The organism is Rhizobium sp. GCM10022189 (assembly GCF_042656325.1).
Classification (GTDB): Bacteria; Pseudomonadota; Alphaproteobacteria; order Rhizobiales; family Rhizobiaceae; genus Rhizobium.
This window is the reverse complement of the sequence record NZ_JBHSOR010000039.1, coordinates 284,421-340,834: the sequence shown is the minus strand read 5'-3', so window position 1 is coordinate 340,834 and position 56,414 is coordinate 284,421. Positions and strand designations below refer to the sequence as shown.

The following is a 56,414-nucleotide window of genomic DNA, read 5'->3' as shown; positions in this document are numbered from 1 at the left end:
AGCGCATAGGACTGGAACACCATGCCGATGCCACGATCCTTCGGCTCGGACCATGTGACGTTCTTGTCCGAAATCCAGACCTCGCCGTCGACGATATCGATCAGGCCGGCAATGGCGTTCAGAAGGGTGGATTTGCCGCAGCCCGACGGGCCGAGCAGGACGACGAATTCGCCGCGCCCGACATTGAGATCGAGCTTCTCGATCACTTTGACGGCGCCGAATTCGATGGCCAGATCCTTGATCGCAACGGAAGTCTGCATGTCTTTATCCCTTGATGGCGCCGGCTGCGATGCCGCGCACGAACCAGCGGCCGGAGACGAAGTAGCACAGCAACGGCACGGCGGCGGTCAGGATGGTCGCGGCCATGTTGAGGTTGTACAGGCGCTCGCCGGTGACTGAATTGACGATATTGTTGAGCTGCACGGTCATCGGCTGGTTCTCGCGCCCGGCAAAGATCAGGCCGAGGATGAAGTCGTTCCAGATGCCGGTGACCTGCAGGATGACGGCGACGATGATGATCGGCGTCGACATCGGGATCATCACCCAGAGAAAGATGCGCCAGAAGCCCGCGCCGTCGATGCGTGCCGCCTTGAAGAGTTCCACCGGCAGGCTGGAATAATAGTTGCGAAAAAGCAGCGTCATCAGCGGCATGCCGAAGATCGTATGAACCACGACGACGCCGGCGACCGAATTGTAGATGCCGATCTTCGAGGAAATCAGCACCAGCGGGTACATGAAGACCTGATAGGGAATGAAGGCGCCGAGCAGCAGGCTGGCGAATAGGATATCGGCCCCCTTCACCCGCCAGAAGGACATGGCGTAGCCGTTGAGGGCGCCGGCGGCGATCGAGAAGAAGACGCTCGGCACAAGGATCTTGATCGAATTCCAGAAGCCGACACTGATGCCGTTGCAGGCAAGGCCCGTGCAGGCGCTCGACCACGCGGCCCGCCACGCCTCGAAGGTCAGCGTGTGCGGAAAGGCGAAGATCTGGCCGTCGCGGATTTCGTCCATCGGCTTCAGCGAGGTCACGACCATCACATAGGCCGGCAGCAGGAAGAAGGCGGCAGAGACGAGCAGGAAGACATAGAGGCCGATACGGCCGGCCGTCAGCGTCTGCCGCTTGCGGCCGCGCGCGGTCACGGCGCTTCCCTTGGCGGCGGATAGGGGTGAGGTTGCCGTGGCTGAGAGGCTCATGCCGGGCTCCTTCCGGATTTGCGGAAATATTGGAAATAAAGCCAGGGCACGAGCACGGCGAGCACGGTGATCAGCATCACGGTGGAGGCCGCAAGCGCAAGGCCGATGTTCTGGCGTTCGAAGAGATAGTCCATGACGAACTTGCCGGGCAGTTCGGACGACATGCCCGGGCCGCCGCCTGTCAGCGCGACAACAAGGTCGTAGGACTTGACGACGCCGATGCCGAGCAGCACCACCGAAGTGACGATCATCGGGCGGATCAGCGGCAGGACGATCGACAGATAGACGCGCCAGGCCGGAATGCCGTCGACGCGTGTCGCCTTCCAGAGTTCGCTGTCGACGCCGCGCAGTCCCGCCAGCATCAGCACCATGACGAGGCCCGCCGCCTGCCAGACGCCGGCGATGACGAGCGCGTAGATGGCAAGGTCACGGCTGACGATCCAGTCGAAGGTAAAGCTTTGCCAGCCGAGATCGCGCACTCCCTTCTGGATGCCGAGCGTCGGGTTCATCAGCCATTGCCAGATGAGGCCGGTGACGATGAAGGACATGGCGTGCGGATAGAGAAAGATGGTGCGGAAACCGTTCTCGAAGCGGATGCGCTGGTCGAGCGAGACCGCCAGAAGAAACCCGAGCACCAGACAGATGACAACGAAAAGGATGCCGAAGATGACCAGGTTCTCGAGCGAGATCAGCCAGCGCGAAGTGCTGAACAGCCGCTCGTACTGGTCGAAGCCGACATAGTTCGAAACCGGCAGGGCTCTCGACGAGGTAAAGGAGATCTGGATCGACCATATCATCGATCCGGCATAGGCAACCAGCAGTACCGCCCATGCAGGCAGCAAGCTCAGCGTCGCCATGATGTTTTGCCAGAACCTGGGCTTCATCACCGTCCTCGGAAACAGGGGAAACGCCGGCGGGCGTCGGAGACGCTCCGCCGGCTTGCGTATGGAGCGATCAGCCAGCCGTCTGGATGGCGTCGGCGAAGCGGGAGATGAAATCATCGACCGCGAAATTCGGGTCGGTGAAATATTCGCTGACCAGATCCTGGATGCTGCCGACGACATCCGGCGGCATGACGAGACCGTAGTCAGGAAGCTGGTTTGCCGGATCCTTGATGTAGGAGGCGGCATCCTGCGCACACTGGTCGAATGCGGACATGTCGACGTCGGTTCGTGTCGGAATGCCGCCCTTCTTGAGGTTGAAGGCGATCAGGGCCTCAGGCGTCAGAAGCGTCTTGGCGAGCAGATCCTGCGCTGCCGTCTGCTTGGCATCGGAACTCTTCGGAAAGATGAAGACGTCGCCGCCAATGATGTAGTTATGGGTGCCGGGGCCGACGATGCAGCCGTAATCGGTGCCCTGCTTCTTCTGCGCAACCGTGAACTCGCCCTTCGCCCAGTCACCCATGAACTGCACGCCGGCAGTATTCTTGATCAGCATCGAGGTCGCGTCGTTCCACAGGCGGCTGGTGAAGCCGGCATCGGTATAGGCGCGGAACTTGCCGAAGCGCTCGACGATCTTCTTGAACTCGGGCGAGTTGACGGCGTCGGCGTCGTGATCGCGATAGACCCTCAGGTAAAGGTCATGGCCGCCTTCTGCCAGCAGCAGCGAATTGAAGATCAACGCCATGTGGCGGGCCTGACCGTTGAGCGCGAGCGGCACGACGCCGGCTGCCTTCAGCTTGTCGAGGTCGGCGAAAAGCTCGTCGAAATTCGCGGGCGGATTGGTGATGCCCGCCTTCTCGAAAGCGGGCTTCGAATACCACATCCAGTTCTGGCCGTGGATATCGATCGGCGCGGCATAGATGTGTCCGTTGCGGGTGATGGAATCCAGAACCGGCTTCGGAAGCGTTTCCTTCCACTTGTTGGCCGCAGCAATGTCGTCGAGATTGCGCAGCAGACCCTGGTCGACGAGGTCGTCGAACTGCTTGCCGATATTGAACTGCACCGCAGCCGGCGGATTGCCGCCGATCATGCGGTTGACGGCTGCGGCGCGAGCATTGTCACCGCCGGCGATTGCCGCATCGACCCAGACGCCGCCGGCCTTTGAGAAGGAATCGGCAAAGGTCTTGACGGCCGCGGATTCACCGCCCGACGTCCACCAGTGGATGACTTCTGCATGCGGGCCGTCCTGGGCGATTGCTGCACCCGTTCCGGCAAAGATAACGACGCTTGCGAGCGCCGACTTCAGGATATGTTTCACGTCTCTTCCTCCCATTTTGCGAAATGCCGCTCCGCCCGTTCCTCGTCGGGCATTCGGCCCGGGCATGATCTGCCGGGCCAAATTCATGGTCTTACGCGGCTGCGGCGGGCCGCTTCAGCGCGCGCAGATAGTTGGCGCTGACGATGGCGCTCTCGTAAGGCGGCATCGTCGGACGATCGACTTCGGCAATAAGCCAGCCGTCGAAGCCGGCACCGAGCTCGGCGATCATTGCCTTGATGTCGAGATTGCCGTTGCCGGGCTCCGCCCAGAGGCCGGCGAGTGCGGCTTCCGGATAACTCTTGCCCGCCTTCATCGAGGCTTCGCGCACGTCGAGGCGGATATCCTTGAGATGCATGATCGAAATGCGGTCGCGATAGCTGCGGAAAAGGCCGATGACATCAGCGCCTGCCCAGGAGAGATGGCCGCTGTCCGGGCCGAAATTCAGCGTGCCGGCGCCGATCGCGTCGAGCGTCTGCCGGGTCTCGTCTTCGGTTTCGATCCAGGTGCCGACATGCGGGTGCAAGGCCGGCATCACGCCTTCGGCCTTGATGACCTCCGCGGCCTTGCCGAGTTCATCGATGACCTGGTTGAGGCGCCCCTGATCGAAACCAACGCCAATCGCAGGTGTATCGACACGCGGGCGAACGACCGGCGGCATATGAACGGCAATGAACGTGTCCTTCAGGCCGAGCGAAGCCTGACGGGCGCCGAAAGCCTTGGCTTCTTCCAGTGTGGAGGCGAGCGGAACGCCTGCTTCCGGGCTTGGCGTGCCGAAATAGGCAGGCGCAGGCAGCATGCCGGCATCGGCATAGGCCCTCTTGTAATCGTCCAGCGAAACACCCGGCGCGGTAACGACGGCGGCGGGGAAGCCGGCTTTCTTGATCTGAGCAAGCAGGTCGGGGAGCGGCGGCTGAAGGCTGCGGTCGAGGTGGCCGTCGTCGGAAGCGACCCACTGAATAGGGTTGATGGCAATGCGATATCCATCGGGCGTGACGCGCGGCGAAAGGGCAGTCATTTGTGCAACTCCTCCAAAGACTTTGGCTAGACGGACCGGCCGGCCCGCTTTCCGGCCGGCGCTGCGGCGTGTACCGCCAGCGCCGGTTATCCAATGAAATTAAGGCCGGCCTCAAAACCATGCCTAAATGCATTTTTTCTGGTATGCATTGATGGCAACAGGATTGTCAACATTCGTGGTATGCAACAAGCCACAAAATTCGGAACCCGTCAACCCTTCTCGCGGCAATGGCGTGATCACATCGCTGCGCGTCGAATAAAAGGGACAAAAAGAAAGCCGGAGCGGATCGCACATGATCCGCTCCGGCCTGGCCGTCAGCCCTCGGGAGGATGCGTTTCAGACGGTGAAGACTTCCTCGTCGGTGCCCTTCGGCACGGCGGCCGGACGTTCGCAGGGCGTCGCAATTTCGATGTGGCGTCCTTCATTGGAGGAGCGCTCGAAACCTTCAAGAACTTCGAGAACATGCATGCACATCTCGCCATTTGCGCGGTGCGGGCGGTTATTGCGGATTGCCATCGCCATGTCGACGACGCCGATCATGCGGTAGTCGCCTTCCGAGCGACCGTCATCCATCACGCGGTTCGGCTTGCCGAAGGCGTAGGCCGAAGTGTCGATATCGGTCCAGTCGCCGTTGCCCCTGGTAATCTGCGGCGTGCCGCCGAAGAAATTCGGATCGGTCATCGTCAGGCTGCCCTCGGTGCCGTAGATCTCGGTATGCGAGCGGCGGTGGCGATGAACCTCCCAGGACAGCGAGATCGCCACATTGGCGCCGTTGGCGAACTGGATCGCACCATTGTGGAAGGTCGGCACTTCGACATCGATGACGGAGCCTTTCAGCGGGCCTTCGATGACCTCACGGCGCGGGATGCCGTTAGTCGAGACGGCCGTGACGCGCTTGACCGGTCCCATGATGTTGATGAGCTGCGTGATGTAATAGGCGCCCATGTCGAGCATCGGGCCGCCGCCTTGCTTGAAGATGAAGAATGTCGGATTGGCGTAGCGATGTGCCGAGCTGCGCGTCATGAAGGTGACGGCGCCGCCGACGGGCCGGCCGATCGCGCCGGCATCGACGAGACCGCGCGCCGCCTGGTGCGCGCCGCCGAGAAACGTATCTGGCGCACCGCCGATGCGCAGGCCTTTTTCCCTGGCGAGCTTCAGGATCGGGCCGGCTTCGGCGAAGGTCGCGGTGATGGGTTTCTCGACATAGACGTGTTTGCCGGCCTCGAGGATCCTGCGGCTGACTTCGGCATGCACCATCGGCAGCGTCAGGTTCATGACGATCTCGATTTCGGGATCGGCCAGCAGGTCTTCGACGGTAACGGCCTGCGTGCCGAAGGTCTCGGCCTTGGCCCTGGCGACATCAAGGCGGATGTCGGCGATGGCCTTCACCTTGATGAGGTTCGAGCGCGCAGCGCCGCGAAGGTACCAGTCACTGATGTTGCCGGTGCCGATAATGCCGATTTTTACAGGTTCCACGTCTCACTCCCATGGTAATGGCGGCGGAAAACGCCCGCCGCCTTGCAATTGAAGAACGAATAGAAATCAGAGGCGCTCGACCCAGTGTTCCGTCACGAAGGGGGCGAACTGTTCCTCGGTCAGTGTCAGGCCGAAGCCGGGACCGTCGGGAATGGCGATGCAGCCGTCGGCATCCGGGTTGACCCGGCCGGCGAGTTCCAGCAGCGGGTTGTGCGTCGCATCGCATTCGATGAACGGATAGGGCAGCGGACCGCCGCCGCGATAGGCCTTCAGTGTCGCGGCCATCTGCAGCGAGCTGTAGAGATTGACGACCGTGCCGAAAACATGCGGCATGACGGGAATGCCATAGGCTTCCGCAAGTGCTGCGACCTTCTTGAAGCCGGTATAGCCGCCGCAAATGCTGAGATCCGGCTGCAGTACGGAAACGCAGCCGGCAACAAGGAAATCACGGAAGCCGGCAAGCGTGGAGAGCGACTCGCCGCCGGCGATCGCTGTCGCGCTCCCCTCGGCCATGCGCCGGTAGCCTGGAATGTCATCCGGCCGCACAGGCTCCTCGATCCAGAGCAGGTCGGCCTCCTGCATGTGCCGCGCGGAATCCAGCGCCGCCGCAGCCGTATAGCCCTGATTGATGTCGACCATCAGCGCCCGGTCCCAGCCGAGCTGCCGTCGCAGCGCCAGTGCCATGCGACCGTCGGCTTCCGGCGTGTAGCCGCAGCGCGGCTTGATCGCCCTGAAATTCCGCTCCAGCAGCGCATCCGCGTCGTTCTCGAAATCGCGGTAGGGATCTCCGTCAGGCTTGAAGAAAGGCCCGCTCGCATAGGCGAGCACGCGCTCGCGCAGCGCGCCGCCGAGCATGGTGGCGATCGAGACGCCCTGTTCGCGGGCCGCCGCATCGTGCAGCGCCATGTCGACAGCCGACACGGCCAGCATCGCCGTTCCCTGCCGGTCGTAACCGAAGCCCTCGGTCATTTCCGCATAACGCCTGCCGGTTTCGTGCGCTGGCCTGCCGAGCACGAGCTTGGCGAGCTTCTGGCGAATATAACCCGAAACCGCCTGCTGGGCCGCACTTGCCTCGCCCCAGCCGCTGATGCCGCCTTCTCCTTCGAGGCGCAGCGCGAAGGCCTCGCGCCGGTCGAAGAAGCCGGTCGAATTTCCGACCGCTTCCGGAAGCTGGAAGGCGAGGTGATAGCCGTGAATGGATGTGATCTTCATGACGCAACTTCGAGGGCGCTTGGCCGCTTGCTTGATAAAATGTTATCTGGTATGCAAGAGCGCATAAATTGTCGCTTCCGTCAAGCGGGAGCCGGCAAAAACGACTATGAGCAATCGCAAATAACGGACCGGCGACGGCAGTATTCTTGATGGCGGACCCGACTTTTCCTCATTCTGGCACCAGCGCATTGCGCGTTTACCCGCACGATCTCGAAGCGCGGGTCGACAAGAAGGAATCGCTGGTCGAGGACGCCTATCGGGCACTGAAGGCGAGCATCCTGGATGGCACGTTGCCGGCCGGCTACCAGGCGGTGGAGCATCGCATTGCCGATCAGCTCAATATGAGCCGCACGCCGGTGCACGAGGCGGTCATCCGTCTGCAGCACGAAGGCCTTGTGCGGGTGCTGCCGCGCCGCGGCGTGCAGGTGCTGCCGATCTCGGCGGCCGATATGGTCGAGGTCTATCAGGTGCTGGTCGCCATGGAGGGCATGGCGGCGATGCTGCTGGCCGAGCATCCGGAACGGGCCGAAGCTTCCATCCGCATGATGGAAGATGCGACGAACCAGATGGAGCGGGCGCTGAAGGCCGAGGATCTGCGCGGCTGGGCGCGCGCCGACGATCAGTTCCATCGTGTGCTCGTCAGCGAGTGTGGCAACCAGCGCTTGGCAAAGATGGCGGCGACCATGGTCGATCAGGCACAGCGCGCCCGCACCGTCACCTTGCAGTTCCGCCCGCTGCCGCACGCGTCGGTGCAGGAGCACCGCGTCATAATATCCGCAATCCGCGCCGGTGACACGCTCGGCGCCCGCGCCGCGGCCGAAGGGCACCGCACCCGCGCCAGCGGCGAGATCATCAAGGCGATCGAGCGTCTCTGACGTCGTCGTCCCCACCTTCTGTCCGCGCAAGCGCGGACAACCAGACATGAAGCCGGGAGGAGCGGCAGTCATATGGAAAGGACTCAGTTCCCGAGTCTCAAGGGCCGGACGGTTGTCGTCACCGGCGGAGCCTCGGGCATCGGTGAAGCGCTCGTTCGCGCCTTTGCCGGCAACGGATCGAATGTTGCTTTTCTCGACCTGCAGGAGGATGCTGGAAACAAGCTTGCTGCGGAACTGTCGGCCGGCGGCGCCAACGCCAAATTCCTGCAATGCGACCTGACCGATATCGAAGCGGTGCGCGCGGCGATGGCGGATGTGAAGGCGCACTTCGGACCGGTCGGCGCGCTCGTCAACAATGCCGCCAATGACAAGCGGGCGAATTTCCTCGATGTCAGCGTTGAGGAGTTCGACTGGATGATGGCTGTCAACCTGCGCCACGTCTTCTTTGCCGCGCAGGCGGTGGTGCCGCAGATGCGCGAGCTCGGCTACGGCTCGATCATCAACATGACGTCGGGCGCCTGGGTGCGCGGCATTCGCGAAATGCAGGCCTACAGCACCGCAAAGGCCGCGATCGTCGGCTTTACCAATTCGCTCGCCCGGCAGGTCGGCGAATTCCGCATTCGCGTCAATGCGTTGGCACCCGGCATGGTCATTACGCCGCGTCAGCGAGAGCTCTGGTACCAGGATGAAAGCAAGATCGCCGACGGGCTGAAGCTGCAATGCATCCCCGAAGAGATCAAGGTCGAGGACGTGGCCAATGCCTGCCTCTTCCTCGCCGCCGATGACAGCCGGATGATTACCAAGCAGATGCTGCTGATCAATGGCGGCCTCATCTGACGATTTAGTGGGGGTCCCATGAACGCCAATACCAATCAGCCTCGCCGCTATCGCATCGCCTCCGTTCCGGGCGACGGCATCGGCCCCGAAGTCATTGCAGCCGGCCTCGAAGTGCTTGAGGTGCTGGCCGCGCGCGCCGGCACTTTCACGCTCGATGTCGACCACTATGACTGGGGCAGCGAGCGTTACCGGAAGACCGGCGCCTTCATGCCGGACAACGCCCTGTCTCTGCTCAAGGAAGCCGACGCCATCTATTTCGGCGCCGTCGGCGCGCCTGACGTGCCCGATCACGTGACGCTCTGGGGTCTGCGCCTGCCGATCTGCCAGCGTCTCGATCAATACGCCAATATCCGCCCGACCCGCATCTTTCCCGGCGTGAAAAGCCCGCTGCGCGGTGTCGAGGAAGGCGATCTCGACTGGCTGATCGTGCGTGAAAACTCCGAGGGCGAATATTCCGGTCATGGCGGCCGCGCCCATATCGGCCTGCCGGAAGAGGTGGCCACAGAAACCTCGATCTTCACCCGGCGCGGCGTCGAGCGCATCATGCGCTTTGCCTTCCGCGAGGCGCAGAAGCGGCCGCGCAGGCTCCTGACGGTCGTCACCAAGTCCAACGCGCAACGCCACGGCCTCGTGCTGTGGGATGAGATTGCCGCCGAGGTCGCCGGGGATTTCCCGGACGTGACCTGGGACAAGGAACTGGTGGATGCCATGACGTTCCGCATGGTCGCAAAACCGAAGAGCATAGACACGGTCGTTGCGACCAATCTGCATGCCGACATCCTCTCCGATCTTGCGGCGGCACTCGCCGGCTCGCTCGGCATTGCGCCGACGGGCAATGTCGATCCCGAAGGCCGTTTCCCGTCCATGTTCGAGCCCATTCACGGTTCGGCCTTCGACATTACCGGCAAGGGCATCGCCAATCCTGTCGCGAGCTTCTGGACGGCCTCGCTGATGCTGGAGCATCTTGGCGAGACGGCTGCGGCAAAGATCCTTATTTCGGCGGTGGAACAGGTCTGCGCTGCCGGCATTTTGACGCCCGATCTCGGCGGCAGGGCAACGACGGCGGAGGTGACGCGCGCCGTTTGCGACGCGTTGCGAGGATCGAATTTCGCCCCTGATGACGAGAATATTCCGGCGGCCTGATCTTCGGGCTGCGTTTCATGGAAGGTATCCAGTCATGATCAAAAGACTTTCAGGCTACAAGCTCCGCCGCCCGGAGCTTTTCCGCGAAGCGAATTATATCGGTGGCCAGTGGGTCCAGGCCGATAGCGGCCGCACCTACGATGTCACCAATCCGGCGACGGGCGAGGTGATCGGCACTGTGCCGGCCATGAGCGCGGTCGAGACGAACCGCGCGATCGACGCTGCCTATAAGGCGCAGAAGGCATGGGCGGCGCTGACTGCCGAGCAGCGCGCCAATCACCTCTGGAAGCTCGCCGAACTGATGCACGAGAACCTTGAGGACCTTGCGGCAATCATGACGATCGAGCAAGGCAAGCCGCTGTCCGAAAGCCGCGGCGAGGTCGTCTATTCCGCAAGCTTCATCGAATGGTTTGCCGAGGAGGCAAGGCGCGTTTATGGCGAGACGATCCCATCTCCCGTTCCGGGGCGCCGCCTGATCGTCCAGAAACAGCCGATCGGCGTTTTTGCGGCCATCACGCCCTGGAACTTTCCTTCGGCGATGATCACCCGCAAGGCCGGCCCGGGATGGGCGGCAGGCTGTGCCGGCGTCATTCGTCCGGCAAGCCAGACACCCTATTCGGCGCTCGCACTTGCCGTGCTCGCCGAGGAGGCAGGTTTCCCTGCCGGCGTGTGCAATGTCATCACGGGACCGTCCTCCGAAACAGGTCCCGCGATCACCGGCAGCCCGAAGGTGCGCAAGCTTACTTTCACCGGCAGCACCGCGGTGGGCGCCAAGCTGCTTGCCGAATGCGCGCCGACCATCAAGAAGACCAGCATGGAACTTGGCGGCAACGCGCCCTTCATCGTTTTCGACGATGCCGATCTCGATGAGGCGGTCAAGGGTGCCATCGGTTCCAAGTTCCGCAACACCGGGCAGACCTGCGTCTGCGCCAACCGCATTCTCGTTCAGGACAAGGTGCATGACGCCTTTGCCGAGAAGCTTGCTGCTGCCGTTGCCAAGCTGAAACTCGGCGACGGCATGGAGGAGGGCGTCACTCTCGGCCCGCTGATCGACGAAGCGGCGGTCAGGAAGGTCGAGACGCATGTCGAGGATGCCGTCAAACACGGTGCCAGGATCGTCTCCGGCGGCAAGCGCGATCAGCGCGGCGGCAATTTCTACCTGCCCACCATTCTCTCGGATGTCTCCCGCAAGGCGGAGATCTTTTCGGACGAGACCTTCGGCCCGGTGGCTCCGCTTTTCCGCTTCAAGACCGAGGAAGAGGCGATCGAAATGGCGAACGATACGCCCTTCGGCCTTGCCGCCTATTTCTACGCGCGTGACGTCGGCCGCATCTTCCGGGTTGCCGAGGCTCTTGAATTCGGCATTGTCGGTATCAACGAGGGACTCATCTCGACGGCAGTCGCTCCTTTCGGCGGCATGAAGCAGTCCGGCATCGGCCGGGAAGGTTCGAAATACGGCATCGAAGAGTTCCTCGAGGTCAAATACATGGCCATTGGTGGCCTGGCGAATTGAGGAGAATGCCATGAGTGCAGCGGATATCGACGGCTTTGCGGCCCGGATCAGAACCCATGAAAGCCGGATGATTTCTGCCTGGGTGGGTATTCCCGATCCGCTGCTGGTCAATCATCTGGCGCAGGAGGCCTTCGATGCCGTCGTGCTCGACATGCAGCACGGGATGTGGGACCTGCCGTCTGCGGCCGCCGCCGTCGGCCATGTGCGCATTGCCGGCAAGCCGGCGATTGCACGCATTCCGGTCGGCGATTTCGCTTCCGCCTCGCGCCTGCTCGATGCCGGCGCGTCCGGCATCATCGCGCCGATGATCAATTCGGCCGAGGATGCGAAGGCATTCGTCAAGACCACCAAATATCCGCCGGTCGGCGAACGCAGCTGGGGTCCGTCGCTCGCGCTCAACCATACCGGCCTGTCGGCTGACGACTATCTCAAGAAGGCCAATGACCTGACAGTCGCAATTGCCATGATCGAGACGCGCGCAGCGCTCGAAGCGATTGACGATATTCTTGGCGTGCCCGGTATCGACGGCATCTTCATCGGCCCTTCGGATCTCTCCATCGCGCTCTCGAACGGCGATCAGGTGGCGCCGAACGCCGCCGAGATCGACAGCGCCATGCAGCACGCCGTCGCGCGCTGCCGCGCACACGGAAAATTCGCCTGCGCCTTTGCCGGTGACGGCGAACGCGCCGGCGAGCTTCTGAAATTCGGCTTCGCCTTCGTCATTGCCGGCGCCGAAACCGCGCAGCTGCGCTCCGGTGCCCGCAAGGCGATCAACGCCGCCAGGAAGATTGCTTCCGGCGGCTGATCCATCCCAGTCCCCTACGGAGTTCGTCCATGCGTACCATCAGAGGTCCCGCGCTTTTCATCGCGCAGTTCGTCAATGCCGATGCCCGTCTTTCCACCCTCGACGGGCTCTGCGAATGGGCGGCGGATCTCGGCTTCAAGGCTCTGCAGGTGCCGACCTTCTTTCCGCATATGTTCGACGTGAAGAGAGCGGCCGAAAGCCAGGCCTATGCGGACGACTTTCTGGGCACGCTTGCCAGATATGGTCTCGAACTCACGGAACTGACCAGCCAGCGGCAGGGCCAGCTCATGGCCGTACATCCTGCTTTCGACGTGACGCAGGATGCGATTGCGCCCGTCGAGGTTCGCGGCAATCCGGAAGCACGACGCCAATGGGCCGAAGAGCAGCTGAAGCTGACGGCGACCGCCTCTCGCCGTCTCGGCATCGACCGTATGGTCACGTTCTCCGGCTCGCTGCTCTGGCCCTATCTCTATCCCTATCCGCCGGTACCGCAGGAACTGGTTTCGGCGGGTTTCGCGGAGCTTGCCAGGCGCTGGAGGCCGGTGCTCGATCATTGCGAAAGCGAAGGTGTCGATATCTGCTTCGAATTGCATCCGACCGAGGATCTGCACGACGGGTCGACCTTCGAGCGCTTCCTCGACCTGATCGGAAACCATTCCCGCTGCAAGCTGCTCTACGATCCGAGCCACTTCCTGCTGCAGCATGTCGACTACATCGGCTTCATCGATCTCTATGCCGATTACATCAGGGCCTTCCACGTCAAGGATGCCGAATTCGTCAAGTCGGCGAAAACCGGCGTCTATGGCGGTTACAACGACTGGACCGGCCGCGCCGGCCGCTTCCGCAGCCCCGGCGACGGTCAGATCGATTTCAAGACGATCATCTCGCGGCTGACGGGTCTCGGCTACGACGGCTGGGCGACGCTGGAATGGGAATGCTGCTTCAAGAACAAATATGACGGTGCGCGCGAAGGCCGCCAGTTCATCAGCGACCATTTGATCAAGGTCACAGAATCCGCCTTCGACGCCGGCATGCGCAAGACGCTGGAAGACAAGACCGTCGCGTCGATCCTCGGGATCGGGAGCCGTTGAAAATCAGCGGCTCCGGCCTTCTTATTCTACCGGTCTCACATCGGCCCAGGTGCCGGTCTCGGTCGATTGCAGGCAGGCATCAATGAAGGCGAGGCCGTCGACGCCCGTCCATGCGTCCGGGGTCAGGCTGGCGAGCGGATCGGGTGCTGAGCCGGCGATACGCGCGGCGACCAGTTCGGCGAAATCCGTATAGATATTGGCAAAGGCCTCGAAAAAGGCTTCGGGGTGGCCGACGGGCAGGCGTGTGGCGCGCTGCGCCAGCGGATGCAGCGACGGCAGGCCGCGGGTGCGGATTTCGTCGCCACGATTGGCGCGCATGACACGAAGGTCGTTGGCGTCCGACTGGCTCCAGCAGACGCCGCCTTCCTCGCCATAGGCTTCGATGGCGACGACATTCTGGGCGCCGGTGGCGACCTTGCTCACCAGCATCTGTCCGCGCGTGCCATCATCGAGCCTGAGAATGATCTGTGCCGTGTCATGGGTCGTGCGGCCGGGCAGCGACGGGCCGACATCGGCGAGCACGGAGGTGATGCGCCGCCCGGTGACGAAGCTCATCAATTGGTGCGCATGCGTGCCGATGTCGCCGAGCACATGGCTCCTGCCGCCCTTGGCCGCATCGAGACGCCATTTGACGCGGGACGAGATCTTGTCCGGCTCGGCCTCGACATATTTGGCAAGCGAGCCCTGGACATAGCGGACATTGACGAGGCGCAGCCGCCCGATCTCGCCGGCTTCAATGGCGGCGCGAGCTTCGCGCACCATCGGATAGCCGGAATAATTATGGGTGAGCGACAGGATGCGGCCCTTTTCTCGAGCCTTGAGAGCAAGCGCCTGCGCACTGTCGAAATCATTGGTGAGCGGCTTGTCGCAGATGACATCCAGCCCGGCTTCGAGGGCTGCGGCAGCGTAGTCGTAGTGGCTGTCGTTCGGCGTCATGATGGCGACCGCATCGATACCGTCGGGCCGCGCCTTCTCCGCCGATATCATCGAGGCGATATCGGCATAGCCGCGCGGAATGCCGAAAGCGGCCGCCGATTCCAGGGAGCGCGTCGCGTTGGAGGAGAAGACGCCGGCGGCGATCTCGAAGCAATCGTCCAGGCGGGCGGCAGTGCGGTGGACCGGGCCGATCAGCGAGCCCTGCGCCCCACCGACGAGACCGAGCCGGACCCGCCGGCCGAGGAGGTTCAAAACCGCAGCCTGTGACATGGATTTACCTTTCCTGTAATCGAATGAAGGAGTTGGCGGAGAGTTGCGGTCACACTAGCAGCGGCTTGTGAAATGTCATCCATTTTATCCACAAAATTGTTGACAAAATTCGCCACCCCTGGGCACGGTCCTTTTATCGCATGGATCGGGGGGGCGGGCAAAGGATGAGACTGAAGGCTGAACTGCTGCTGGCGGCCGGAAACGAGACCGGGGAATCGCCGGTCTGGGATGAACGAAGCCAGTGTCTCTGGTGGACGGACATTCCGGCGAAACGCCTTCACCGGATCGATCCGGCGACAGGTCTCGTGGGGAGTTTCACGATGCCCGGACGCGTGGGGTGCTTCGCGTTGCGGCGCAGCCGCGGACTGGTGCTTGCCATGGAGCACGGCTTTTCCTTCTTCGATCCGGATAGCGGTGCGATCGAGACAATAGCAGAGCCCGAGGTCGGTCTTGCAAACCACCGCTTCAATGACGGGCGCTGCGACCGGGAGGGGCGGTTTCTCGCAGGTTCGATGAATCTGGCGCGCGATGCCGCCTCGGCGCGGCTCTGGCAGCTCAGCCGGGATAAATCCGTTCGTCCGCTCGCCAATGACAGCACCATCGCCAATGGCCTCGCTTTCAGCCCGGAGGGACGGGTCATGTACTGGGTCGACGGCGGCCGACAGCAGGTGTTCCGGTTCGACTACGGTTCCGACGGTATCGCCTCCAACCGGCGCCTTTGGCTGGAGCGGGAGAGTGCACCGGGAAGGCCCGACGGCGGCGCTGTCGATGCCGATGGCTGCTATTGGAGCGGCCGCTGGATGGGCGGCTGCGTCGTCCGCTTCACGCCTGATGGCCGGGTCGATCGCATTGTCGAAGTGCCGGCGAGCCGCGTGACCATGTGCGCCTTCGGTGGCGCGGATTACCGCACGCTGTTCATCACCACGGCAAATGAGGGCATGAGCGCTGCGGAAAAGGAGGCCGAACCCCTGGCGGGCGGCCTCTTTGCCATCCATCTCGATGTCACGGGCCTGCCGGAGCCGCTGTTCGAAGGCTGATCAACGGCTGGCGGCTGCCACCGATGCCTTGCCGCGTTCGTGAATCGTCTTCCAGTCGGCCTTTTCGATGAGATCGCGTGGCGCGAGAAAGGCGCCGCCAACGGCGAAAATGTTACGCAGTGCCAGATACTGGCTCGAGTTCTCGTCCGAAATGCCGCCGGTCGGGCAGAAGCGCACGTCGGGAAAGAGCGGATCGACATGCTTGATGAAGCCCATGCCGCCGAAAAGGTCGGCGGGAAAGAACTTCTGTTCGAAGAAGCCGCATTCGCGCGCGTAGAGGGATTCGCTCGGCGTGCAGATGCCCGGCAGGAAGGGAAGGCCGGAAAGCCGGACCTGCTCGGCAAGCGCGGGTGTGAGGGCAGGGCTGACACCAAACATCGCGCCGGCTTCGACGACCGGTTTCAACTGATCGGCCTTGGTGACGGTACCGGCTCCGATGACCGCATCGGTGTTCATCTTGCGCATACGGCGGATGACTTCGGGGCCGGCCGCACTGCGCAGCGTCACTTCGAGGATCTTGATGCCGGCGCTGACAAGCGCCTCCAGCAGCGGTTCGGCATGATCGGCATTTTCCACATGCAGAACCGGGATGAGCTTGGCATGCGGGGCGATGAGGGCGGCGACGGGATATTGGGTCATAGCGGATCACATGTGAAAGGAGAAAGGGTGACGGAAAGACCATATCACCCCACGGCGAAGAAAAACTGGCACGGATGAAATTTTTCGGCAACTATTTTGTTGACAATTTTGTGTGCAATTTGGAATGTGGAGCCGACAGGAATTGTCCGCGTTCGCCGGCAGAGGCCGATAGTGCAGAGATTATAGGCACATGGCAAATTTGACGGAGGCGAGACAGGGAGGAATGATGACATATCAGGCGCCTGCGCTGATTATCGGCAATGAGCTTCGAAAGGGCCGCAGCCGCAGCGATTTTGCGGTGATCAATCCCGCAACCGAAGAGGTTCTCGGCGAGCTGGCTTTCGCCAGCGGTGCCGATGTCGCTGACGCATTGGCATCGGCCGAGCGCGGCTTTGCGGAATGGCGCAAGGTCGGTCCCTGGGCGCGCTCCGACATGCTGCGCAAGATCGCCGGCCTGATCCGCGAACGCATGCCGGAGATCGCCCGGCTTTTGACGATGGAGGTCGGCAAGCCGATCGGCGAAGCCGAGGCGGAGGTCATCTCCGGCGCTGAGCATTTCGAATGGGCCGCCGATCAGGCCCGCCAGCTTTCCGGCGAAACCGTCAATTCGCGTGGCCCGGGCGGTCGCGGCCTGATGACCTATGAGCCTGTCGGTGTCGTGCTGGCGCTGACGGCCTGGAATTTCCCGATCAACCTCTCGGCCCGCAAGATCTGCATGGCGCTTGCCGCCGGCTGCAGCGTCATCGTGCGTCCCGCCGAGGAAGCGCCGGCCTGCGTTGTCGCCATGGTGCAATGTTGCGTGGACGCCGGCCTGCCGGCAGGCGCCATCACCTTGCTCTTCGGTACGCCGGAGGAGGTGATTGCGCCACTGATGGCAGCGCCCTCGGTACGCAAGGTTTCATTCACCGGCTCGACCCGCGTCGGCAAGATCCTGATTCACCAGAGCGCCGATACGGTGAAGCGGTTGACGATGGAGCTTGGCGGCCATGCGCCGGTCCTCGTGCTCGAAGACGCCGATGTCGCCTTTGCGGCGGAAACGGCGGCTCTCGCCAAATTCCGCAATTCCGGACAGGTCTGCGCCGCTCCGAGCCGCTTCTATGTGCACGAAAAGCTGGCCGATGAATTCGCCGATGGTTTTGTGAAAGTCGCCAAGCGTCTGAAGCTCGGCAACGGGCTCGACCGCTCCGTCACCATGGGACCGATGACCACGATCCGCCAGCGCGACCGCGCCGAAGCGCTGGTGGCGGATGCCCGCCAGCGCGGCGCAAATATCCTGTGCGGCGGCGGGCGTCCTGCCGATATCAATGCCGGCTATTTCTTCGAGCCGACTGTGATGACGAATGTGCATCCGGACTCGGAGATTCTGCGCGAGGAGCCTTTCGCGCCGGTCGCCCCCATCCTGCCTTTCTCCGACGTCGAGGAAGCGATCGCTCGGTCCAATGCGCTTGAGGCCGGCCTTGCCTCCTATCTCTTCACCAGTTCGCTGAGTGCGGCGACCATGGTCTCCGAACGCATCGAGGCCGGCATGGTTGGCATCAACACCTGCGTGGTTGCGATCCCAGAAGGGCCTTTCGGCGGCGTCAAGCAGAGCGGTTATGGCCGCGAGGGTGGGCCGACGGCGATCCACGACTATCTCAACATCAAGTTCACGCATACGCGTCTGCTCTGAAGGCAAGCCGATGACAAAAGACAAGAAGATTGCCCTTGCGGATCTGCGCAGCCAGCGCTGGTTCGGCGCAAGCGGCCAGCCCGGCAACCACAAGTCCTACCGCACCAAACAGATGGGCTATACGAGCGAGGATTTTCAGGGCAAGCCCGTCATCGGCATCCTCAATACCTGGTCCGATCTCAATTCCTGCCACACGCATTTCCCGCAGCGCGTCGAGGAAGTGAAGCGCGGCATCTGGCAGGCCGGCGGCTTTCCGGTGGAACTGCCGGCGCTTAGCGTCGGCGAGACCTATGTGCGCCCGAGCACGCTGATCTATCGCAATCTGCTCGCCATGGACACGGAGGAAATCCTCCGCTCGCATCCGATCGACGGCGCCGTATTGATGGGCGGCTGCGACAAGACCACGCCGGCCCTGTTGATGGGCGCGGCCAGCATGAACATTCCGGCGATCTTCGTGCCGGCGGGCGCGATGCTGAGCGGCCATTTCCGTGGCCGTCGCAATCTCGGCACGGGCTCCAGCACCTGGGCAGCACTTGCCGATTTCCGCGCCGGCAAGATCGACGAGAAGACCTGGCGGGCCTTCGGCGAAGGCACGGCACGTTCGCCCGGCACCTGCAACACGATGGGCACGGCTTCCACCATGACCTCGCTTGCCGATGTTCTCGGCATGACGCTGCCGGGCGCAAGCTCCATTCCGGCCGTCGATTCCACGCATTCGCAGATGGCGAGCACAGCCGGCCGGCGCATCGTCGAGATGGTCTGGGAAGACCTGCGTCCGCGCGACGTCGTCACGCGGGCAAGCTTCCTCAATGCCATCGTTACCGACATGGCGCTTTCGGGCTCCACCAATTCGCTGATTCATCTGATCGCGATGGCAAGGCGCCTGAATATCGACCTGTCGCTCGATGACTTTTCCGCGGCGGCCGAGGCCGTGCCCGTCATCTGCAATCTGCAGCCGTCGGGCAAATACCTGATGGAAGACTTCTATTATTCCGGCGGGCTTCGCGCGCTGCTCTCCGTCATCAGGGATCATCTCGATCTTTCCTGCATGACCGTGACGGGTCGTACGCTCGGAGAGGAGATCGAGGGGGCGGCACCCTACGATGACGAGGTCATCCGGCCGCTGTCCGATCCGGTCTATGCGGCCGGTGGGCTTGTGGTGCTCAAGGGCAATCTTGCGCCGCGCGGCGCTGTGCTGAAGCGCGCTGCGGCAAGTCCGAACCTCCTGCAGCACACCGGTCCGGCAATCGTCTTCAAGAACTTCAAGGAGATGCTCGCACAGATCGACAATCCCGATCTCGACGTGACACCCGATAGCGTCCTCGTGCTGCAGGATGCCGGGCCGACCGGCGCGCCGGGCATGCCGGAATGGGGCATGCTGCCGATCCCCAAGAAATTGCTCGAACAGGGCGTGCGTGACATGGTGCGCCTCTCCGACGCGCGCATGAGCGGCACGAGCTATGGCACCTGCATCCTGCATGTCTGTCCGGAAAGCCGCGTTGGCGGCCCTCTGGCGCTGGTCAAGACCGGCGATCTCATCAGCCTGGACACAGAGGGGCGCAGCCTTGATCTGCTGATCTCCGAGGAAGAATTTGCCCGTCGCCGCGCCGAATGGGTCCCGCCGCCACCGCATTACGAGCGGGGTTACGGTGCGCTCTTCTCCCAGCATGTGCTGCAGGCGGATGAGGGCTGCGACCTCGATTTTCTGGCCAAGCCTGGCGATACGCCGGACCCTGAAGCACGTTTCTCCTGAAAGGCCGGCCCGCATGACCAAGACCGGAAAAGGCATTGCCAACGGCCTGACGAACTACGGCGATCCGCGCTTCGCCGCCTATCTGCGCCGCTCCTTCGCATCCTCCATGGGCTATTCCCGCAAGATGCTGGAAAAGCCTGTCGTCGGTATTACCTGGACGGCAAGCGGCTTCAACAATTGCCATCGCGGCGTGCCGGAGCTGGTGGAAGCCGTCAAGCGCGGGGTTCTCGCCGCGGGCGGCCTGCCGCTCGATTTCCCCGTCACCTCGCTCGGTGAGGTCTTTCTGAACCCGACCAGCATGGTTTTCCGCAACCTGATGGCGATGGACGTGGAGGAAATGGTCCGCGCCCAGCCGATGGATGCCGTCGTACTCGTTGGCGGGTGCGACAAGACGCTTCCGGCGCTCGTCATGGGGGCCGCCTCGGCCAACAAGCCGGCGATCGTGCTCGCGACCGGGCCGATGATGACGTCGCGCTATCAGGGCGAGCGCCTTGGCGCCTGCACCGATTGCCGCCGTTTCTGGGCACGCTATCGCGCCGGGGAGCTGGAAGACAAGCAGATCGATCAGGTCGAGGGTTCGCTGGCGACCACGGCCGGCACCTGCGCCGTCATGGGCACGGCCTCCAGCATGGCGATCATGCTCGAGGTCATGGGTCTGATGCTGCCGGGAACGGCTGCCATTCCCGCCGTCCATGCCGATCGCCTCCGTGCCGCCGAAGCCACGGGTACGGCGGCCATGGGTCTCATCGCTTCCGGCCGCACGTTCAAGGAGACGGTGACGCAGGCGACGATCGACAACGCGCTGAAGACGCTGCTCGCCATCAGCGGTTCCACCAATGCCATCATCCATCTGGCGGCCATCGCCGGCCGGCTCGGCCTCAAGGTCGATCTCGACAAGCTCAACGCCATGTCGGACGCCACACCCGTGCTTGTCGATCTCAAGCCCACCGGTGACGCCTATATGGAGGACTTCTTCTATGCCGGCGGCGTCGGCGCGCTGTTGCGGCGGCTCGGCGACCATCTCGACCTTTCGGCCCGCACGGTGACGGGCGAGGCGCTGGCCGACCTCGTGCCGCCCGACAACAGCTGGATCGACGGCAGCGTCATCCGGCCGGTGGAAACGCCGATCCGCGCCGATGGCGGGCTTGTTGCCCTCTTCGGCAACCTGGCGCCGAAGGGCGCGATCCTGAAACGTGCGGCAGCCGACGAGCGGCTGTTCGAAAAGACCGGCCGCGCGGTCGTGTTCGAAGGGCTGAAGGATCTTTCCGACCGCATCGACGATCCCGATCTCGATGTCACGGAAGACGATATTCTGGTGCTGAAGAATGCCGGGCCGAAGGCATCGGGCATGCCGGAAGCGGGCTATCTGCCGATTCCGTCCAAACTTGCCCGCAAGGGTGTGAAGGACATGCTGCGCATTTCCGATGCGCGCATGAGCGGTACGGCTTATGGCACGATCGTGCTGCACGTCTCGCCGGAATCGGCAGCCGGGGGACCGCTGGCGCTGGTGCGCAACGGCGATATGATCCGCATGAGCGTCCGGGAGCGCCGGCTGGAACTGCTGGTCGAGGAGGCAGAACTTGCCAGACGTTTGCCGACGCCTGCACCGGCTGCCGAAACCCGCGGCTGGCTCGGACTCTACAATCGGCATGTGATGCAGGCCGAAAACGGCTGCGACCTGGATTTCATGCTGCCGGATGCGCAGGACGCGGCCGAGGCCAGGGTGATGAAAATGCCGGCCAAGGCTTGAGGCCTGACCGGGCAAGATCTGTCCGGCCAGGTCATGCGAAGCCTCACGCGATCATGTAGCCGCCGTCAACCGGCATCGAAATGCCGTTGACCATCGCGGCTTCGTCCGAGAGCAGGAACAGGATCACCTCCGCCACGTCCTGAGACTCTGCGAACCGCCCGACGGGAATGCGCTTCAGCATGCCGGCGGCCTTTTCCGGATCGCTCCAGGCCTTGATCGCCATCGGCGTCAGCGTCACCGTCGGGTGCACGCCGTTCACGCGAATGCCCTGTGGCGCCAGCTCCTTGGCCATGACCCGCGTCAACCCGTCCAGGCCGCCCTTTGAAGCGCAGTATGCCGCATGGTCGGGGATGCCGACGAAGGCGGCGACGGAGGAGACATTGACGATGGCGCCGTGACGGCCGGCCTCGATCAACGAGCGCGCATATTCCTGGGCGACGATCATCGGCGCGCGCGTGTTAACGGCGATCAGATGATCGAAGGCCTCGACAGTGGTGTCGAGAAAGGACTGCAGTTCGGTGGTCCCCGCGCAATTGATCAGAAATTCGGCCGGGAGCACGGCGCGTGCCGCCTCCCGCGTCGCCTTCGCATCGGCAAGGTCGACCTGAACGGCCTGGCAGCCCAGTTCCTCGCGGAGCGACACGACATCATCGGCACTTCTCGTCAATGCCGCGACGTCAGCGCCCCGCCTGACCAATGTTTCTGCGACGACGCGACCGATGCCCTTGCCGGCACCGGTGACGATTACTTTCTTGCCTTGGAAATCCATCTGTTCCTCACCTTACAATCGTTGACCCGTTGCCTGATCAAAGATGTGAACGCGGCGGGGATCAATATGAAAATGCAGCACCTTGCCGGGCGTGACTTCGATGCGCTCGCGGATAAGCGCGTCGATCGGCACGCCGCCGACACGGCCGAAGATCAACGTTTCGGAGCCCGTCGGCTCATAGACCGACACCTCAACCGGAATGCCGTCCTCGGCGATGGTGATGTGTTCCGGCCGAATGCCGTATGTCACCGCCTTGCCGTCCTCGGCATTCACGCGGTCCACCGGCAGGACGACGCCCTGATCGGTGACGACGACCTGCCTGCCGTCCCGCGTTGCGATCTTGCCCTGGAGGAAGTTCATCGACGGGCTGCCGATGAAGCCGGCGACGAAGAGATTGGCCGGGAAGTCGTAGAGGTCGAGGGGCTTGCCGACCTGTTCCACCCGTCCGTCACGCATGACGACGATCTTGTTCGCCATCGTCATGGCTTCGATCTGGTCATGCGTGACATAGATTGTGGTCGTTTTCAGCCGCTGGTGCAGCTCCTTGATCTCGACACGCATGGTGACGCGAAGTTTGGCATCGAGGTTGGACAGCGGCTCGTCGAAAAGGAAAACCTGCGGGTCGCGCACGATCGCCCGGCCCATGGCGACGCGCTGCCGCTGCCCGCCCGACAGCTGTTTCGGATAGCGGTCGAGATACCGCGTCAGATCGAGGATTGCGGCTGCCTTTCCGACCTTCTCGTCGATCTCCGACTTTGGCCGTTTGGCCATCTTCAGCGGAAAGCCCATATTTTCGGCGACCGTCTTGTGCGGATAGAGCGCGTAGCTCTGGAAGACCATGGCGATGTCGCGTTCCTTCGGCGGAGCGTTGGTGACGTCGCGCCCGCCGATCCTGATGTCGCCGCTGCTGACGGTCTCGAGACCGGCGATCATGCGCAGCAGCGTGGACTTGCCGCAGCCGGAAGGGCCGACTAGAACGACGAATTCGCCATCCTCGATATCGACGCTGACGCCGTGCATGACCTGAAGAGCGCCATATCTCTTGGTGACGTCGCTGACCTGTACATTTGCCAATGTCGTTTCTCCCTAGTCCAGCACGGCTTGCGTCTTGATTTTGTTCAAAAAGACCATCGGTTCACCCTTTCCAGATAATGTAGGCGCCAAGCGCGGCGGAGATTGCCACCGCAAACCACACCGAAAGCCCGAACGGTTCGATGAACCGCATCCAGAGCAGGGACAGCGCGACCCAGATGACGACCGAGATGAACAGCCGGTCGAACCAGTTGGTCTCGATCGGCAGGAAGCCCGGCTGCTTTTCGTTGTTTTCAGAATCCGAAGCCATCTTGCTATCCTTTCACTGCGCCGAAGGTCAGACCGGCAACGATGTGACGCTGCACGACCGAGAAGACGATGAGCGCCGGGATCAAAGTCAGCATGGAGATCGCCGCCATGATGCCCCAGGCCGTGCCAGTCGTCGTCACATATTCCGACAGACCGGTTGTAAGCGTTCGGGCGTTGAAATTGGTCAGCGTGGCGGCAAGCAGATATTCGTTCCACGCGAAGACCCAGGTGAGGATGAGCGTCACCGCAAGGCCCGGTCGCGCCAGGGGGAAGACGATGTCGTAGAGGACCATCCAGGGACTTGCGCCATCCACATAAGCCGCTTCGTCCAGTTCCTTCGGAATGCCCTCTACCGTCGGGCGCAGCGTCCAGATGGCGAAGGGAAGGTTGAACGAGCAGTAGACCAGGATCATGCCGAGCCTGGAATCCGCGAGTGAGAAGTCGCCGATCTTGTAGACCTGGGTCAAAAGCAGGAAGAGCGGCAGCAGGAAGACCGCCGGCGGTGCCATGCGGTTGGTGATCGTCCAGAAGAAGATGCTTTCCTTGCCGGCGAGGTCGAAGCGCGATAGCGCGTAACAGGCCAGGAAGCCGAGTGTCGTGACCAGGATCGCGTTGCCGGACGAGATGACGAGCGAGTTGATCATGTATCGCCGCAGGGTCTCGTTCGTCAGCACGTCCTGGTAATTCTTCCAGAAGAAGCTCCGCAGGACGACATCAGGCGTAGAGAACAGATCGAAGGGCTGCTTCACCGAGATGACGAAGAGCCAGTAGATCGGGAAAAGGGTCGCAAAGCTGATCAGCGTCCACAGGAGAACCGAAAGCCAGGGGTTCTGTCTCTTCATGGCATCAGCCTCTCTTCGCGCGGGGGGCAATCAGGCCGACATAGAGCAGCCAGCAGACGACGATGGTGAGGTAGAGCACGACGACCGAGATCGCCGAACCGTAGCCGTAGTTCGTTTTCGGGAAGACTTCCCTGAAGATGTGGACGCCGATATAGCGCGTCGAGGACCCCGGACCGCCGCCGGTCAGCATCAGAACCTCGTCGACCGTGCGCAGCGCGTCCATGAGCCTGATGAATACCGTTGCCAGCAGGGCAGGGCGGATCAGTGGCAGCGTGATATGCCAGAAGATCTGGCTCTTGCCGGCGCCATCGATCTGCGCCTGTTCGAAGGGATCGGGCGGAAGCGAAACCAGGGCGGCGATCAGGGACAGCGTGACCAATGGCGTCCAGTGCCAGACGTCCATGATGACGGTGATGGTGAAGGCGGCGAGCGCGCTCTGGCCGATGTTCAGATCATAGCCGAACCAGCTTCGCAGCAGGTACGGGATGATGCCGATCGACGGTGTGGTCATCAGTTTCCACACCGAGCCGACGATGATAGGCGCCATGATCAGCGGAAGAGTGTGGATGGTGCGGAAGAAGGCCTTTCCCGGAAAGTCCTTCATCAGTGCCTGCGCGAGCATGTATCCAAGCACGAGCTCGGAAACGACGGCAAAGAAGACGAAGGCGACGGTGATGCCGAGCGAGGCGAGGAACTGTTTGTCGAAGACGAGACTTCGGTAGTTCGAAGCCCAGTTGAAGACCATCAGCGGATTTGCGGCAAAGGGGTTCCATTGATGAAAGGAAACCCAGACGACATAGATGAAAGGAAAAATACCGAAGAGCCCGAGGATCAGGATCGTCGGTGACAGCAGCAGCCATCCAAACTTTTGCGAATGCATCGCTTCATCCTCTTTGGTGCCCGTTGGGCGACCTATCGAGCCAGGAAAGAGACGGGTCGCCAAGCGAAGACGACCCGCCAAGGTGGGGAGGATGACTTATTTGCGATAGCCGAGCGACGTGAGCTCCTCTTCCGTCTTGGCCGCCATCTGGTCGAGGCCTTCGTCGGGGGCGATCTTGCCGGTCAGAATGTCGAAGAAGATCGGCAGGGTGGCTTCACGCAGCTGGGCGTGGAACGGATACGGGGGAGCGCCGGCGAAGAGCTTGCCCTGATCCTTCAGCATCGTATAGAAGCCGCCGAGCTTGACATCCATCGCCTTGACCTTCGGATCGTCGAAGGTCGCCGTGTTGGTGATGCGCGGTGCGGCGATCGCCCAATCGGGCTGCACGTCGTTCTGCCCCATGAATTCGAGGAAGAGCAGCGCGGCTTCCTTGTTCTTGGATGTAATCGGCAGGCCGAAGGCGCCGCCGTCATAATAGCCGATGTAGCCCTTTCCGGATTTGGCATCCTCCAGAACGCCCGGTTCAAGCGGCGGCAGGGCGAAGCCCACCTTGTCGACCACCTTTGACTGCGCAGGATCGCTGGCGATCCAGGCCGCGTTCTCGCCATAGATCAATCCCTGGGCGACGCGGCCCGCCGCGAAGGTCGTCGCTGTTTCCGTCCAGGTCGATTGCGTCGATTCCGGCGGCGCGATATCGCGCAGGTGCAGCCAGTATTTCAACGCGGCCTTCGCCTTGTCGCTGTTCATGGCGCCGCCATGCTCGACCGTCGCCGCGTAGTTGTTGCTGGCGTCGATGCCCCAGTTGTAGACGCCGAAGGTCGGCGCGATGGATTCGAAATATTCGTACCAGGATGCGGCGTGGCCCGTATGGGCCTGAGCGGTCGTGCCCCAGAGCTCGAGACCGTTGTCCTTTCCGTATTTGGTGAAGAATTCGGCGATCTGTGTGTAGTCCTCATGCGTGGTCGCCGGCTTCAGGTCCTTGCCGGTTTCCTTCTTGAAGGCTTCCTTGATCTTCGGGTCGTCGAAGAGGTCCTTGCGGTAGAGGTAGGTCTTGAGGAAGGCTTCCATCGGCACGCCGAAGAGATCTCCCTTCGCGTCCTTGAAATAGTCGGCGAAGCTGGTGAAGTTCGCGTCATCGTAGGTCGGCGCCTTCAGATCCGGCTGATCCTTCAGCGTCTGGGTGATGTCGACCAGGAAATTGCGCGCCAGATACGAGTAGATGATGTCCTGCTCGATGTAGACCATGTCGTAGATGCCGGTCTTGGCCTCCATGTCCTTGATGGCCTTGTCGTACATCTGATCCCAGGACGTCGTCTCGATTTCGACCTTGATGCCGGTCTTCTTCTCGAATTCGGGTGCGAGCACATCCTTGATGTAATTGGACGGCGGCGTGCTTTCGGTCACGCCGTGCAGGGTCACGCCCTTGAATTTGGCGCCGGCGTCCGACCAGAAGTCTGCCCAGGCCGGCGACGCGGCGGTGGCGAGGCTGAGCGTCAGCGCAAGCGCGCTGGCTTTCAAAGCGTAGTTCATTTCAATCCTCCCAGATAGCAGCGAGATCATTTCGCCGGGTCATTGTGTAGATGAAAATCGGTGTCCGCGCAATATTTGTTGTCTAAACCTGCAAATATGCGGGCTATGTCGTTGATTTCGGTAGAAAGTAATTTTCGCATAAAATCCATGGCGACGCAGATGCGACGGAAATTGCTGCATAGCAATCAGATTTCTCGCGGAAGCAAAATTACGATCTGCAAATTTATTTGTTGCTTTGCCATACTAAATGGCATAGCTGTGGCGCAGCGATAGGCATCCAGCGGAGGGAAACGGCTATGCGTCGATTGGGTATCCATTCATTTGTATGGACAGGCGGCCAAACGCAGGAGGGGCTCGAAATGGCTCTCAACAAGACGGCCGAGCACGGATATCGTACGATCGAATTTGCCTATCTGCGCCCCGAGAAATTCAATCTCGATCGTCTGGCGAAGCTCGCCCAGTCGCTCGATGTCGAGATCGGCGTGACGATGGGCCTTCCTGTCGACAAGGATATTTCAAGCGAGGATATGGCAGCCGTTGCCGCCGGCAGGCAGATGCTGGCCGATGCCGTGCGGGCGGTTCGTGACATCGGTGGAAACAAGCTCGGCGGCATCCTTTATTCCGCGCATACCAAATATAACCGGCAGCCGACGAAGAAGGGCTGGGACAACAGCGTCGCCGGGATCGCCGCGACTGCGGATATCGCGCGGGATGCGAGGGTCGATCTCGTCCTGGAGATCGTGAACCGTTTCGAGACGAACCTTCTGAACACCACGGCCCAGGGATTGAAGTTCATCTCCGAAACCGGGTCGGACCATGTCCGGCTGCATCTCGACACGTTCCACATGAATATCGAGGAAGCAAATCCGGCGGCCGCGATCCGGCTTGCCGGCGACAAGATCGGCTATTTCCACATTGGCGAAAGCAATCGCGGCTACCTCGGCGACGGCGTCATCAATTTCGACCTTATTTTCGATGCGCTGCTCGATATCGATTACAGGCGCGACATCGTGTTCGAGAGTTTTTCGACCGCCGTGGTCGACGAAGGCCTCTCGCTCGCCTGCGCAATCTGGCGCGATACCTGGACCGACAACGATCCGCTGGCCGCTCATGCCAAGCGCTATATCGAACTGAAATACGAGGAAGCCAAGCGGCGGCGCGTCACGAACGCGCGCCCGTGATAATCCTTCTGCCGATCTGCTTCGCACGTATAGGCTGGAGCAGTCGATTTGAAGAGAAATGAATATGAATGACACTGTCTCCATCGGAAGCTCGCCGCGCAGGATCCGGCAGAACAACATCGTTGCCGCCCTGCAGACGATCTACAGCCATCGCCGCCTGAGCCGGGCCGATCTGGCGCGGAAGCTCGGCATGAACCGTTCGTCGTCAGGGGAGATCGTTGCCGAACTGACGGAAAGCGGCCTGGTCCAGGAATCGGAGGAGAGCAGCAAGCAGCGCTCGGAGCAATCCCGCGCCGGCCGTCCGGGAATCATGCTCGAACTGGTGCCGGATGCCGCGTTCTTTGCCGGGATCGAACTCGGCGTCGAGCATATATCTGCCGTTGTCGTGGATTTTTCGGCAGATGTCCGGGTCTGCCGCAGGCTCGCCTTCCACGCCCAGTCCTCAAGCGTGGAGGAGGCCGTGGCGCGCGGGGTCGATCTCATCACGGACGCCATGCCGAAGCAGATGATCGAGCGTTGCAAGGGGCTCGGCATATCCGTGCCGGCCCATATCCGGCCGGACGGAATTGTCACGCTTGCGCCGATCATCGGCTGGCGGGACGTGCCGTTGAAGGAGATCGGCCGCAGCGCCTTTCCGGCCGAGGTGCCGATCGCGGTCGAAAACGACGCCAACGCTTTCGCGATCGGCGACAGCTATCGTCACGGCGTTGCCGGCGTAACGCTCTTCCTGCTCATGGAGACCGGTGTCGGCGGCGGGATCATGATCGATGGAAAGCTGTTTCGCGGCGGCCATGGCCTCGCGGGTGAGATCGGCCATACCCTCGTGCCGGGAAGCGGCGGGCAGAAATTCGAGCAGCTGATCGGCCGCGAGGTGCTGATCCGGCAGTACAGGGAAGCGACCGGCCGCGCCGACGCCGACCTGCAGGAATTTCTCACCGACGTTCGCGATCGCGTTCCGGACGCGGTAAACATAGCGGAGATCTGGTCGCGGCATCTGGCCTATGCGCTGCTGCAGGCCTGCCGCCTGCTCGATCCGGACCGGATCGTTCTGGGCGGTTCCGTCGCCTCGCTTTATCCGATGGTGGCGGCCCGCGTGGCGGTCCACATGTCGGAGGGCCAGAATATTCCTTTTCCGACACCCGCGATCGTCGTCGATGGCGACGCGGAATTCGGTTCCGCCTTTGGGGCGGCATGCATGCTGCACGGGCGCTTCCTTTCCCTCGAAAACGAGGAATTCGGTGGCGAAGACGGTGCAATACAACGATCAACTGCGATTTAGCGGCATCTATCGAAAGCGGGATTGCAATGGCTTCAGTGCTGGCTCCGGACCAACTCGGCCCCACGGTTTGCGTCGGCGAGATCCTGGTGGAGATCGTCGCCACGACGTTCGGAGAGGGGTTCCTTGAAGCCCAGCCGCTTGTCGGGCCGTTCGCAAGCGGGGCGCCGGCAATCTTCATCTCGCAATGCGGCCGGCTCGGCGGAGCGGCAGCAATGGTGGGGGCGGTCGGCAACGACGATTTCGGCCGCGTCAATATCGACCGCCTCAAGCGCGATGGTGTCGATGTGTCCGCCATCACCGTCGATCCCGACTATCCGACGGGAAGCGCCTTCGTCCGCTACCGCAAGGACGGCTCCCGCGACTTCGTCTACAATATCGCCAGATCGGCCGCCGCGCGCTTCGGCTGGTCCGCGAGTGTCAGCGATCTCGTGAGCCGCAGCGGGCATCTTCATGTCATGGGTTCGGCTCTCTCCGTTCCCAGCGCACGGGAGGTCATCGACAAGGCGGTCGACATCGTGAAGGCGCGCGGCGGTACACTCTCGGTCGATCCGAATCTCCGCAAGGAATTGCAGCTCGACGAGGATACCGAACGCCGGTTTTCCCGGCTTGTCGCCACGGCCGATCTGCTCTTGCCGTCGGGGGAAGAACTCGAGCGCGCCGCAGGCATCGCGGGCGGGGCCGATGCGATCCGGCGTCTGTTCGACATCGGCGTGAAGGAGATCGTGCTGAAGCGCGGTGCAGAGGGCGCGACCTATTTCGGCAGAGAGGGGGACCGTATCGATGCTCCTGCCTTCCTCGTCGAGGAGGTCGATCCGACCGGCGCCGGCGACTGTTTCGGCGGGGCCTACCTCACCTGCCGGCGGCTCGGAATGTCACCAGGCGAGGCACTCACCTACGGTTCGGCCGCTGGTGCGCGCAACGTGACGGTCCGCGGCCCGATGGAGGGTGCCGGCACCCGCCAGGAACTCGACGCGTTCATCGCCTCAACGCAAAGGCGCTCCTGATGCAGATTGCGCTCACCGAACTGGCTGCGCTCAGGGCTGAGGGTCGTCCGGCCGGCATTACCTCCGTCTGCTCGGCCCATCCGGTCGTCTTGCGGGCGGCACTGCGTCACGGGCGCGACCGTTCGAGCACGGTTCTGATCGAAGCCACCTGCAACCAGGTGAACCATCTGGGCGGCTATACCGGGATGACCCCCGCAGACTTTGCGGCTCTGGTTTTGCGCATTGCCAAAGAGGAGGGCTGCCCGGAAAGCCTCATTGTGCTGGGCGGCGATCATCTCGGACCGAACCCCTGGCGGGATCGGGCGGCTGACGAGGCCATGGCTGAAGCCGAGCGGATGGTGGCGGCCTATATCGAGGCCGGGTTCCGCAAGATCCATCTCGACGCATCAATGGGCTGCCTGGGGGAACCCGCCGCATTGGACGACGAGGCGACCGCCCGTCGAGCGGCGCGGCTTGCTGCTGTCGCGGAGACCGCGGCAAGGCGGGCAGGGGCCACCATGCCGGTCTATGTCATCGGCACGGAGGTTCCTCCTCCTGGCGGCGCGGATCATACATTGACTGCGATCGAGCCGACTGCCGCTTCGGCCGCCAGGCGCACCATCGACGTCCATCGTCGTGTCTTCGCCGAAGCCGGTCTGGCGGAAGCCTTTGCGCGCGCCATCGGCCTTGTGGTGCAGCCGGGCGTCGAATTCGGCAACCACAATGTCGTCAGCTACGACCGCAGCAAGATCGAGGCGTTGAAGCAGGTGCTCGACGACGAGCCGCAATTCGTGTTTGAGGCGCATTCCACCGACTATCAGGGCATTGGTCCGCTGGCCGCGCTCGTCGCAGACGGTTTTCCGATCCTGAAGGTCGGGCCGGAACTGACCTTCGTCCTGCGCGAAGCCCTCTACGGGCTGGATTTGATCGCATCCGACCTTGTGCCTGATTATGGCGAGCGTCCGCTATATGCCGCGATGGAGGCTCTGATGCTGGCGCATCGGGACAATTGGAGCCGCCACTATCACGGCAGCGAGGACGAGCGGCGCTGGCTTCGGCATTATTCGCTGTCCGATCGCATTCGCTACTATTGGACATCCGAGCAGGCGCAATCCGCGGTCGCACGTCTTTGCGGCGCGCTTGCGGGAAAATCCGTACCGCGCCCGCTCTTCTGGCAGCACATGCCGGCTGCCGAGCAGTTTTCCGATGCGCCGCTCGACCCGGAGGCGTTGTTGGTCTGGCGGGTGACGAAGAGCCTTGCCGAATATCATGCAGCATGCGGCGGAGCGAGATAGGCCGCCCCAACCAAGGAGGAAGGAATGAACGAGTTGAAAGGGAAGGTCGCCGCGATCACGGGCGCCGCGTCCGGTATCGGAATGGCATCGACGGAGGCGATGATCGCAGCAGGCGCCACGGTCGTTCTTGTCGACCGCGACGAGAAGGCGCTGGCGGCAGCCAGCGAGCGCCTTGGCGAACGGGCAATACCTCTCGCTTTGGACCTGCTGGATGCGCAGGCATGTGCCCAGCTTCTCGACCGCGTGTTGTCGAAGGTAGGGCAGCTCGACATTCTGCATGCCAATGCCGGCACCTATATCGGCGGCGACCTTGCGGATGCCAATCTCGACGCGATCGACCGGATGCTGAACCTCAACGTTAATGTCGTCATCAAGAACGTCCGGACCGTCATTCCGCATATGATCGAACGCGGCAGCGGCGACATCGTCGTCACAAGCTCGGTCGCAGGCCATTCGCCCGTCCCGTGGGAGCCCGTCTATTCGCCGTCGAAATGGGCGATGCACTGCTTCGTCCAGACGATGCGCCGTCAGCTTTTGAAAAGCGGTATTCGTGTCGGCTCGGTTTCGCCGGGACCCGTCATCAGCGCGCTGCTTGCCGACTGGCCGGAGGAGAACCTGCGCAAGGCGAAGGAGGCCGGCGCCCTGATCGAGCCCAAGGAGGTGGCCGACGCCATCATGTTCATGCTGACGCGTCCGCGCAACGTGACGATCCGCGACATCGTCGTTCTCCCGAGCGCGTTCGATATCTGAGGAGCAAACCATGAGCTATCAGGAGAAATTCCGTCTTGACGGCGAGCGCGCCGTCGTCACCGGCGGCGGGCGCGCCATCGGGCTTTGCTGCGCACACGCGCTCGCCGAAGCCGGCGCAGCCGTCGTCGTCATAGAGCGCAACGAGGCCGATGCAGAACAGGCGCTGGCGCTCAAGGACAAAGGATATGACGTCGAACTTCGTGTCGGCGACGTGACCGATTCCGCCCGCATGGAGGCGATTGCCAATGAACTTGCCGAGGGTGGTCGTCCGGCGACGATCCTGGTCAACAATGCCGGGATCGGCCAGAACGGGATTGCCGCAGAGGACGTCACGGACGCCGATTGGCTGCGGATGATGGATGTCAACGTCAACGGCGTCTTCTGGTGCTCGCGCGCCTTCGGCCGCCATATGGTGGCGATGAAACGGGGCGCGATCGTCAATCTCGGCTCGATGTCGGGCATCATCTGCAACCGGCCGCAGCCGCAGACCGCCTATAACGTCTCCAAGGCTGCCGTTCACCACCTCACCCGTTCCATGGCCGCCGAATGGGCGCAGCACGGGGTAAGGATCAATGCGGTTGCCCCGACCTATATCGAAACGCCGATGGTCGCGGCGGTCGAGGCCAATCGCGAGCGGATTCCGATCTGGCTTGCCGACACGCCGATGGGGCGCATGGGCGCGCCCGAGGAGGTCGCAAGCGCGGTTCTCTTTCTTGCGTCCGGCGCGGCAAGCCTGATGACGGGAGCAATCGTCAACGTCGATGCCGGCTTCACCTGCTGGTAGACCGGCTCAAACGAGAGCCTCGAGGCGCCTGCCGTCCCGCCGGCGCCTCGCCGCCTTCCGGCTGCGCCGACAGGATATGTCGATCTGACAGGGCGGCTCGACCCTGCTCATCTGCGCGGCATGCGTCAGCCCTTGACCGGATCATCCTTCACGGCATCGGCAAACTTCTGCATCAGGCGGACCAGATTATCCAGATCATCGGGATCCCATGTCTTGAATATTTCGATGCCTATCCTCTCGCGCGCTGCATCGACGCGGTCCGTCATCGATTTGCCCTTCGCGGTGACCACCGCTTCGGTGACGCGCCGGTCCGTCGTGCTCGGTTGACGCTGGATGAGGCCGAGGTTCTCCAGCTTCGCGACCTGGCGGTTGGACATCGGCTATATCGGCTCCAGCCTGTCCCTTGACGCTCCCCGGCGTCAGGCGCGCGTCCTTGCCGGCAATCGCGCGCCCGACGTCCTGTTGAAGGGGGCCGCAGGTCAACCTGCACGGCTGTTCGACCTCTTGAAGGGACCCCATTGGACCCTGCTGGAATTTGAAGCAGAGACGGTCGCCGTCCAACCGCTCAAAGCACTGCACATCCACCGCATCGGGCAAGGTGGAGACTACACCGACAGCGAGAACCGGTTCCGCGACACCTACGAGGCTGCGCCGGGCGACCGGATTCTTGTTCGTCCGGATGGTTATGTCGGCGCGATCATCTCGCAAGGGGAGGTGACGGCATTGGAAGCCTATCTGAGGAGTGTCGGATTGCGGGCCGGGGCGGCGGCCGGGCGGTGAGAATGCATCCGCGGCATCGCGTCTCCGGTCAAAGCAGAGATATTTATGGCGCGGAATCTTCAAAGCTTTTCAGTCGTGTTCCGCTATGATCGCGATGACGCTGGCGTTGGGCAACGGGTGGCGCGGCAGGTAATTCCTGTCTCGCGCTGCCGCTGTCCGCGCCGGAAATGATGCAATCACGGATCATGCAATGCCGAAATTCCTGTCCGCTTCGATATCCTCACGTTTCAACCGCCTCGTCGGCTTTCGCCTGCTCGCGTTTTTGCTTGGATTCCTGACTTCGGTTGCCCTCGCTCATGCGCAGGACGTCCTGCGCATTCCCTATTCGTCGGACATCGGCACCCTCGATCCGGACAATGGCTTCGAGGTCGCCGGACTGACCGTTCTGGACAGCATCTACGAAGGTCTCGTCAAATACGAGGCGGGCTCGACCAGGATTGTCGGGTCACTGGCCGGGGATTGGGCGATGTCCGGCGATGGCCTCAAATACACGTTCCACCTCGTCGAGGGCGTCAAGTTCCATGATGGAACTGCCTTGGATGCCGAGGCTGTCGTCACCTCGTTCAAGCGTCGCCGCGACGGCGGGTTTGTACAGAACTATACGCTCGCCAACATGGCCGATATCGTGGCAACGGACAGGTCCACCGTCGTCATCACGCTGCGACACCCGCAGCCCTCCTTCATCGACAGCCTTGCGAGCCCGTGGGGACCGAAGATCATCAGCCCGACCGCACTTTCCGGTCACGCCGGCAAGGATTTTGCGACAGGGTGGCTGACCGATCACGCGGTCGGCACCGGGCCGTTCAGGCTTGCCGAATTCAAGCGCGGCGAACGCTACGTGCTCGCACGCAACGACGATTATTGGGGCGCCAAGCCCTATTTCAGCAAGGTGGAATTTCCCGTCATTCCAGATATCGGGCAACAAATTCTCAAGCTGAAGGCCGGCGAAATCGACAGCGTTCCGGCCAATTTCCCGTTTGCGCAGCTCGCCAGCCTGCCGGCCGATCTGGAGATAACGTCCGCACCCAGCATGGCGCAATTCGAAGCCTTCATCAAACCGGGATCGCCGCTCGATGACGCCGAGGTCCGAAAGGCGGTCCTGACCGCGATCAACCCGAATTTGTGGGCAAACGATGCCTTTGGCCAATATGCCCATGTCTCGAAATCGCTCTACCCGAACATCATGCTGGATCCGGCGCAGCCGGTGCAGTTTCCGACCGATTTCGACGCGGCGAAGTCTGCCATCGTTAAGCATGGTCCGATTGCGCTGACCATCGGGCTCTATAGCGCCAATCCGAGCTACGGGCGTATCGCCGACCTGATGATCGCGCAGCTGTCGATGATTGGCGTCGAGGCAACGTCCCGTATCATGCCGCCGGGGGCAGCCTATGCCATGAAGGGCGACCCGGCGGCCCCCGATATGCTGCTGATCATCGCCTCTCCGGACGCCGCCCATCCGGACAATCAGGCAAAAGCGTTCTTTACCGGCGATGCGCCGCTCAACCTTTACGGCAGCACGCTTCCGGAGGCCGACGCCGTTGTTGCTGAAGGTGCCTCGGCGACGGATGTGGCCGCGCGAAACGCACTCTATGAGAGGGCAGGGCGCATGTATTTCGATGCGGGCCGTTTCATTCCGCTCGTCGATGTCGACGATGTGGTCGTCCATCGCAGGGGCCTGAAGGACCTGGGCCTTCGCCCGGTCTTCCCGAGAGGCAGTATCGACTTTTCAAGCGTGAGGCGCTGATGGTCGGACGGGCGGCTTTCGGCAGGATTCATGGCTGCTGTTCAAGCTGAGGGAGTTGCTGACGCTGTGACCGACGCTGTGCTTTCCATCGCTGATCTCCGTGTCGTCCTCTGGCGAAACGGTCGCGATCACCTGGTGCTCGACGATATCAGCTTCGAGGTCATGCCAGGCGAGATCATCGCGGCCGTCGGGGAAAGCGGCTCCGGCAAGACCACGCTCGGCGCGGCAATCCAGGGCCTGCTGCCGGCGTCCGGCCAACCCGATATCAGCGGCTCCATTCGTGTCGCCGGCACGCAGATCGTGGGCGCAAGGCCGCGGGTGTTGCGGGCTGCCCGTCACGGGCTCGTTCGTGCCATTCCGCAGGATCCGATGGGGGCGCTCAACCCGACGATGACGATCCGCCGTCAGCTCCGGGAATCTGCCGGCGGAGACGATGATTTCATCAGGCATTGGCTGGGTCGGGCCGGACTTCCGGATGCGGACGCGATCCTCGATACGTTTCCATATCGTCTGTCGGGCGGCCAGCGTCAGCGTATCCTGATCGCGATGGCGCTGATGGCTCAACCGAAGCTGCTGATTGCCGATGAATCGATCACCGCGCTCGATTTCGCCTTGCAAGGCCAGATTCTCGAACTGTTGCGCAAGATCGCGCGCGAACAGCAGACCGCAATTCTTTTCATAACCCACAACCTGACGGCTGCAGCTTCGCTCGCAGACCGCATGCTCGTGCTCTACAGGGGGCGTGTCCTGGAAATCGGCGGTACTCGCGATGTCTTGGCCAAGCCCGGCCATCCCTATCTGGCCGGCCTGCTTGCGACCCAGTTCGATTTCGACACGGATCGTCAGCGCTCTCTCCCGACCCTGCCGGACGAACGGATGCGCCTGGCAGATCCCGAAAATGCCTGCGGTTACGCTTCCCGTTGCCCCGCCATCCGGGACGCGTGCATCACCAGTCGGCCCGAACTGATGCCGCTTTCGGCTGCTCGCCATTCCGTCGCCTGTTTCTTCCCCGACCTCGCGCAATCCAGCGCACGGCAGCTTTGTTCTACGGAAATCTGGCCAACCGCGGCCGTGACGGAACCTGCTGAAGCGCTCAAGCTGACCAATGTCAGCAAGAGTTTCACAGTGACCGTCGGCCCATTCGGCCGGCGCCGGCCGCGGAGGGTATTGGAATCGGTCAACCTCCGGGTCGGGCTCGGCGAATGCGTCGCCCTGCTCGGCGAAAGCGGCGCGGGCAAATCGACGATCCTCAGGCTCGCCGCCGGGCTGCTGGCACCAGATAGCGGCGAAATCATCCGGATCGAAGAGGCGCCGCAGGTTGTTTTTCAGGATGCGGTTTCTTCCCTGACGCCCTGGCTGCCGATCGGCGAACAGATCGGCGATCGGTTGCGCCCTCTCGGCCTCGACAAGGCGGAACGTCTCCGCAAAGTCTCCGCTGCCCTTGATCTGGTCGGTCTCGATGAGGAGCTGATGTCGTCACTGCCGGCCAGCCTGTCGGTCGGCCAGTGCCAGCGTGCCGTTTTTGCCCGCGCCCTCGTTGTGCCTCCGAAACTTCTGCTTTGCGACGAGCCGATCAGCGCGCTCGACGTGTCGCTTGCCGCCACCACGCTGAACCTGATCGGCGAGTTCAGACGGCGGCTCGGCATCGCTGTGCTGTTCGTGACCCATGATCTGGCTGCCGCCCGGATAGTCGCCGATCGGATCGTCGTACTGGACGGGGGCAGGATAATGCGGGAAGGAGACCCCGACACCGTAACTGCCGGGTTCAATCCTCGGCCGATGGCCGCCATTCTTGCTTCGCTATCGAAAACACATGCAAACACGGGCGGGCAGGGCGATGAACGTTCATGAACAGCTTCCCGAGGAACGTCTCGTTCGCTGGCCCGTCGTCCTCGGACGCATCGGCTGGATCGACCGGATTGGGTTGTTTGGGGTGGTCGCCATCACGATCGTTGCCGTGTTCGCGACCCTGCTGACGCCGTTCAATCCCCAGCTTCGGGTTGCGGCGGCCTATCTGCCGCCGTCGTGGGACCACTGGTTCGGGACGGACGAGATCGGGCGCGATCTGTTTTCCCGCATCATCCTCGGCATCCAGTACACCTGGCTGCCCGCAATTGCCCTCGTTGCCATCAGCCTCGTCGTCGGTGGATGCGTCGGCATGATACCGGGCCTCATCAGCCGCAAGCTCGACATGCTGGCGCAATGGGTCGTCGATTTTTTCCTGATCCTGCCCTCAACGGTGGCACTGGCGGTGATCGCGACGCTCGGCGCGGGGCTGATGAATACGATGATTGCGATCGGCATTGCCTGGTGGCCGTGGTATGCGCGCATATCGCGCGACGAGCTGCGCCGGCTGAACGCCCGCCCGCATGTGGAGGCCGCAAGGGCGGCCGGTATCCGCGGGCCGCGCCTGCTGCTGCGCTATATTCTCCCCGGTGCCGTCCCGGCCCTGCTGGTCGCCGCGACGCTGGACATCGCCAACGTGATCATGACGATATCGCTCATGTCCTTCATCGGCCTCGGCCAGCCGGCGCCCGCACCCGAACTGGGGTCGATGACGTCCAGGGCGCTCGATAGCCTCTCTGCCTATTGGTGGCTGCCGACATTGCCGGCTGCCGTCATTTTTCTCATCTGCCTCTTCGCCAATCTTGCCGGAGACGGCCTCAGGACAGCATTGCGAGGGGCCTAGGAGATGCTGGCCTATCTCGTCAGGCGAATCCTGGGCCTTGCTGCCGCTCTCCTGGCGATGAGCTTTACGGTATTCTGCCTGCAAAGCATCATTCCAGCCGACCCGGCGCGCGCCATCGCCGGGCCGCTGACGCCTCTGTCGAATGTGCAGGAGCTTCGCCAGCAACTCGGCCTCGACGACCCCGTCATCGTCCAGTACGGCCGGTTCCTGTCGCGGCTTGCGCAGGGCGATCTCGCGATATCGGTCAGGACCCGTCAGCCGGTGGCCGCCGATATCAGGCAATATTTGCCGGCATCGCTCGAATTGTCCTTGGCGGCTCTCTGCATCGGTCTTCTGCTGGCTGCCATTCTTGCAATATCGCCGCATATTGTCGGCGGCGCGGGAGGATTGCGGCTGCTCTTCATAGCGGCGGGCTCTGTGCCGATTTTCATGTCCGCCTTGCTTATCGTCTATGTCTTCTGGTTCCGGCTCGGCTGGCTGCCCGGATCGGGCAGAATGAGCGATGGCGATGTCGGCGGTCCAACCGGCTTCAATCTCATCGATGCGCTGATCGACCGGAGGGGCGATCTCGGCCTGGATGCGATCCGCCATCTGCTGCTGCCCGCCTGCTGTCTGGCGCTGCCGATCGCAGTCTCGGTGGGGCGCAGCCTCACCAGCGCGCTGCATGACGTGATGCAGCACGCCTATATCGCCACTGCGCGGGGCAAGGGCCTTCGTGAGGCCACAGTCGTTTTGCGCCATGGTCTTCGCAACGCCGCCTCGCCGGCTCTGGCGATGATCGGTCTGCAGATACGGCTTCTGTTCGGCAACCTGCTGATCGTCGAGCTTGTGTTCGGGTGGCCCGGCCTCGGGCTCTATATCGTTCAGTCCCTGGCCAGCGCCGACCTTCCGGCGGTTCTCGGTGTCACTATGGTGCTCGGAACATTCTACATCCTGGTGGGCATTGTCGTGGAGATCCTGCAGACGCTCGCCGACCCGCGCATCGAGCTATAACACGCCTGAAACCTATCCTTTCGGCCTAGTGCGCTAGACCTTCACCTTATGGATTTCCCGGACGATCAAAGTTCATCTGGACATGGCGATCCCGCCAGTTGCAGGGGGTGGTCCGATGGATGGTGAGATCAGGTTGAAGCAGGCTGTTTTGGTGGTATCCAGGTATTGTCATTCGTCGGAGGAGGCAAATACCCCGGAGAAGAGCCGCCGCAGGTCCGGGCTCACCGGCTGGCAGGTCAAGCGCGTCACCGATTATGTCGATGCAAGACTGGAAGGACCGGTCCGCGTCGACGATCTGGCCGCGGCGGCAAGGCTCAGCCCCGGCCATTTCCGTCGCGCCTTTTCCATCAGCTTCGGCATGTCGCCCTATGCCTTCGTCATGCAGCAGCGGATCGAACGCGCGCGGGCATTGCTGCTCGCCTCCGAGCATGAAATGGGTGATATCGCCTTTGCTTGCGGCTTGTCGGACCATGCGCATTTCAGCCGGCTGTTCCGGCGTTTCGTCGGAACGACACCCAGCCAATGGCGCCATCAGCTTGCAACGCAAAGCGCCTCGCAAGACGCCATCCGGTAGTCCGGATCCCTGCCGCTACGATTTACCGACCGCGAAAACCAGGCGGGATGCGAACCTCCTGACGGTCACGCAGACAGGGCTTCGAGCTCCCTGACCGCCGGCCTGGCATGGATTTCGCGCGGCGCCGGCTTGGCCTGAAGGTCGCGTACGGGCAGGCTGAACGTGATCGATGCACCGCTGTGAGCGCCGTTCTCGGCCCACAAGCGCCCGCCGTGGGATTCGATGATGGAACGGCAGATCGCAAGACCCATGCCCATCCCATCCTGCTTCGTCGTGTAGAACGCCTCGAAAATTTTCTCGGTGTCGCTGATCCCGCTGCCCTGGTCGATCACTTTCACCTCGACCGTATCGTCGGCCCGCAGCCTCGATTCGATCTTCAGGGTTCGCGCCGTTGGCTCGATATCGTGCATCGCTTCGATGCCGTTGCGGATGAGGTTGAGCAGGACCTGCTCCAGCTGCACATGATCGACGCTGGTCGCAGGCAGATAGGGATCGAGATTGATATCGAGCTTCACCTTGTTGAAGGCGAGCTTGTCGGCGATCAGTTCGCAGGCATCGTTGATCAGCTTGTTCAGATCCACGGCGGTTCTGGGGTAGGCGATCTTGCCGAACAGCGCCCTGATGCGGCTGACGACTTCCGCTGCCGCATCGGCATCGCGCACGATCCAGTCGGCGGAACGCAGCGCCCGTTCGAGGTTCGGTGGTTCCGCGCTGAGCCAGCGGCGGAACGCATTCGCATTGGCCACGACCGCCTGCAGTGGCTGGTTGAGTTCATGGGCGATCGAGACGGAAAGTTCGGACATGCTGGCGGCGCGCAGCGCCCTTGCCAGCCTCTCGTCGGACTGGCGCAACGCTTCATGCGCACGCACCTCGTCGTCAATGTCGAGATTGACGCCATACCAGCGAATGATCTTGCCGCTTTCATCACGCAGGGGTTCGACACGTGAATCCATCCACCGGTATTGACCGTCCCGGTGGCGAAGCCGCCCTTTGTGGTTGATGGGCTGCCCCGTCGCGATGGCATTCCTGAACGCTTCCGTCACTGCGGCGCGATCGTCGGGATGGACGAGTTCCGCCTGCGCGGCGACATGCTCCGTCGTCTTCAAATGGATGTCGCCCTCCTTGAGCCCGGCCCATTCGGAGAAGCGCTTGTTGAGATAGCAGGGAAGCCCTTCGGGGGTCATGAGCCAGATCAGGGACGGCACCGTATCGACGATCAGGCGCAGTTCCGCTTCGCGCTGGCGGGCTGCTTCGTGGGCTTCCATTTCGTCATGGATGTCGAGGCAGACGCCGTACCACTGAATGATCTGGCCGTCGGCATCGCGAAGCGGCTCGGCCTTGCCGTCGATCCAGCGATAGGCGCCATCGAAGCGCCGCTGCCGATATTTCAGGGCGAAACGTTCGCCGGTCTCGAAGGCCCGCGATAGGCTCTGCTGAAACAGCGTCCGATCTTCGGGATGAATGGCATCGATGATCGCTGTCGCGAACCGTCTTGTGTCGGCGCGATCGTTGCCCGCAAGCGAAATCCCTGTCCAGTGCATGAGGGGCTTGTTGATGTAGGAGGTTTCGCCCGCCGGGCTGGCGCACCAGATGAGAGCCGGCACGGTGTCGATCATCTGCTGCAGCTGCTGCTGGCTTTCCCGCAGGGCCGCTTCCGCCTTTCGCTGATCGTCGATATCGACAGACGTTGCAAACCAGGCCGTGATGCGGCCGTGTTCGTCGCGCGAGGCGATGGCGGAATCGCGAAGCCATCGGTAGGTCCCGTCCGCGCGTCGCACGCGCTGTTCCTCGAAGATCGGCTCGCCGGTCTTGAGACTGTGCTCCCACCTTGCCTTGCATCCCTCGACATCATCGGGATGCACGAAGAGGCTCCACCATGAATGATTGTCGAGCTTGGCGATCCTGCTCATTTCTTCCGCGCTCACGCCGACGAAATCGAGCGCTTTCGGGTTCAGGAAGCGCAGGCGACCGTCGGGATAGGCCGACCAGCCGAAGCCCGGAATATCTTCGATATTGGGCTGAATATTCTTGTAGACGCGGTCGAACAGGCTCTGCGGCTTGAAGACGTTGATAAAAAACCACAGAGCGGTGGCCGAGCAGGAAAACATGACGACGCGGGCCGGTTCGTCATTGCCGAAATTGGCAGGGGAGAGAACGACTGTCGCTGTCAGCAAACAGCCGATGAGCAGCACGGCCAGACCGGTGCGCCAGCTTGTAAAGAGCCAGATTGCGACCATTGCGACGAGAATGCCGGAGGGATCGGCGAAAAGCCCTGCCAGCAGGATACCACTTCCGCCAACAGCCATGGCCGTGACGATCCGTTCCTTTGACGATGTCAGCTGCATGGAAGTCCTCTTTGCTCTTGCTGTCGTTATCTTCTCGTGAGCCGGCGCTGGCGCGTCATCTCAGCCATCGTTCATTCGAACATGCGAAGGCAGCGCCTGCCAGACATTGAAAAGCTGCGCCACCGAACTGACCTGCATTTTCTTCATCATATTGCTGCGGTGAAGTTTCACCGTAAATTCGCTGATCCCGAGGGAGAAGGCTATCTGCTTGTTGACCTCGCCGGAGACGACGAGTTTCAGAACCTGGCGCTCGCGTACGGTGAGGGTTTCGAACAGGGAAACGTATTTGTCCGCCGCAGACAATGCGTTCCTGCGGCTGATATCGGTGGCGATGGCTTTCGATACGGCATCGAGAAAGGTCTGGTCCCGCACGGGTTTGGTGAGGAAATCCTGCGCACCGGCCTTCATCGCCTGCACGCTCATTGCGATATCGCCGTGCGCCGTGAGAAACAGGACGGGTGTCGCGACGCCGTTGCGCGTCAGGTGGTGCTGCAGATCCAGGCCGCTGATGCCGGGCATGCGGACATCCAGCACGACGCAACTCGGGCGGTCGGGCAGCTTTGCTTCGAGAAATTCCCGGCCCGATAAAAACGTCATTGCGTCGATGCCAACCGAATTCAGCAGGTTCTCCAGCGCCGCGCATACGGTCGCATCGTCATCAACCAAAATCGCGACCGGCGTTTTCGACCCTTTGGAGGTGGTCACCCCCATGCATGATCCTCCAATTGCCGGCAGACATGCCGCTTTCCGGAACGGCATGAGAATACAGTCGCAGATCAGGAAATTGAAGGAGGGAGCGATTAAACCAAATATATATGGCGCCGGGCGTGATTTTATGCGTCTGGGTCTTGCAGCTTCGTTCCCAGCCTTTGGGTGCTAACGAGACGCGAGCCTGAGCGGCGTCTGCCGACGATCGGGTGACGAGGCGAACGTTGCGCCATTCACGGAAAAATACGCACTCACCGGCCCGGCTTGCGCTGATGAGGATGTCGCAAGCGGCACGTAGACTTTCGCGGCTGCCCTCGGCGCCGATGTCGCGCCGCAGCCGAGATAAAGCAATATCCCGGCAATCAGGCCGGCAATGACCAGTAGCGGAAACCTCGGCGTCTCGAGGGGCCTGTACTGGGAGCTTGGGTCATGTCTCATGATCATTGCCTTTGATCGACTTTCGACAGGATCAGCTTACAGGCGGTTCGCGGGCTGGCGAGCTATACGAAGGTGTGCGCAGGGGCAACGAAAGTGTGCCTTGCGGCAGTTCCGCGCGGCCGCGCCAAACTGGTCAGTCCGCCGTGACTGTCGAAACTATCTGCCTGCAATCACAAGAGAATCTGGCAGGTCCGCGGATCGGTCCCGTCGCTTAACCTAAACCCTTGGCGTATTTTTGTGATAGGCTCCGCATGCTAATATCGCAGGCAGGCCATCGCGAAGCCGGATGCGATTCCGGCGTGGAGGCTGCGGAGCGAGGCAGTGTCGAATTCGGGCTTGGCCGTGGTGTCGGCAGTGGGGAGATATGCAAGGCCGTCGTTTGGAGGCGCAGAAAGCCATGACGATCGATCAAGTCAGCACGAAGGACGAACCGATTGTCTGTATCGTTGACGACGAAGGCCCTGTCAGGGCCTCGCTGGTGGACCTCTTCGAGTCTGTGGCGATGAAGGCCGTCGCGTTCGAGAGCGCTTCGGATTTCCTGGAGAATTGCGATATGGGGCAGGCGGGTTGCATCCTCCTTGACGTGCGGATGCCCGGTATCAGCGGCCTAGACTTCCAGGACCAGCTCGCCGCAGCCGGCAACACCATGCCGATCGTCTTCATGTCGGGCCATGGAAGTATTCCGCTGACCGTAAAGGCGATGAAGGCAGGAGCGACGGATTTCCTGATCAAGCCATTTGCCGGAAGCGCCGTGATTGCCGCAGTCGCCGAAGCGATCAGGCGGGATGCGGAGAACCGCAAAGAGGCCGCCGTCCGCGCCGAGGTAAAGAACTGCGAGGCCAGGCTTACCCCGCGTGAGCGGGAGGTCTTGCACCATGTTGCAGCCGGGCTGATGAACAAGCAGATTGCGCATGAAATGCAGATCAGCGAAATCATGGTGAAACTGCATCGGGGAAGAATGATGAAAAAGATGCAGGCGAGCTCCCTGGCGGAGCTTGTTCGCAAATTTGACATGTTGCAACCGGATCTCAAACTGTATCAGTAACCTGCGTGGCGCCTAGCTCATTGCCCGAAAAAGAAGAATTGTGCTGACGCAATGGCAAGTTCCCCCAACAAGATTGTCGCCGTCATCGATGACCATCGCTACCTCAGGGAATCCCTCAAGGATCTGCTCGAGGCGGCCGGTTACGAATGCGAGCTCTACGAGTCCGCCGAGACATTCCTCACAGGAAGAGGTTATTCGCTTGTCGATTGTATCCTCGCCGACGTGAGAATGCCGGGAATGTCCGGCGTCGAGATGCTGCAGGCATTGAGCAGAATGCCATCGCATCCGCCTGTCATCATCATGACTGCGCATGGGGACAAGGACGTCGAGGCCGCCGTTTTTCAGGCCGGTGCGATCGCCTTTCTGAAAAAGCCCGTCAATGCCGATTTGCTCATGTCGTGGCTGGAGCGCGCGATCAGCAAATACCGCGGCAGCTGAAGCAATTCCTGCAGGAATGTGCAGCAGTTTTACGTGTCAGGCGTGAACGGCCTGTCCGACGTCGACCGGCAGGGTGAAGATAAATGTCGCGCCGTGCGGGTCGGCCTGCTCGACGCTCAATCGTCCGCCGTGAGATTCGACGATGGAGCGGCTGATTGCCAGTCCCATGCCCATCCCCTGTCCTTTGGTGGTGAAGAAGGGCTCGAATATCCTGTCGGGAAATTCGACGCCCGGCCCGCGGTCGCTGATTTCGATCTGCACCGCATTGGTCGCACGACGGGCGCGGATGCGCAAAACGCGGTCGTCGCCGGCAGAATCCATGGCTTCCAGGCCGTTGCGGATAAGATTGATCAGAACCTGCTGAACCTGAACCCGGTCGAAGGCGATCGGCGGCAGGTCACGTTCGAGCTCGACATCCATGCGCACCCGCCGCCGCAGCGCCTCCTCGGCCATGAGGTCGCGGGCTTCTCTCACCACGCTGTCGAGGGCGGTGTAATCTCTCGTCGTTTCGGAGCGTTTGAACAAAGCGCGGATGCGACCGACGACCTCGACGGCGGAATGGGCGCTTTCCGAGATGCGCTCGACTGCTTTCTGCGCCCGTTCGATATTGGGCGGCTGCTCCGAAAGCCAGCGCTGGCTGACATCCGAGCTTGATATGACGGCTGCGAGCGGCTGACTGATCTCATGGGCGATCGAGGCGGAAAGCTCTGCAAGGCTCGCCGCCTGACTTGCGCGCGCGAGATTCTGCTGGGCGAGGCGCAGGGCATCCTGGACACGAACCTGATCCTCGACATCGATGGACGGGCCGTACCACTCCACGATGGCACCGTTCTGGTCACGAAGAGGCTCGAAGCGGCCTTCCGTCCAGTGGAACAAGCCGTCCGGCCCGTGCCGTCTGTATCGCATCATGAACGGTTCGCCTGTTCGGATGCAATGAGCGGCCCTGCCTTGTACCTCCAGCCGGTCCTCGGGATGGACAAGGTCCAGCGCTGCCTTCGCGAGTTGCTCGAAATTCGCTTTGGAAAGGCCCAGTTCCCGCATGTAGCGCCGGCTGACATAGGAGACCTCACCTGCCGGCGTCCAACTGCAGATATGCACGGGCAAGGCGTCGATGAGCCGCTGAAGGTGCCGCTCGCTGCGTTGCAGCGCCTCTTCGGCGCGGATCTGATCGTCGATATCGTGGCAGAGGCCGTACCACTGGCTGATGCGTCCATGACGGTCGTGTATCGAATCCGCTCGGCTCGACATCCAGCGATAGATGCCGTCGTGACGACGCAGGCGGTACCGCGTGGAGAAGCTTTCCCCGGAGGCGAAGCAGTGCCGGAGCGTGTTCCTGAAACGCGCGGCGTCATCGGGATGGATCGCCATTTCGATCATTGCGTCCAGCCCGCTCATGCCCGGCTGGCGGATATCGGCGATATCCAGACCGAGGTAGTCGATCATCCGTTTGTTGAAGAAGATCGGCTCGCCGTCCGCCGTCAGCCGCCAGATGTGAGACGGCACCTTGTCGACGAGTTCGGCAAGCGCCCGTTCCCGTTTGCGCAATGCCCTGACGCTCCGGCTGACGATCATCCCCTGCTCCCGGCGACACGTTCGCGTCTTGCAGGCTTCATGCCTGCAGCAGGATTTATCCTACGATACAGCGGAAAACGGAAGCAATTCATGCGGGAAGGACGCGTCTCCGGCAGCCGTTCGCCTCCGATCCGCCTGCCGATCGCCGCCGCCGGGCGGCAAACTGAATGCATTCATCGGCCCATTTGTCTGTTCCAGGCAAAGTTCCTTGTCCTCTGGCCCGGCTAATAGAGGCCGGTGCGACCGATTATCTCCTGCGCGTCAACAAGGAGAATTCAGATGCAAAGCCTGAAGGATAAGGTGGCCATCATCACCGGTGGCAATAGCGGCATAGGAAAGGCGACGGCGCGGCTCTTCGCCGAGGAGGGCGCGACAGTCGTCATCACCGGACGCCGCCAGGATGTCGTCGATGGAGCGGTCCGGGAGATCGGCCGCGGCGCAATCGGAATTTGCGGCGATGTCGCCAGCATCGATTTCCATCACCGGCTCGCGGCCGAGGTAAGGGAGCGCTTTGGCGCCATCGATGTCTATATGGCCAATGCGGGCGTCATCAATCTCGCGGCTTCAGAGACTGTCAGCGAGGCCGAATACGACCAGCATTTCGCGGTCAACGCGCGCGGCGTCTTCTTTGGCGTCCAGACCATCGCTCCCCATATCCGCGACGGCGGAAACATCATCGTGACGAGTTCACTGGCCGGGACGAAGGTCTTGCCGAACCACACCGTTTACGCCGGCACCAAGGCTGCGCTCGCCGCGTTTGCCCGCAATTGGGCGATTGAATTCAAACCGCGCCGGATCCGGGTCAACATCCTGAGCCCCGGTCCTGTCGAAACCGAGATCCTGGGAAAACTCGGCGTCAGCGAAAGCAACCGCCCGCAGTTCGAGCAGCAGATGGCGGATCTGATACCGGCGGGACGTCTCGGACGCCCCGAAGAACTGGCTCAGGCAGCACTCTTCCTCGCGTCCGCAGGCACATTCGTGAACGGAATCGAGCTTCATGTCGATGGCGGCATGTGCGTGGCCTGACCCAGGCCCGCCAAATCTTTGTCCGGCCGGCTCTCTCGCCGGCCGGACAAGCAAATCTCATAGCCCGGCAGAGCTCCGGCAAAAACCGCCCGGAAAGTGGTTCGCGGGCGCAGTTCCCGCGTCAGTGCCGCTCTGAGATCTCGCATCTAAAACAGAGGTTTGGCTTGCGGCAGAGGGCTGGCCAATACAACCATACGGCTGCTCACGGTGGTGATCGCAGCGCCTGACCCGGCATCCGGAGCGCTCCTTCACCAGTTGCTCGCGATCAGTTGAACAAAACGTGAGTCGACATATAATTGCGCCATATTAAATTGTGCGCAATTCAATAAAGGAGACCAACCCATGCATAGAATCCTGAAATCCGTATTCGCACTTGGCGCACTGGCGGTTCTTGCCGTTCCCGCAGCCGCAGAACCCGCGGCAAAGCCGACGGTGGTGCTCGTGCACGGCGCCTTTGCCGATGCGTCGAGCTGGAATGAGGTTGTCGCTCGTTTGGAAAAGGATGGTTATCCGGTTGTTGCCGTCGCCAATCCGCTGCGCGGCGTGAAATCCGATGGTGATTATGTCGGCCGCATCGTCGCCGGCATCAAGACCCCGGTCGTCCTTGTCGGCCACTCCTATGGCGGGTCGGTCATCAGCGAGGCCGCTGTGGAGACAAAGAATGTCGAGGCGCTGGTCTATGTCGCTGCCTTTGCCCCTGAGAAGGGCGAGTCTGCCGCTGACCTCTCGGGCAAGTTCCCCGGCAGCACGCTCGCACCGACGCTTGCCGAGCCCGTGGCCTTGGCGAATGGCGGAAAGGATCTCTATATCCGGCAGGACAAGTTTCATGACCAGTTTGCCGCCGACGTTCCGGCAAAGGCGGCAAAGCTGATGGCCGCGACGCAGCGTCCGATCACTGAAGCGGCCCTGACCGAAGGTGCGCCCGGCGCAGCGTGGCAGACTATTCCTTCCTGGTTCATCTATGGCGATGCGGACAAGAACATTCCCGCCAAGGCCCTCGGCTGGATGGCCGAACGCGCCCATTCCAGGGAAACTGTCGTGGTCAAGGGCGCGTCGCATGTCGTGATGGTTTCTCATCCCGACAAGGTTGCGAAGATCATCGAGGATGCGGCTTCTGCCAAGTAGGGTCGAAACTTCGTCCTGTTCTTGCGTGGGCTCCGCCGATTGGCGCAGCCCACGGCAGCGTTTCGATGAATGTGCAGCCCACGAGGGCCGGGTCGGCGACTTTCTGCCGAAAACGACGTGCGGATGGTGATCGCCGCACGGCTCTTCGCTGCCGCATCGCAGTCCGCCCCAACCTTGGTTTGGGAAGTAAGCCCTGGCCTCGAATGTTAATTTTGAGGTCCGCTTATCCAAGGAGGTTGCGATGCAGGTCACGAAATTCATTGTCTATGGCATGGTCGGTTTCAACATATTGCTTGCCGGCTGGCTCGCCCTTTACATGCTCTACGATCCCGAAAGCTGGTACTATTTTATCCCCGGCGTCACCGATACCGGGATGTTCAACCAGCATTTCATTCGTGATATCGGCATCATCCAGGGCTTCATTGCGCTTGCCTTTGCCTTTGGCGCCTGGAAGCCGAACCGTCGGGTCGAGATGTGGGCCGGAGCGACGCTCTGGCTCATCGCGCATGCAGCGTTCCATCTTTGGGAAGTCGCTGTCGGGATCTGCTCTTCGTCGGTGATCCTGCGTGACTTCCCGGCCGTGAGCCTGCCCGCGATATTCGGGATCCTTGCAACGCTATGGGCGGTTCAGCAGGCGGCTGCCTCATCGAGCCGGCAGGGAGTTGCAGGCATCCGGGCGTAGAGCGCATATTCCGGCCACAAGAAAAGGAGGCGCTTCTCAGTGCCTCCTTTTTCGCTCCCGGTTGCTGCCCTCCGCAGAAGCGTCGCCGCTAGGCGGCCATCATCGATCGGGAAAGCCAGTCGTGGAACGTGACGGTTCCGGCAACGGCATTTGTTCCCGGAAGCAGTGTCGTTCTTGCAAGCTCGACACCGAAGAACGGCGCGTCTGGATCGATCGCGATCGATCGCGGATCTTCGGTTGCCGTCAGGATCTCGCGGGCCAATTGATCCAGCTGGATGGCTTCCGGACCGGCGATCTCGACGATGTCGTTGCGGGGCGCGCCGACCATGATCCTGGCAATCAAGGTTGAGGCTTCATCCGCTGAGATCGGTCTTACCAGGGAGGGGGACAGGCGCAGATCATTGCCGTCACCTGCCAGATTGATGATGCCGTCGAAAAATTCAAAGAATTGGGCCGACCTGACGATGGTGTAAGGCAGGCCCGAAGCCCTTATGAGATTTTCCTGAACCATCTTGGCGCGGAAATAGTCGTTCTCCACCAGCCGGTCCGTCGCAACAACGGACAGGGCAAGGTAGTGCCCGACGCCGGCATGCTTCGCGGCTGCCAGCAGGTTCTTGCCCGCCTGCTTGAAGAAGTCGAGCGCGTTTGAATCGCCGAATGAGCCGGAATTGGTGACGTCGATCACCACGTCCGCCTCGGCAAGCGCCGCCTGCACTCCATCGCCGCTATAGGCATCGACGCCGGTGCTGGTCGATACTCCATTGACGGTCTGCCCCGCCCGCTCCAGTTCGCGAACGATCTTGGACCCCATTATCCCGCTCGCACCGACAACCGTAATCTTCATCTCACGCCCCTGGGAAGTGACCGACATGCCGGTAAGGATAACTGTTTGCGGGATCGGATCGATAAAACGAAGTTTTAGGTTGACCCCCAGAAAGGGTAGCGCGCGCGTTGCTATTTCCCAGCGAGAAAAGGTTGAATGTCCGGCGGGATAGGGTCGGCCCAAACCAAGGTTTGGCAAAACCAATGTTAGGGATGCCAGCCACGGCATCGATCGGTATCTGAAGTCCCGTGAGCCGTGTTAACCGGGCACGATGGGGATGATGAACGCAGGGTTTTTCCGGTTTCATCCTGTGGCCAACGAAATGGCAGTCGAGCGTCCAACCCATCCGGCTTGCGTCGTCGAGCAGGCAAGACCGGCAGCCTCTGCTGCCGGTCTTGTTTGGCTTTGGCGGCCAAGCAGTTCTCCTTGCGGCGGCAGGCGATGGTAAACCAAGGTGTACCGTCCGCCGTCGCCTGTCCTATGGTATCAATTGGCGTCTCGTTGAGCAGGTTGGCACCACGCAGGCCGGCGCGGCGATCTATTTGCTCGGGCGGCTGGCATGGTCTGCCGCCGGGAGCCGACAAGGGTGGCGAGAGGGATACAGGCGCAGTCACGGCCGGGATCTCCCAGATACCAAAGAGGTAATTCGATGCAGAACGCTCAGGTAAAGACGGACAGGAGTGCCGAGCCGATCGTTTACGTCATCGACGACGATGCAGAGATGCGCAGCGCCCTCGTCGATCTCTTCACGGTTACGAACAAGCGCGCATCAGCCTTTTCAAGCGGCCACGAATTTCTCAAATGGGCTGATGTAAACGCGCCCGGCTGCATTGTCGTCGACATGCGAATGCCGGGGGGCTCGGGCCTCGATCTTCAAAGCCAGCTTCTGGCGCTTGGCAGCAAGCTGCCGCTCATATTCCTTACGGCCCACGCGGACGTTCCCACGAGCGTCAGGGCAATGAAGGCAGGGGCGACCGATTTCATCACCAAGCCCTTCATCAACCAGGTTCTCCTCGATGCCGTCGATCACGCCATCAGGTTGGATGACGAACGCCGCAAGTCGAACGAAGAATTGAAACGTGTTCAGACGCTTGCCGATAGCCTCACCCCGCGGGAGCAGGAGGTCATGCATGCGGTGGCGAGCGGTTTGATGAACAAGCAGGTCGCCTATCAGCTCGGCATCAGCGAAATGACGGTCAAGCTTCATCGCATGAGCCTCATGCGCAAGATGCAGTGCCGATCGCTTGCGGATCTGGTGCGCAAGGTCGAGCAGCTGCAGCGGGGTTAAACGCCTTGCGGAAAGCTGGCATGGCTGCCGGTTACTGGCCGGGCATTTCCTGCTGAACCCCGGTCAACCGCATAGGCCGCCGACAGATCCCCAACGTATGTTTGGCTATGCGTCCGACAGCAATCGCTTAGGTTTAGATCCGGGTAGCCGATCCGAGACGGCAGCATCCATGCACTAGAACCCAGGACCGAAGCGATGGCGCAACCTGTTCATTCTACAGAGAAATCGCCTGAATTTCTCGAGGCGCGCATCGGTCTTGTCACCACTCGCGCATCGTCCGGTCCGGACAAGCCGGCCTGAACTGGCGGCTGCCCCGTCTCGCCTGTGTGGCGAAGCGCATTTTCAACACTTTGGTACAGCAAGAAGGAGCAGATTATGAAAATCGTCGTTATCGGCGGAACCGGATTGATCGGTTCGAAGCTCGTCAAACGCCTCCAGGCCAAGGGCCACGAGACAATTGCCGCCTCTCCGGCAACCGGTGTCAATACGATTACCGGCGAAGGGCTCGCAAACGTTCTCAAGGGCGCACAGGTCGTGGTCGACCTCTCCAACTCGCCGTCTTTCGAAGACAAGGCAGTGATGGAATTCTTCCAGACCGCGGGCCGCAACATCGCCTCCGCTGAAGCAGCCGCCGGCGTGAAACATCATGTTGCGCTCTCCGTTGTCGGCACCGAACGGCTTCCTGACAGCGGATATATGCGCGCCAAGCTGGCCCAGGAGAAGATCATCAAGGAATCCGGGATCCCTTATTCCCTGGTTCATTCGACGCAGTTTTTCGAATTCATGTTCGGCATTGCCCAATCCGGCGTGCAGGGCGACAAGGTCCACCTTTCGCCGGCCATGATGCAGCCGATCTTCTCGGACGATGTTGCCGACGCGCTGGTCGATGTCGTCCTCGGCAATCCGCTGAACGCCACCGTCGAAATCGCCGGTCCGGAACCGATCACGATTGCGGATGCCGTCACCCGTTATATGCGGCAGATCGGCGACAAGCGCGAGGTCATCTCCGATGATCAGACCCGCTATTTCGGTGCTCTGCTGAAGGAAGGTTCTCTTATGCCCGGCAGCCAGGCGCGGATTGGCCGGACGCGCTACTCCGAGTGGGTCAAGACGGCTACCCCGCCTCCGGGTCATTGACCACCACGAAAGCCGCAAGGAATAGTCAAAGCCCCGCAAGGGGCTTTGATCGTCTTGGGGTATATTGCCAGCCCGCAGTTTTCGGACGGGGCAGGATTGAAGCTCATCCTCATGCAGCCTGAAAGGGGCGCCTGGACGGCGCCCCAAACCATCAGGCCTGGAAGAAGCTCAGCAGATCCGCATTGACGATGTCGGCATGCGTCGTCGCCATGCCGTGCGGCAGGCCCTTGTAGACCTTCAGCGTGGCATTCTTGAGCAGCTTGGCCGAAAGCAGGGCGGAATCGGCGATCGGGACGATCTGGTCGTCGTCGCCGTGCATGACGAGGGTCGGAACCTCGATCGACTTGAGATCCTCGGTGAAGTCCGTTTCCGAAAAAGCCTTGATGCCGTCATAGTGGGGCTTGGCGCCGCCGGCCATGCCCTGGCGCCACCAGTTCTGGACAATGGCCTGCGAGACCTGGGCGCCCGGACGATTGAAGCTGTAGAACGGGCCGCTGGCGAGATCGGTGTAGAACTGCGACCTGTTTGCGGCCAGAGCCGCGCGCAGGCCGTCAAAGACCTCGATCGGCAGGCCGCCCGGATTGGCCGGCGTCTTGACCATGATCGGCGGGACGGCGCCAATGAGGACGAGCTTGGCGACACGGCCCTTGCCGTGACGCGCGACATAGTGGGTTGCCTCGCCGCCGCCGGTCGAATGGCCGACATGGATCGCGTTGCGGAGGTCGAGGTGCTGCACGACAGCTGCGGCGTCGGCGGCATAATGGTCCATGTCGTGACCGTCACTGACCTGGCTGGAGCGACCGTGCCCGCGGCGGTCATGCGCAATGACGCGATAACCCTTGCCGAGGAAGAAAAGCATCTGGTTATCCCAGTCGTCGGAGCTGAGCGGCCAGCCATGGTGGAAGACGATCGGTTGCGCGTCCTTCGGACCCCAATCCTTGTAGAAGATCTGGACGCCGTCTTTCGTGGTGACGTATTCGTTGCTCATGGCATGTTCTTCCTTCGATTTCTTCGGCTGGTCGGCCATTGCAGGCGGAGAAAATTTTAATGTTGCGGCAGCGACGGCAAGTGTAATCGCCCCCGTCATCGTATCTCGGCGCGTCGGCCGATATTGTTGCGGATCCATATACGTCTCCTTGTTCCGCGATGCTTGATGGGCGCCGCGAAATTTCGTCTTGGGAGGAATATTGCCGTCGAGTCAGGCGGGATAACGCTATCTGTTATGCAATTTGTGGGAAGCTATACGTGAGTTTCATCTGCGATTGTCCGTAGCCCGGGCCCCCGGTCCGATCGTCAGAGGATTTGACGAATGGCGTTCAGGATCACCGTAAATCTGCAGAATTCCCGGTTAAACCTAAACGGACGTTTGATCGTCCGGCGGGTCCTCTTCGACTATGAACGGGGAGAGGCGCCATTCACGACACACTGGTCGCAAGTCATTGTTATATCTGGCTGAGCTGTGCCTCCTCGCATTGCCGGATGGAGAAGCCCATGCAGCATGTCCTCGTTGCCGATGACGATCACGCCGCACGTAGTCTCATCAGTGATTTTCTCGCGCAGCAGGCGTTTCGCGTTACCGCTGTCAGCAGCAGTGAGGAACTGCAGAACACGCTCTCGATGGAAATGGCCGATGCATTCGTCATCGACCTCAATCTCAAGGGAGAGGACGCCCTTGAGATCGTGCAGCGGCTGGCGGCGCTCTCGACCGCGCCTGTCATCGTCACCAGCGCCGACCGCATCGAGGAGGCCGACAAGGTGCTCGGGCTTGAGCTCGGCGCAAGCGACTACATCACCAAGCCATTCGGCCTGCGAGAATTCCTCGCGCGGCTGAAGGCGGCCATGCGCGGCAGGCTCGTGCCCGAGGCCGGGCGCGAGCGCCGCGCCTATATGTTTGGCGACTGGACGCTTTCCATGCGCCAGCGGACACTTGCGAGACCGGGTCTCGGCGAAACGAAGCTGACCGCCACCGAGTTCAATCTCCTTGTCGCATTCCTCAATGCACCGAAACAGGTCCTGTCGCGTGAACGGTTGCTCGCGGCGAGCCGTGTCCATTCGGAGGAGGTCTTCGACCGAAGCATCGATGCGCTGGTCCTGCGACTGCGACGGAAGCTGGAGACAGACCCCTCAAACCCGAGTCTGATCAGGACGGCGCGCGGAACCGGCTATATTCTGGATTGCAACGTGACAGTGGACGAGCGCCCGAGGCTCAGGCGATGAACGAAGCTTCGCGATGCGATGTCAGGGCCCGGTCTATGACAGGCGAAGCGCATGGACCTCGACCGGCTGCTCGAAGCCTCTGAGATTGTAGGCCCCCAGGCATTCCGTCTGATCCGCACAGCCCGCAATCCGCACGAAGTCCGCCGATATCAGGACAGGGCGATGCAGTTCCTTCGTCAGGGCCTCAAGACGAGAGGCGATGTTCACGGCGGGACCGATCACGGTGAAATCCAGGCGTTTCCTGGAGCCGATATTGCCGTACATCACCTCTCCGAGATGAATGCCCGTGCCGTAGCGCACCTCGTATCCGCGAGCTGTTCCCCGGAGCCTCGCGATCGCTTCCTGCGCCTCGAAGACGGCCTGCAGCAGATCGCTGCAGGCGCCGGCCTGTTCAAGCGGAAAGACCGCAAGCAGCCCATCGCCCATGAATTTGAGGATTTCTCCGCCATGCCTTTCGATCGGATCGGCGATGGCGTCGAAATACTGGTTCAGGATGGAAATCACCTCGTCGCGCGGCCGGCGGTCGGAAAGCTTCGTAAAGTTCCTCAGATCGCAGATCATGATGGCGGCATTGACCGACATGCCGCTTCCGCGCGTCGTCGCTCCATCCAGAATCTGTTCGCCGGCATGCGGTCCGACATAGGTCTGCAGCAGCGTCAGTGCCAGCTGGTTCTTGAGGCGGATTTCGCTGACCAATGAAAACAGCGGAAGGATTTCCCGAAAAAGCGCTATTTCCTCGTCCGTGAATCCGCCGGGCTCGCTCGTCGAAAACGTCGCGAGGTGCCTCTTGCCCTGGGTATGGTCGAGCGGCCATGCGGTGTAGTCGGTATGGCCTTCCGCTTTCAGCTCTTCGAAGACGGGAAATTGATGCGGTCCGTGGATCTGAAGCCGCTGCCGCAGTTCGACGCCGCTCCTGATGACGACGCGAAAGGGGCTTCTGAGAAAAGCGTCGGTCGCCTCGACGTCGTAACCGATCGTCGTGATATCTGCCTGCCTGTGATCCTTGACCCAGACCACCCGTGTTCCGAGCCACTGGGGATGATGAACGCGAAGATGAAGACTGGCGCGGCTGAGAGAGACGCCGCAGCAAACGAGACGGTCGCAGAATTGCAGAAATATGGGCTCGATCTGCTGCTCGTCTCGAATGCCCGATATCAGCCAGTTCACGAGCGAGCGGCGGTTCGCGCCGTCAAGATTACGCATTTGTTCCTCATTCATCGCCAGCGCCCCCGTCCGGGCTCAAGCTCGAGCCCCCGGTTGTCGTTGCTGCGCAGATGGTGAGCATAGTGACCAACGGCTTCGCAGTCCCGAAGGAAATTGGCGACGTATATTCCATGATTGGGGTTAGGGCTTTGCAGCAGAGGCCACGAATTCCATCAGGTCTTTGGAGTTCAGCGGTTTTTCAAGAAACGCAGCCGCACCGGAAGATCTCGCGGCAGCTTCCGTGCGGCTATCGGCAAAGGACGTCATGATGCACACCGGCGGGCCACCATCCCTGACGACGGCAGAGAGCAGCTCGAGGCCGCTGGTTCCGGGCATTCTTACATCCGCCAATATACATTTCACATGATGCATGTCGCCGGACCTGAGGAAAGCGTCCGCGGACGTATAGGTCCGGCTTTCAACGCCTGTGGTTTCGAACAGATCCTTGAGCGATTCCAACAGACACTGGTCGTCGTCTATGATCGCGATCGTCGTTTTTTGCCCGGGTTGCATAAGACCTCTGACCATTGCGCCGGTTC

General features: G+C 61.8%; 52 protein-coding genes and 1 pseudogene (1 of these 53 only partly in view). 30 read left to right on the top strand and 23 right to left on the bottom strand.

Translation table 11 applies throughout. The annotated features are described in order from the left end of the window. The 7 genes from ACFPWW_RS16595 to ACFPWW_RS16565 form a co-directional block, all read right to left on the bottom strand. Positions 1-260: the beginning of an ABC transporter ATP-binding protein gene (locus ACFPWW_RS16595; RefSeq protein ID WP_112753896.1), read on the bottom strand. Its footprint begins 832 nt before the window's first position; only the first 260 of its 1,092 coding nucleotides appear in the window; the start codon lies at positions 258-260; the stop codon falls past the left edge of the window. A 4-nt stretch (positions 261-264) separates the two neighbouring features. Then, positions 265-1,194 (bottom strand): carbohydrate ABC transporter permease, encoded by a 930-nt coding sequence (locus tag ACFPWW_RS16590; protein ID WP_113413742.1) that lies wholly within the window; start codon positions 1,192-1,194, stop codon positions 265-267. Beyond that, positions 1,191-2,078 (bottom strand): carbohydrate ABC transporter permease, encoded by an 888-nt coding sequence (locus ACFPWW_RS16585; RefSeq protein ID WP_112703480.1) that lies wholly within the window; start codon positions 2,076-2,078, stop codon positions 1,191-1,193. Before ACFPWW_RS16585 ends, ACFPWW_RS16590 begins: the two co-directional genes overlap by 4 nt. Before the next feature lie 70 nt (positions 2,079-2,148). Further along, complete coding sequence (locus tag ACFPWW_RS16580; protein ID WP_377312574.1) at positions 2,149-3,393, bottom strand: ABC transporter substrate-binding protein; 1,245 nt, start codon at positions 3,391-3,393, stop codon at positions 2,149-2,151. A gap of 91 nt (positions 3,394-3,484) precedes the next feature. Beyond that, positions 3,485-4,408 carry a sugar phosphate isomerase/epimerase family protein gene (locus ACFPWW_RS16575; protein WP_112570236.1) on the bottom strand — a complete coding sequence of 308 codons (924 nt, stop codon included), beginning with the start codon at positions 4,406-4,408 and terminating at the stop codon, positions 3,485-3,487. Positions 4,409-4,744: 336 nt separating this feature from the next. Then, positions 4,745-5,884, bottom strand: a complete 1,140-nt coding sequence (locus ACFPWW_RS16570) for a Gfo/Idh/MocA family protein (RefSeq protein WP_377312573.1) — start codon at positions 5,882-5,884, stop codon at positions 4,745-4,747. Positions 5,885-5,950: 66 nt separating this feature from the next. Further along, positions 5,951-7,096, bottom strand: coding sequence for a mandelate racemase/muconate lactonizing enzyme family protein (locus tag ACFPWW_RS16565; RefSeq protein ID WP_377312572.1), 1,146 nt, complete (start codon positions 7,094-7,096; stop codon positions 5,951-5,953). Between the two features lie 149 nt (positions 7,097-7,245). On the opposite strand from ACFPWW_RS16565, the gene ACFPWW_RS16560 reads away from it, so the two are divergent. From ACFPWW_RS16560 to ACFPWW_RS16535, 6 genes are all read left to right on the top strand, one after another. Further along, positions 7,246-7,971, top strand: a complete 726-nt coding sequence (locus ACFPWW_RS16560; protein ID WP_112570230.1) for a GntR family transcriptional regulator — start codon at positions 7,246-7,248, stop codon at positions 7,969-7,971. Between the two features lie 72 nt (positions 7,972-8,043). Then, the gene (locus tag ACFPWW_RS16555; RefSeq protein WP_112570228.1) at positions 8,044-8,808 is read left to right on the top strand and encodes an SDR family NAD(P)-dependent oxidoreductase; all 765 of its coding nucleotides are present in this window, start codon (positions 8,044-8,046) and stop codon (positions 8,806-8,808) included. Between the two features lie 18 nt (positions 8,809-8,826). Then, positions 8,827-9,951: a tartrate dehydrogenase gene (locus ACFPWW_RS16550; protein ID WP_377312571.1), complete on the top strand. Its 1,125-nt coding sequence runs from the start codon at positions 8,827-8,829 to the stop codon at positions 9,949-9,951. 34 nt (positions 9,952-9,985) lie between these two features. Then, positions 9,986-11,464, top strand: coding sequence for an NAD-dependent succinate-semialdehyde dehydrogenase (locus tag ACFPWW_RS16545; RefSeq protein WP_377312570.1), 1,479 nt, complete (start codon positions 9,986-9,988; stop codon positions 11,462-11,464). A 10-nt stretch (positions 11,465-11,474) separates the two neighbouring features. Next, the gene (locus ACFPWW_RS16540) at positions 11,475-12,269 is read left to right on the top strand and encodes an HpcH/HpaI aldolase family protein (protein ID WP_112753886.1); all 795 of its coding nucleotides are present in this window, start codon (positions 11,475-11,477) and stop codon (positions 12,267-12,269) included. A gap of 29 nt (positions 12,270-12,298) precedes the next feature. After that, positions 12,299-13,360, top strand: a complete 1,062-nt coding sequence (locus tag ACFPWW_RS16535) for a sugar phosphate isomerase/epimerase family protein (RefSeq protein WP_377312569.1) — start codon at positions 12,299-12,301, stop codon at positions 13,358-13,360. 21 nt (positions 13,361-13,381) lie between these two features. Here the strand turns inward: ACFPWW_RS16535 and ACFPWW_RS16530 are convergent, their stop codons facing one another. Beyond that, positions 13,382-14,566 carry a Gfo/Idh/MocA family protein gene (locus tag ACFPWW_RS16530; protein WP_377312568.1) on the bottom strand — a complete coding sequence of 395 codons (1,185 nt, stop codon included), beginning with the start codon at positions 14,564-14,566 and terminating at the stop codon, positions 13,382-13,384. 164 nt (positions 14,567-14,730) lie between these two features. On the opposite strand from ACFPWW_RS16530, the gene ACFPWW_RS16525 reads away from it, so the two are divergent. Then, positions 14,731-15,603 carry an SMP-30/gluconolactonase/LRE family protein gene (locus ACFPWW_RS16525; RefSeq protein WP_377312567.1) on the top strand — a complete coding sequence of 291 codons (873 nt, stop codon included), beginning with the start codon at positions 14,731-14,733 and terminating at the stop codon, positions 15,601-15,603. On the opposite strand, the gene eda is transcribed toward ACFPWW_RS16525, so the two are convergent. After that, complete coding sequence (gene eda, locus ACFPWW_RS16520; RefSeq protein WP_377312565.1) at positions 15,604-16,242, bottom strand: bifunctional 4-hydroxy-2-oxoglutarate aldolase/2-dehydro-3-deoxy-phosphogluconate aldolase; 639 nt, start codon at positions 16,240-16,242, stop codon at positions 15,604-15,606. It abuts the gene before it with no gap. Between the two features lie 223 nt (positions 16,243-16,465). Here eda and ACFPWW_RS16515 point away from each other — a divergent pair, with 223 nt between their 5' ends. Genes ACFPWW_RS16515 through ACFPWW_RS16505 form a run of 3 tightly spaced genes read left to right on the top strand, consistent with a single transcriptional unit; the run spans position 16,466 to position 21,414 of the window. Then, positions 16,466-17,911: an NAD-dependent succinate-semialdehyde dehydrogenase gene (locus ACFPWW_RS16515; protein ID WP_377312563.1), complete on the top strand. Its 1,446-nt coding sequence runs from the start codon at positions 16,466-16,468 to the stop codon at positions 17,909-17,911. A 10-nt stretch (positions 17,912-17,921) separates the two neighbouring features. Continuing rightward, entirely contained in the window at positions 17,922-19,664 is a 1,743-nt protein-coding gene (gene araD / locus ACFPWW_RS16510) for an L-arabinonate dehydratase (RefSeq protein ID WP_112570210.1), read from the top strand. A 13-nt stretch (positions 19,665-19,677) separates the two neighbouring features. After that, positions 19,678-21,414 carry a dihydroxy-acid dehydratase gene (locus ACFPWW_RS16505; protein ID WP_377312561.1) on the top strand — a complete coding sequence of 579 codons (1,737 nt, stop codon included), beginning with the start codon at positions 19,678-19,680 and terminating at the stop codon, positions 21,412-21,414. A gap of 43 nt (positions 21,415-21,457) precedes the next feature. Here the strand turns inward: ACFPWW_RS16505 and ACFPWW_RS16500 are convergent, their stop codons facing one another. The 6 genes from ACFPWW_RS16500 to ACFPWW_RS16475 form a co-directional block, all read right to left on the bottom strand. Then, positions 21,458-22,183: an SDR family oxidoreductase gene (locus ACFPWW_RS16500; RefSeq protein WP_377312560.1), complete on the bottom strand. Its 726-nt coding sequence runs from the start codon at positions 22,181-22,183 to the stop codon at positions 21,458-21,460. A 12-nt stretch (positions 22,184-22,195) separates the two neighbouring features. After that, positions 22,196-23,257, bottom strand: a complete 1,062-nt coding sequence (locus ACFPWW_RS16495) for an ABC transporter ATP-binding protein (protein ID WP_112753870.1) — start codon at positions 23,255-23,257, stop codon at positions 22,196-22,198. A 61-nt stretch (positions 23,258-23,318) separates the two neighbouring features. After that, positions 23,319-23,525 (bottom strand): DUF2160 family membrane protein, encoded by a 207-nt coding sequence (locus ACFPWW_RS16490; RefSeq protein WP_112570201.1) that lies wholly within the window; start codon positions 23,523-23,525, stop codon positions 23,319-23,321. A gap of 4 nt (positions 23,526-23,529) precedes the next feature. Beyond that, entirely contained in the window at positions 23,530-24,366 is an 837-nt protein-coding gene (locus tag ACFPWW_RS16485) for a carbohydrate ABC transporter permease (protein WP_377312558.1), read from the bottom strand. Positions 24,367-24,370: 4 nt separating this feature from the next. Beyond that, positions 24,371-25,246: a carbohydrate ABC transporter permease gene (locus ACFPWW_RS16480; protein ID WP_112570197.1), complete on the bottom strand. Its 876-nt coding sequence runs from the start codon at positions 25,244-25,246 to the stop codon at positions 24,371-24,373. Positions 25,247-25,342: 96 nt separating this feature from the next. After that, the gene (locus ACFPWW_RS16475; RefSeq protein ID WP_112570195.1) at positions 25,343-26,776 is read right to left on the bottom strand and encodes an extracellular solute-binding protein; all 1,434 of its coding nucleotides are present in this window, start codon (positions 26,774-26,776) and stop codon (positions 25,343-25,345) included. A 296-nt stretch (positions 26,777-27,072) separates the two neighbouring features. On the opposite strand from ACFPWW_RS16475, the gene ACFPWW_RS16470 reads away from it, so the two are divergent. The 6 genes from ACFPWW_RS16470 to ACFPWW_RS16445 all read left to right on the top strand — a co-directional run bounded on the left by ACFPWW_RS16470 (position 27,073) and on the right by ACFPWW_RS16445 (position 33,048). Continuing rightward, positions 27,073-27,957 (top strand): sugar phosphate isomerase/epimerase family protein, encoded by an 885-nt coding sequence (locus tag ACFPWW_RS16470; protein ID WP_113497179.1) that lies wholly within the window; start codon positions 27,073-27,075, stop codon positions 27,955-27,957. Positions 27,958-28,021: 64 nt separating this feature from the next. Continuing rightward, positions 28,022-29,236, top strand: a complete 1,215-nt coding sequence (locus ACFPWW_RS16465; RefSeq protein ID WP_377312557.1) for an ROK family transcriptional regulator — start codon at positions 28,022-28,024, stop codon at positions 29,234-29,236. Positions 29,237-29,262: 26 nt separating this feature from the next. Continuing rightward, positions 29,263-30,240 carry a sugar kinase gene (locus ACFPWW_RS16460; protein WP_377312556.1) on the top strand — a complete coding sequence of 326 codons (978 nt, stop codon included), beginning with the start codon at positions 29,263-29,265 and terminating at the stop codon, positions 30,238-30,240. Then, positions 30,240-31,514 (top strand): D-tagatose-bisphosphate aldolase, class II, non-catalytic subunit, encoded by a 1,275-nt coding sequence (locus ACFPWW_RS16455; RefSeq protein ID WP_377312554.1) that lies wholly within the window; start codon positions 30,240-30,242, stop codon positions 31,512-31,514. The genes ACFPWW_RS16460 and ACFPWW_RS16455 overlap by 1 nt, the downstream gene beginning before the upstream one ends. A 24-nt stretch (positions 31,515-31,538) precedes the next feature. Next, a complete protein-coding gene (locus ACFPWW_RS16450) occupies positions 31,539-32,264 on the top strand; it encodes an SDR family oxidoreductase (RefSeq protein ID WP_112570187.1) in 726 nt (241 codons plus the stop codon). 10 nt (positions 32,265-32,274) lie between these two features. Then, positions 32,275-33,048, top strand: a complete 774-nt coding sequence (locus tag ACFPWW_RS16445) for an SDR family NAD(P)-dependent oxidoreductase (protein ID WP_112755385.1) — start codon at positions 32,275-32,277, stop codon at positions 33,046-33,048. Positions 33,049-33,173: 125 nt separating this feature from the next. On the opposite strand, the pseudogene ACFPWW_RS16440 reads toward ACFPWW_RS16445, so the two are convergent. Continuing rightward, a pseudogene (locus tag ACFPWW_RS16440) lies at positions 33,174-33,419 on the bottom strand (MarR family winged helix-turn-helix transcriptional regulator); the annotation flags it as partial. Between the two features lie 4 nt (positions 33,420-33,423). On the opposite strand from ACFPWW_RS16440, the gene ACFPWW_RS16435 reads away from it, so the two are divergent. From ACFPWW_RS16435 to ACFPWW_RS16410, 6 genes are all read left to right on the top strand, one after another. Beyond that, a complete protein-coding gene (locus tag ACFPWW_RS16435) occupies positions 33,424-33,828 on the top strand; it encodes a hypothetical protein (RefSeq protein ID WP_377312710.1) in 405 nt (134 codons plus the stop codon). A 190-nt stretch (positions 33,829-34,018) separates the two neighbouring features. Next, positions 34,019-35,572, top strand: coding sequence for an ABC transporter substrate-binding protein (locus ACFPWW_RS16430; protein ID WP_377312552.1), 1,554 nt, complete (start codon positions 34,019-34,021; stop codon positions 35,570-35,572). 30 nt (positions 35,573-35,602) lie between these two features. Next, the gene (locus tag ACFPWW_RS16425) at positions 35,603-37,423 is read left to right on the top strand and encodes an ABC transporter ATP-binding protein (protein ID WP_377312551.1); all 1,821 of its coding nucleotides are present in this window, start codon (positions 35,603-35,605) and stop codon (positions 37,421-37,423) included. Further along, on the top strand, positions 37,410-38,261 hold the full coding sequence (locus ACFPWW_RS16420; protein WP_377312549.1) for an ABC transporter permease: 852 nt from the start codon (positions 37,410-37,412) through the stop codon (positions 38,259-38,261). Before ACFPWW_RS16425 ends, ACFPWW_RS16420 begins: the two co-directional genes overlap by 14 nt. A gap of 3 nt (positions 38,262-38,264) precedes the next feature. After that, a complete protein-coding gene (locus ACFPWW_RS16415; protein WP_377312548.1) occupies positions 38,265-39,254 on the top strand; it encodes an ABC transporter permease in 990 nt (329 codons plus the stop codon). A 151-nt stretch (positions 39,255-39,405) separates the two neighbouring features. Further along, positions 39,406-39,828 (top strand): helix-turn-helix domain-containing protein, encoded by a 423-nt coding sequence (locus ACFPWW_RS16410; RefSeq protein ID WP_162712747.1) that lies wholly within the window; start codon positions 39,406-39,408, stop codon positions 39,826-39,828. Positions 39,829-39,893: 65 nt separating this feature from the next. On the opposite strand, the gene ACFPWW_RS16405 is transcribed toward ACFPWW_RS16410, so the two are convergent. Together ACFPWW_RS16405 and ACFPWW_RS16400 are read right to left on the bottom strand one after the other, a co-directional pair. Next, positions 39,894-42,173: a PAS domain-containing protein gene (locus ACFPWW_RS16405; protein WP_377312546.1), complete on the bottom strand. Its 2,280-nt coding sequence runs from the start codon at positions 42,171-42,173 to the stop codon at positions 39,894-39,896. Positions 42,174-42,233: 60 nt separating this feature from the next. Beyond that, complete coding sequence (locus tag ACFPWW_RS16400; RefSeq protein ID WP_112570167.1) at positions 42,234-42,884, bottom strand: response regulator transcription factor; 651 nt, start codon at positions 42,882-42,884, stop codon at positions 42,234-42,236. A gap of 832 nt (positions 42,885-43,716) precedes the next feature. On the opposite strand from ACFPWW_RS16400, the gene ACFPWW_RS16395 reads away from it, so the two are divergent. Together ACFPWW_RS16395 and ACFPWW_RS16390 are read left to right on the top strand one after the other, a co-directional pair. Then, on the top strand, positions 43,717-44,364 hold the full coding sequence (locus tag ACFPWW_RS16395; RefSeq protein WP_377312544.1) for a response regulator transcription factor: 648 nt from the start codon (positions 43,717-43,719) through the stop codon (positions 44,362-44,364). A 51-nt stretch (positions 44,365-44,415) separates the two neighbouring features. After that, a complete protein-coding gene (locus ACFPWW_RS16390; RefSeq protein ID WP_112570163.1) occupies positions 44,416-44,802 on the top strand; it encodes a response regulator transcription factor in 387 nt (128 codons plus the stop codon). A 36-nt stretch (positions 44,803-44,838) separates the two neighbouring features. Here the strand turns inward: ACFPWW_RS16390 and ACFPWW_RS16385 are convergent, their stop codons facing one another. Then, on the bottom strand, positions 44,839-46,374 hold the full coding sequence (locus ACFPWW_RS16385) for a PAS domain-containing sensor histidine kinase (protein WP_377312542.1): 1,536 nt from the start codon (positions 46,372-46,374) through the stop codon (positions 44,839-44,841). A gap of 279 nt (positions 46,375-46,653) precedes the next feature. Here ACFPWW_RS16385 and ACFPWW_RS16380 point away from each other — a divergent pair, with 279 nt between their 5' ends. The 3 genes from ACFPWW_RS16380 to ACFPWW_RS16370 all read left to right on the top strand — a co-directional run bounded on the left by ACFPWW_RS16380 (position 46,654) and on the right by ACFPWW_RS16370 (position 49,207). Then, a complete protein-coding gene (locus ACFPWW_RS16380; RefSeq protein ID WP_377312541.1) occupies positions 46,654-47,400 on the top strand; it encodes an SDR family NAD(P)-dependent oxidoreductase in 747 nt (248 codons plus the stop codon). A 342-nt stretch (positions 47,401-47,742) separates the two neighbouring features. Further along, on the top strand, positions 47,743-48,525 hold the full coding sequence (locus tag ACFPWW_RS16375) for an alpha/beta fold hydrolase (RefSeq protein WP_112755406.1): 783 nt from the start codon (positions 47,743-47,745) through the stop codon (positions 48,523-48,525). A gap of 241 nt (positions 48,526-48,766) precedes the next feature. Beyond that, a complete protein-coding gene (locus ACFPWW_RS16370) occupies positions 48,767-49,207 on the top strand; it encodes a hypothetical protein (RefSeq protein ID WP_112570155.1) in 441 nt (146 codons plus the stop codon). A gap of 88 nt (positions 49,208-49,295) precedes the next feature. Here ACFPWW_RS16370 and ACFPWW_RS16365 read toward each other — a convergent pair whose 3' ends face one another. Continuing rightward, the gene (locus ACFPWW_RS16365) at positions 49,296-50,051 is read right to left on the bottom strand and encodes an SDR family oxidoreductase (RefSeq protein WP_377312709.1); all 756 of its coding nucleotides are present in this window, start codon (positions 50,049-50,051) and stop codon (positions 49,296-49,298) included. A 628-nt stretch (positions 50,052-50,679) separates the two neighbouring features. Here ACFPWW_RS16365 and ACFPWW_RS16360 point away from each other — a divergent pair. Together ACFPWW_RS16360 and ACFPWW_RS16355 are read left to right on the top strand one after the other, a co-directional pair. Then, on the top strand, positions 50,680-51,318 hold the full coding sequence (locus ACFPWW_RS16360) for a response regulator transcription factor (protein ID WP_112703510.1): 639 nt from the start codon (positions 50,680-50,682) through the stop codon (positions 51,316-51,318). Positions 51,319-51,693: 375 nt separating this feature from the next. Beyond that, a complete protein-coding gene (locus tag ACFPWW_RS16355) occupies positions 51,694-52,455 on the top strand; it encodes an SDR family oxidoreductase (RefSeq protein ID WP_377312540.1) in 762 nt (253 codons plus the stop codon). 151 nt (positions 52,456-52,606) lie between these two features. Here the strand turns inward: ACFPWW_RS16355 and ACFPWW_RS16350 are convergent, their stop codons facing one another. After that, positions 52,607-53,443 carry an alpha/beta fold hydrolase gene (locus ACFPWW_RS16350; protein WP_112570623.1) on the bottom strand — a complete coding sequence of 279 codons (837 nt, stop codon included), beginning with the start codon at positions 53,441-53,443 and terminating at the stop codon, positions 52,607-52,609. Positions 53,444-53,946: 503 nt separating this feature from the next. Between ACFPWW_RS16350 and ACFPWW_RS16345 the strand changes: the two genes are divergently transcribed. Continuing rightward, entirely contained in the window at positions 53,947-54,672 is a 726-nt protein-coding gene (locus ACFPWW_RS16345) for a winged helix-turn-helix domain-containing protein (RefSeq protein WP_377312539.1), read from the top strand. 33 nt (positions 54,673-54,705) lie between these two features. Here the strand turns inward: ACFPWW_RS16345 and ACFPWW_RS16340 are convergent, their stop codons facing one another. Continuing rightward, on the bottom strand, positions 54,706-55,875 hold the full coding sequence (locus ACFPWW_RS16340) for an adenylate/guanylate cyclase domain-containing protein (RefSeq protein WP_113413714.1): 1,170 nt from the start codon (positions 55,873-55,875) through the stop codon (positions 54,706-54,708). Between the two features lie 141 nt (positions 55,876-56,016). Next, positions 56,017-56,403: a response regulator transcription factor gene (locus ACFPWW_RS16335; RefSeq protein ID WP_377312538.1), complete on the bottom strand. Its 387-nt coding sequence runs from the start codon at positions 56,401-56,403 to the stop codon at positions 56,017-56,019. Between the last annotated feature and the right edge of the window lie 11 nt (positions 56,404-56,414).

Coding starts and splice junctions, on each gene's coding strand:
- ACFPWW_RS16515 (WP_377312563.1), top strand. CDS start 16,466: ATGATGACATATCAGGCGCCTGCGCTGATTATCGGCAATGAGCTTCGA.
- ACFPWW_RS16455 (WP_377312554.1), top strand. CDS start 30,240: ATGCAGATTGCGCTCACCGAACTGGCTGCGCTCAGGGCTGAGGGTCGT.
- ACFPWW_RS16575 (WP_112570236.1), bottom strand. CDS start 4,408: ATGACTGCCCTTTCGCCGCGCGTCACGCCCGATGGATATCGCATTGCC.
- ACFPWW_RS16500 (WP_377312560.1), bottom strand. CDS start 22,183: ATGGATTTCCAAGGCAAGAAAGTAATCGTCACCGGTGCCGGCAAGGGC.
- ACFPWW_RS16375 (WP_112755406.1), top strand. CDS start 47,743: ATGCATAGAATCCTGAAATCCGTATTCGCACTTGGCGCACTGGCGGTT.
- ACFPWW_RS16550 (WP_377312571.1), top strand. CDS start 8,827: ATGAACGCCAATACCAATCAGCCTCGCCGCTATCGCATCGCCTCCGTT.
- ACFPWW_RS16535 (WP_377312569.1), top strand. CDS start 12,299: ATGCGTACCATCAGAGGTCCCGCGCTTTTCATCGCGCAGTTCGTCAAT.
- ACFPWW_RS16450 (WP_112570187.1), top strand. CDS start 31,539: ATGAACGAGTTGAAAGGGAAGGTCGCCGCGATCACGGGCGCCGCGTCC.
- ACFPWW_RS16460 (WP_377312556.1), top strand. CDS start 29,263: ATGGCTTCAGTGCTGGCTCCGGACCAACTCGGCCCCACGGTTTGCGTC.
- ACFPWW_RS16530 (WP_377312568.1), bottom strand. CDS start 14,566: ATGTCACAGGCTGCGGTTTTGAACCTCCTCGGCCGGCGGGTCCGGCTC.
- ACFPWW_RS16525 (WP_377312567.1), top strand. CDS start 14,731: ATGAGACTGAAGGCTGAACTGCTGCTGGCGGCCGGAAACGAGACCGGG.
- ACFPWW_RS16545 (WP_377312570.1), top strand. CDS start 9,986: ATGATCAAAAGACTTTCAGGCTACAAGCTCCGCCGCCCGGAGCTTTTC.
- ACFPWW_RS16585 (WP_112703480.1), bottom strand. CDS start 2,078: ATGAAGCCCAGGTTCTGGCAAAACATCATGGCGACGCTGAGCTTGCTG.
- ACFPWW_RS16505 (WP_377312561.1), top strand. CDS start 19,678: ATGACCAAGACCGGAAAAGGCATTGCCAACGGCCTGACGAACTACGGC.
- ACFPWW_RS16430 (WP_377312552.1), top strand. CDS start 34,019: ATGCCGAAATTCCTGTCCGCTTCGATATCCTCACGTTTCAACCGCCTC.
- ACFPWW_RS16480 (WP_112570197.1), bottom strand. CDS start 25,246: ATGCATTCGCAAAAGTTTGGATGGCTGCTGCTGTCACCGACGATCCTG.
- ACFPWW_RS16420 (WP_377312549.1), top strand. CDS start 37,410: ATGAACGTTCATGAACAGCTTCCCGAGGAACGTCTCGTTCGCTGGCCC.
- ACFPWW_RS16365 (WP_377312709.1), bottom strand. CDS start 50,051: ATGAAGATTACGGTTGTCGGTGCGAGCGGGATAATGGGGTCCAAGATC.
- ACFPWW_RS16390 (WP_112570163.1), top strand. CDS start 44,416: ATGGCAAGTTCCCCCAACAAGATTGTCGCCGTCATCGATGACCATCGC.
- ACFPWW_RS16565 (WP_377312572.1), bottom strand. CDS start 7,096: ATGAAGATCACATCCATTCACGGCTATCACCTCGCCTTCCAGCTTCCG.
- ACFPWW_RS16465 (WP_377312557.1), top strand. CDS start 28,022: ATGAATGACACTGTCTCCATCGGAAGCTCGCCGCGCAGGATCCGGCAG.
- ACFPWW_RS16370 (WP_112570155.1), top strand. CDS start 48,767: ATGCAGGTCACGAAATTCATTGTCTATGGCATGGTCGGTTTCAACATA.
- ACFPWW_RS16425 (WP_377312551.1), top strand. CDS start 35,603: ATGGCTGCTGTTCAAGCTGAGGGAGTTGCTGACGCTGTGACCGACGCT.
- ACFPWW_RS16335 (WP_377312538.1), bottom strand. CDS start 56,403: ATGGTCAGAGGTCTTATGCAACCCGGGCAAAAAACGACGATCGCGATC.
- ACFPWW_RS16555 (WP_112570228.1), top strand. CDS start 8,044: ATGGAAAGGACTCAGTTCCCGAGTCTCAAGGGCCGGACGGTTGTCGTC.
- ACFPWW_RS16340 (WP_113413714.1), bottom strand. CDS start 55,875: ATGCGTAATCTTGACGGCGCGAACCGCCGCTCGCTCGTGAACTGGCTG.
- ACFPWW_RS16590 (WP_113413742.1), bottom strand. CDS start 1,194: ATGAGCCTCTCAGCCACGGCAACCTCACCCCTATCCGCCGCCAAGGGA.
- araD (WP_112570210.1), top strand. CDS start 17,922: ATGACAAAAGACAAGAAGATTGCCCTTGCGGATCTGCGCAGCCAGCGC.
- ACFPWW_RS16445 (WP_112755385.1), top strand. CDS start 32,275: ATGAGCTATCAGGAGAAATTCCGTCTTGACGGCGAGCGCGCCGTCGTC.
- ACFPWW_RS16360 (WP_112703510.1), top strand. CDS start 50,680: ATGCAGAACGCTCAGGTAAAGACGGACAGGAGTGCCGAGCCGATCGTT.
- ACFPWW_RS16490 (WP_112570201.1), bottom strand. CDS start 23,525: ATGGCTTCGGATTCTGAAAACAACGAAAAGCAGCCGGGCTTCCTGCCG.
- ACFPWW_RS16560 (WP_112570230.1), top strand. CDS start 7,246: ATGGCGGACCCGACTTTTCCTCATTCTGGCACCAGCGCATTGCGCGTT.
- ACFPWW_RS16345 (WP_377312539.1), top strand. CDS start 53,947: ATGCAGCATGTCCTCGTTGCCGATGACGATCACGCCGCACGTAGTCTC.
- ACFPWW_RS16385 (WP_377312542.1), bottom strand. CDS start 46,374: ATGATCGTCAGCCGGAGCGTCAGGGCATTGCGCAAACGGGAACGGGCG.
- ACFPWW_RS16395 (WP_377312544.1), top strand. CDS start 43,717: ATGACGATCGATCAAGTCAGCACGAAGGACGAACCGATTGTCTGTATC.
- eda (WP_377312565.1), bottom strand. CDS start 16,242: ATGACCCAATATCCCGTCGCCGCCCTCATCGCCCCGCATGCCAAGCTC.
- ACFPWW_RS16355 (WP_377312540.1), top strand. CDS start 51,694: ATGAAAATCGTCGTTATCGGCGGAACCGGATTGATCGGTTCGAAGCTC.
- ACFPWW_RS16350 (WP_112570623.1), bottom strand. CDS start 53,443: ATGAGCAACGAATACGTCACCACGAAAGACGGCGTCCAGATCTTCTAC.
- ACFPWW_RS16540 (WP_112753886.1), top strand. CDS start 11,475: ATGAGTGCAGCGGATATCGACGGCTTTGCGGCCCGGATCAGAACCCAT.
- ACFPWW_RS16415 (WP_377312548.1), top strand. CDS start 38,265: ATGCTGGCCTATCTCGTCAGGCGAATCCTGGGCCTTGCTGCCGCTCTC.
- ACFPWW_RS16475 (WP_112570195.1), bottom strand. CDS start 26,776: ATGAACTACGCTTTGAAAGCCAGCGCGCTTGCGCTGACGCTCAGCCTC.
- ACFPWW_RS16405 (WP_377312546.1), bottom strand. CDS start 42,173: ATGCAGCTGACATCGTCAAAGGAACGGATCGTCACGGCCATGGCTGTT.
- ACFPWW_RS16400 (WP_112570167.1), bottom strand. CDS start 42,884: ATGGGGGTGACCACCTCCAAAGGGTCGAAAACGCCGGTCGCGATTTTG.
- ACFPWW_RS16485 (WP_377312558.1), bottom strand. CDS start 24,366: ATGAAGAGACAGAACCCCTGGCTTTCGGTTCTCCTGTGGACGCTGATC.
- ACFPWW_RS16470 (WP_113497179.1), top strand. CDS start 27,073: ATGCGTCGATTGGGTATCCATTCATTTGTATGGACAGGCGGCCAAACG.
- ACFPWW_RS16380 (WP_377312541.1), top strand. CDS start 46,654: ATGCAAAGCCTGAAGGATAAGGTGGCCATCATCACCGGTGGCAATAGC.